The sequence below is a fragment of the Winogradskyella litorisediminis genome, assembly GCF_042675765.1.
GTDB classification, from domain to species: Bacteria; Bacteroidota; Bacteroidia; order Flavobacteriales; family Flavobacteriaceae; genus Winogradskyella; species Winogradskyella litorisediminis.
In genome coordinates this window covers 1-56,149 of record NZ_JBHTJL010000020.1, presented here as the reverse complement: position 1 = coordinate 56,149, position 56,149 = coordinate 1, and the positions used below count along the sequence as shown (strand labels likewise).

The following is a 56,149-nucleotide window of genomic DNA, read 5'->3' as shown; positions in this document are numbered from 1 at the left end:
GTTTTTCAAGATTCAATGATTTTTTTATGTCAATTTTCAGGATGTTCATTTTTTAAATGCACTACAACTTGTTTATAGGCGTTATTGAATACCTTATAATAAACTTATTTGGTCGGATAACGATGGTTTTTCGTTTTTATTTCCATTCCTATAAATTCTAAAATTCAATATCGCTCCGATAAATATAATCACTTTTTATAGATTGTCGAAAGGGTTTTTTATTTCACTTAAACTAGTTGATGAAACATGTGTGTAAATCATCGTTGTTTTTGGGCTATTATGTCCTAATAATTCTTGTATATATCTAATATCCGTACCACTTTCTAATAAATGTGTCGCAAAACTATGTCGTAACGTATGTAGCGTGGCGTACTTTCTTATTTCAGCCTTTCGGAGCGCTTTTTTTAAAACTTGTCTGGCGCTTACTTGCGTATACGCTTCGCCCAAGCGACCTTCAAATAAAAAATATTTAGGTTTGTAACTGCTCTTGTATGTCTCTAACAAAGGCACTAAAGTAGGAGCGAGCAAGGTGTATCTGTCTTTTCTTCCTTTGGCACTTTTTACATGTATCATTCCTCTTTCAATATCAATATCATTTGGCTTTAAGCTCAAAGCTTCTCCAATTCTCAAACCAGCCGAATATATTAAACTTAACAACAATCGGTGTTTAAGGTTAGTTACAGCATCTAAGAGCGCTTTCACCTCAGATTTGCTTAGTACGTTTGGTAATTTTTTATCTTTTTGTGGTCTTTTAATTTCAAAATCCTCAATGACAACACCTTTAAATTCGAGATATTTTTTAATACCACTAATGCATTGATTTTGGTAGGATACAGATTTATTTGTAATAAAAATAAAATCGTAATTAAACTGTTCTATACTTTTTGAAGTTATTGAGTCTATGTTTTTATTTTGAAGGTATCTAAGAAACAGTCTAGTAACTTCGGCATAAGTATTTACTGTATTTTGGCTAAACCGCTTCTGTTGAAGCCACTTATAAAATCCTGAAATTTCGGTCTTTTTATCTTCGTTTAACGCAGGCAATTCAAAATTTGGAATGTATGTAACCTCTTTTTTTGGCTCGTAGTCACTTTTTTTAAAAGCCTCATAATCTACAAAATAACCTTCAAATCTAAGGTGCGTAAAAAGTTGATGTATAACACCTTCATAAAAAGGAATATACAGCGTTTTGTTAGCATAACTTTCCTTAATGCCCGTAAATGTTTTAATGTAATTTCTTACTTCTAAATTTTCTTTAAAAGAAATTACTACATAAGTTATACCTCTGTGTGTAACAGGTTCTAATGTAATTTGAATTGTCTGTTTCATAATATATAATTCAAAAATAGAAGTAAAAGATTTTGTAGTGGTAATATATTCGAATATCTTACGTATAATATACATTTAAGTTTGAACTATGCGATTATATAAAGAATGCCTCAGTTGCGGAAAGGAGTTAATTGGAAGGATTGATAAAAAATATTGCGATCCTCAATGCAAAAGTGCACACCAGTACGAAAGAGAAAAAAAACAACCCGAAAGATTTTACAATAAAGTAGACAATCAGTTGAGACTAAACCGAAGAATATTAAAACAATATAATAAAGCCGGAAAAGCAACAGTTAGGTCTAAAATTCTCAAAAAAGAAGGTTTTAATCCAAATTTCTTTACCCATTATTGGAAAAACAAAAAAGGAGACGTTTATCTTTTTGTGTATGAGTTTGGGTTTTTAAAGACTACAGAACGTAATATTGAAAAGTACGTTCTTATTAATTGGCAAGATTATATGACCACTAACAACTAATTCCTAAAGCTTAATTTAAAAACAAATTAAATGAGCTTTTAAAAGAAGAATTGTTTTTTTGAGATTTTATTCTGAAATGAATAGTCCTTCGTGTTCCAAATCGTGTTCATTTTGAAAACCTAAGGTAATTAAATCATAAATAGTATCCATAAAAAAAGGTTTAGCGCGAACTAAACCTTTGGTTTTGAATTATTTAAGATTTGTAGCGAGAACGAGAATTGAACTCGTGACCTCCGGGTTATGAATCCGACGCTCTAACCAACTGAGCTACCTCGCCATTTGAGCGTGCAAATATAAAAACATTTATCTCTATGACAAACATAACACCGCAAAAAATATTTTTGTCTTTATATTTTAAACTACCATAATTATATATATATTGAGCAAATAATAGAAATCATTTATGGACGATAAAATTAAATACGAACTCGAGTTTCCAATCCACGCATCTCCTTCGTTATTATACCAATATATTTCAACACCATCAGGCATGTCAGAGTGGTATGCAGACAACGTAAATAGTAGAGGAGAACTCTTTACTTTTATTTGGGATGGCAGCGAAGAACAAGCAAAACTATTAAACAAAAAAAGTGGTGAGCGCGTAAAATTTCGTTGGTTAGAAGATGAAGAAGACGGTAGCTCTTGTTATTTTGAAATCCGAATCCAGGTAGATGAAATCACAAAAGACGTATCTTTAATGATTACAGATTTTGCCGAAGAAGATGAAGTAGAAGAATCTAAAATGCTTTGGGAAAATATGATAGGTAGCTTAAAGCAAGTTTTAGGTTCTGCTTAATAAAAATCACTTACAAATAGTATCTTTGTCCCGATTTAATCGGGATTTTTTTTATGATAAATTTTAATGGAAATATCGTTGAAGCCGACGTTGCAAGAGTATCTTTAAACAATAGAGGTTATAAATATGGAGATGCTTTGTTTGAAACCATGCGTGTTGTTAATGGCAAAATTCTATTTCTTGAAGACCATTATTTTAGATTAATGGCATCTATGCGTATTCTCCGTATGGAAATTCCTATGAATTATACTATGGAATTTTTTGAAGATGAAATTCTAAAAACGATAAAAGTCAATACAAATCTTAATAATTCGGCACGTGTAAGATTAAATGTCGATAGAGGTGAAGGCGGAAAGTATTTGCCTAAGGAAACATCGGTTCCTCAATTTAATATAGTAGCAGAACCACTAGAACATTTAATATACCAAGTTCATCCGTTTGAAAATTATAAAGTCGATTTATATAAAGACTTCTATTTAGCACCTGGATTATTGTCTGGACTAAAATCTACAAACAAAGCATTGCAAGTCATTGGTAGCATATATGCTAAAGAAAATGACTTTAACAACTGTTTAGTGCTTAATACAAATAAAAGTATAGTTGAGGCTTTAAATGGCAATTTGTTTTTAGTTAAGGGTGAATCTATTAAAACACCACCGTTAGAAGATGGTTGTTTAAAGGGTGTAATGCGAAAACAAATTTTAAGTCTATTACAAAACAATCCAAATTACACAATTGAAGAAGCCTCAATTTCGCCATTTGAACTGCAAAAAGCGGACGAATTATTTATAACAAACACCATTGTGGGTATTCAATCTATTGGTAGTTACCGTAAAAAGAAATACATAAACGATACCGCAAAAGCAATACTAAATAGTTTGAATGTAAAAATTAGGCTTGGTTAGTTATAACTAGGATTTTCTGGCGCATTTGACCAAATAGAGTATTCGCCACCCATTTCTAGCATTTTTTCTTTCCAAAATTCGGTAGAGCATTTTGATATAATTTTATTGCTATAGGTGTTTTTGCTAACAACCCAAGCTTGTGAGTCTAACTCATCAAACAATTGTTGTTCCGCCCAACCAGAGTAGCCGAGAAAAAACTTAATATCATCACAGCCAATTTTATTTGTATTTATGAGCTCTAAAACGGTTTCAAAATCTCCGCCCCAATAAATACCTTCAGATATTTCAATACTGTTAGGTATTAATTCTGGAGACTTGTGTATAAAATATAAATTGTCTTGTTCCACTGGTCCGCCGTTGTAAATAGGATACTCAGAATCGGTACCTTCTATAACGTCTTTAAGGCTGTAATCTAATTTTTTATTGAGTATAAAACCGACAGAACCCAAATCGTTATGGTCCGCCAAAAGCACCACAGCTCTATTAAAAGAGATATCTCCAATAATAGATGGTTCTGCTATAAGTAAACTTCCTTTTTCTGGCTTTTTCACAATAAATATTGAGTTTCTCTACTTAAATATAATGTTTTTTTGATAATCAATACAAAAGAGCTTTAATTAATCAACAAAAAAAGCCTGCTTTTGCAAGCAGGCTTTTAATATTGTAATTAAACTAAGCTTAGTTTACAGCGTCGCTTAAGTCAGAACCTGCCTTAAACTTTACTACATTTTTAGCTTTAATTTTAATAGTTTTTCCTGTTTGAGGATTTCTTCCGTCTCTTGCAGCTCTACGAGTAACTGACCAAGAACCAAAACCTACTAATGATACACGGTTACCTTTTTGTAAAGCTCCTTCGATATCAATTAATAATCCGTCTAATGCTTTTTTTGCGGCAGCTTTTGTGATACCTGCATTTTCAGCCATGCTGTTTACTAAATCTGTTTTGTTCATAAATTGAAAAATTTTTAAGTTATTAAATGAATGGACTTCAACATAAATGTTAAAACCAGTAACAAATTTATATGTATTAGCGTGCTATGCAAGTAAAACCCTAGTAAATACGCGGTTTTGTTAATAACTTAGCGCATTTGTTAATAAAGGAGTGCATTTTATCGATGTTTTCACAAACCTAGTGGCAATAAGGCTTTAGAGCAGTTTTGCATTATTTTCAAAATTATAACCATTCAAAAGTGATTTTGCATCCATTTTTCGCTTATTAGGAAGTTGTAATTCTTCTATAATAATAAATCCATTTTTACAGGCTACTTTTATTTCTTTATCTATAATTTTTAATGCACCATTTTCAAGATTATGCAATTCTTTAGATTTTGATACGTCGTATAATTTTACAGACAGATTTTCGTCATCACCATTGTTAAGATAACACCACGCTGTCGGAAATGGGTTTAATCCACGTATTTTATTATATATGGTGTCTAAATTCTCGTTCCAGTCAATTTTACAATTGTCTCTGTTAAGTTTGTATGCTGTTTTTAAATCTTCAGAAGTTGGTTGAATTTTGGTTTCAACGCTATCTTCTTTAATCTGTTGTATAGTTTTTACAACTAAATCACTTCCCAAATGCATTAATTTATCATGAAGCTCGCCAACCGTTTCATTTTTACCAATTTTTGTTTCTTCTTTCAAAATTATGGCTCCGGTATCAATTTTTTCGTCAATAAAGAAAGTAGTTACGCCAGTTTTTTCTTCACCATTAATAATCGCCCAATGTATTGGAGCTGCTCCGCGATAATTTGGTAGCAGCGATGCATGAAGGTTAAAAGTGCCATACTCGGGCATTTGCCAAACTACTTTTGGTAACATTCTAAAAGCGACAACGATTTGAAGATTTGCATTAAGTGATTTTAATTCTTCTACAAAAATTTCCGATTTTAAATTTGTAGGTTGTAGTACTTTTAAATTATGTTCTAATGCGAATTCTTTTACTGCTGAAGATTTCAACTTTCGACCGCGACCAGCAGGTTTGTCAGGCGCTGTTATAACGCCAACAACTTTATACTTTTGTTCTAAGATGGTTTTTAAAATATGTACTGCAAAATCGGGCGTGCCCATAAAAACAATGCGTATGTCTCTTTTTTCTGTCATTTGAGTTGATATGTATTTTTATCTGTAATTGTAATTTTTCCTTGTTCTAATAGTAAGGAAATATTTTGTAATAACTCGGATTGCGAAAGCTGTAAGGCGTCCAATAAGTCTCTTGACGATTTTTCGCCATGAGATAAAATTTCTAATATTTTGGTTTTAATGGTATTTGAGTTTAATTCTAAAACCTTTGTATTATTTAAACAAACCGAACATTTGCCACAAGGTTGAGTTTCTGTTTCATCAAAATACTCTAATAATTGAATATGTTTACAAACCGAATCATTTTTTGTGTATTTTATTACTGAAGCTATCTGACTTTGTTTTAGTGCGTTTTGCTGTTCAATTACTGGTATAATTGGGTTAATGGTCAATTCGTCTTCTCGCGGTTTTATAAATGTAATTTCAGAATCTGTATTGGCAATTTTAAGTTCTATGATATGGTGCGCTTCTAAATCTTTTAAAACCGCAAATAATTGTTGGGTTTGTACGCTAGCTTTTGATGCTACTAAATCTACATTAATCTTGGTCGGAAAGTCTAAAATTCCGCCATAAGTACGTAATAACGCTTTTATAATGGTGTTTTGACTTTTGTTGTTTTCGAGATACTTAAATATCTGAGTATTACTTACCAAAAATTGCACCGTAGTTTTATAATTAAATTGCTGATTAAGCGCAATTATACTGTTGCTGTCTAAAATTCTAAGCGCATTAAAGGTTAGACTAGTTTTTAATTGATATGTGTGGCAAAACGTCTTAAAATTTAATTGATGCACAGTATTTTGACCTTCACCGTAAGAAATCTGAAAATAACTACACAATTTTTTATACACAAATTTTACAGCATCAACCGATGGTAAGGCACTTAAAAATTGACCTTTTAATTTAGATTCATCTACATTTTTTTTCAGAATAACAGCAACGGCATCTTTTCCATTTCGGCCAGCACGACCGGCTTCTTGGTAATAACTTTCTAAACTTTCGGGTAAATTGTAATGAATAATACTTTTTACATCTGCTTTATCAATACCCATACCAAAAGCCGTCGTGGCAACCATAATTGGTTTTTGATTATTTGTCCAAAGGTTTAGGCGTTTGTTTTTTTCAGCCGTGTTTAATCCGCCATGATAAAATGTGGCTTCAAACCCTTGAGAAATTAAGAAATCACTAATGTTAATGGTTGATTTTCTGCTTCTAACATAAATGATGGAAGCACCTTCATTTTGTTTCAAAATATTTAGCAAATGGTAATTTTTGTCTTCGGTATTTATAACCTGATAACTAATATTTTCGCGTTTAAATGAGGCTTTAAAAATCTTAGAATCTATAAAATCTAAAGATTTTAAAATATCACTAACCACTTTAGATTTAGCAGTTGCGGTCAATGCAATGCAGTTAACACTAGGTTGTAATTCTCTAAGCGTTGCTATATTGTTGTATGCTGGCCTAAAATCGTTTCCCCATTGACTGATACAATGCGCTTCATCAACGGCAATAAGATTAACATTCATTTGCTGAATGCGCTCTTGGACTAATGATTGTTGAAGTCGTTCTGGTGATAGATACAAAAACTTATAGTTGCCGTATATACAATTGTCTAATTGTGTATCGATATCTTTATAAGACGTGCCAGACGAAATAACCATGGCTTTTATACCTTTTTGTTTTAAGGTATTTACTTGGTCTTGCATTAGCGCCACTAAGGGCGATATAACGATGCAAATGCCAGGTTGTATCAATGCTGGAATTTGGAAGCATATAGATTTTCCGCCACCAGTTGGTAGTAGAGCAAAGGTGTCGTTATTGTTGAGCACGGCATCAATAATTTCGGCTTGCAAAGGTCTAAATGATGTGTGCTGCCAATACCGTTCTAATACTTCAATTGGGTGCATATTACAAATCTAAAGTCTGTAATATAAAGTTAACTCTTTCTTGTACAGTCCCAAGAGGAACCTCTAATAATTTATATCCAAATCTTTTGTAGGTTTCGCTCAAGTGATTATGGATAATTTCAGACTGACTAAAATTCTCGTAACGTTCACTGTCAGAGGTGAAAATATCTTCCCAAGGTGGCAAAATAAAGACGCTATCGTAATTATGGTTTTTGCAAGCTTCTATAAATTCTTCAGGATATGAATCGCCGATATAATCCATATATGCTAACACATCAGGTATGCCACGGTCAAGAAATACAATCGCTTTATCTTCATTAGTAGCATCAATAAATTGTTGTATTCTGCCTTCGAGTAGTTTTTGGCTAAAGAGTAGAGGTTTGGTTAAAAATAACTGTTCTATGCCTTGTTGTCTAGCCTCGAGTGTCACTTGTCTAGAAATTTCATCATAACAGGTGTAGCCTTTCTCTAAAAGTAAGCTAATAATTGAGGTTTTTCCTGTTCCTGGACCACCAGTAATGGCTATTTTTTTTGGCTTCAAATTAAAAATGAGTTTGGCACAAATTTCGTAATTAAATAGGAAAGAGAAAGTATAAACTTAAATGTATCTTTGCATTTCAAATTTTCATTATGAATTCATCAGAAAAATCAGAAGCATTTTATAAAAAATTAAAAACGCAATTACAGGACACGACCTTGTGGCCTGCGGAATATTTGTATAAATTTATTGTGCCTACAACACCTTCTCAAGTAATAGAAATAGGTGATATTTTTAATAATTTGGGTGCTGTTATAAATACCAAAGAATCTAAAAACGGAAAATACACAAGCGTCTCTGTAAACGTAAAGATGAAAAACCCTGACGCAGTGATAGCTAAGTATAAAGAAGTGGCACAAAAAATAGAAAACGTAATTTCTTTATAATTTTGGTAAACGCCATATAATTTTTGTACTTTGCAGCAGAACCAGAAACTTCAGGTTCAGATATTATTTACTACACATTTTTACAATTTTGATAGACGATTTAGAATACAACACGGAGCGTGAACATTTAATAATTCCAGAATATGGACGTCATCTTCAGAAGATGATAAACTACGCTAAGTCCAGAGAAACAAAGGAAGAACGTAATAAATTTGCAAAATCCATTATTAACGTAATGGGTAATTTGCAACCACATTTACGCGATGTTCCAGATTTTCAGCATAAGCTTTGGGACCAACTTTTTATAATGGCAGATTTTGACATTGACGTTGATTCTCCATACGAAAAACCAGAGCGCGAAGTCATTCAGGCTAGACCAGAACCTTTAAAATACCCACAGAATTTCCCAAAATATCGTTTTTACGGAAACAATATTAAAACAATGATTGATGTGGCTATTACTTGGGAAGACGGTGAAATGAAAGAAGCATTGACCTACACCATTGCCAATCACATGAAAAAGTGTTTTCTTAATTGGAACAAAGATACGGTTGAAGACGATGTTATTTATAGTCATTTATACGAGCTGTCTGATGGTAAAATAAACCTAAAAAATAGCGACGAAGAGCTTAGTGATGCTAATAGTTTATTGCGTACCAAATCTAAGTATGGTAATAAGAGCAATAACAACAATAACAAAAAGAATAATAACAAGAAAAAATATTCCAACAACAGAAAACGTTACTAAGACGTATGGGTACATTTAAAATAGAAGGCGGACACCAACTAAAAGGAAATATAACTCCGCAAGGCGCTAAAAACGAAGCATTACAAATTTTGTGTGCTGTATTATTAACTCCCGAAAAAATTACGATTAGTAACATACCGGATATTGTAGATGTTAATAAGCTAATAACTTTATTAGGTAATTTGGGTGTTGAAATCGAAAAATTAGATGCTAACACATACACATTTAAAGCCGAAAATGTTAACCTTGAGTATTTAGAGTCTGAAGCTTTTAAAGTTGAAGGTCGTGGTTTGCGTGGTTCTATAATGATTGTTGGCCCAATGTTAGCTCGTTTTGGTAAAGGATATATTCCTAAGCCTGGTGGCGATAAAATTGGTCGTCGTCGATTAGATACTCATTTTGAAGGATTTATAAAACTAGGTGCTAAGTTTAGATACAATCGTGAAGATTATTTCTATGGAGTTGAAGCAGAAGAGTTAAAAGGCACTTACATGCTTTTAGATGAAGCTTCTGTAACAGGAACAGCTAATATAGTAATGGCAGCTGTTTTAGCCAAAGGCACAACTACTATTTACAATGCCGCTTGCGAACCCTATTTACAACAACTTTGTAAAATGCTAAATCGCATGGGTGCAAAAATATCTGGTGTTGGCTCTAACTTATTGACCATTGAAGGTGTTGAAAGTCTTGGTGGAACAGAGCACAGAATGCTTCCTGATATGATTGAAATAGGAAGTTGGATAGGACTTGCAGCAATGACTAAAAGCGAACTGACAATTAAAAATGTTAGTTGGGACGATTTGGGAGTTATACCTAATGTATTCCGAAAAATAGGAATTACAATTGAGCGTAAAGGTGATGATATATACATACCTGCACATACCGATGGCTACGAAATACAAAGTTATATAGATGGTTCTATTTTAACCATAGCTGATGCGCCATGGCCTGGATTTACACCAGATTTATTAAGTATTATTCTTACAGTGCTTACTCAAGCAAGAGGAAGTGCAGTTGTGCACCAAAAAATGTTTGAAAGTCGTTTATTCTTTGTAGATAAGTTAATAGACATGGGCGCAAAAATTATTTTATGCGATCCGCACAGAGCAACGATTATTGGTCACGATTTTAAATCTCAATTAAAAGCTTCAACCATGACGTCTCCAGATATTAGAGCTGGTGTTTCCTTGTTAATCGCCGCATTATCTGCAAAAGGCACATCGACCATCCATAATATTGAACAAATTGATCGTGGTTACGAAAATATAGATACACGATTGAGAGCTATTGGTGCTCAAATTGAGCGTATTGAAGGAAACTAAGAATTTCTTTCTTGAAAAAAGCTTCAAATGAAAATTTGAAGCTTTTTTTATTTTAAACCATTATCTAATTGTTACCCAGGACAGAAGTTTTGTTCACTCGCTATTTTAAAATCTTTAACTTCGATTAAGCAACTGATTAGTTATGAGATATATAGGTTGTTAGCTACAGTGTTTATTCACAATGTTTAATCCCGAATGACTTTTCTGTCTCTTAAGTTATATGTATCTCCACTTTTCAAAAAATAGAATAATTGGTTTTTATTTGGAAGTTTTTTTTGAGTTTCCTTATCGAATGGATTACGTTCAATGGACCAGAATGATTTGTCATAAATAATAACATAACTTTCTCCAATAACTTCTAGAATATCTCCTTTGACCACAATAGCTGTACTCTCGTCAATTCCGATACCCAAAAGTTCAGGTTTTTTCTCTAGGATTGTAAACATATCAAACTGTCTATTTCGGGTTAACACGTGTTGGTCAATAGCAATATTTGAGATAAATCCGAATCCAATTTCATGGTCTCCCATCATTATTTGATTGTTTTTTGTATCTCCTCTTGCCAAATAAGAACCTTGTATTGTTGCGCCTGCTGAAGAACCTGCAATTACGCCACCTCTGTCCAATAATTTTAATAGTTCCTTGTGTACTTTGGTATTTAAATAACTATCTGCAATTCTCCAATGTCTACCACCTGTAAAATAAATTCCTGTAGCTTCTTTAATCGGTTTCACAAATTTATCTGTATTTGCCTCGATGGAATCATTGGTATGCAAAATAGTAATATGAGGAATCCCATATTCCCTGAAATTTCTTTTTAATAGCAACGTATCAATCTCATTGTTCTTAACAAACGCTGTTGGTATAACCACTATTTTCGCAGAATCTCCACCAGCCAGTTTCTTAAATTCTTTCATAATAGTAGTGTGTCCAATATCTCCACCACCAATTGCTATAAGCGTCCCATTTTTGTTTCCCGTAGTTACTTTATTTTGTTGTGCTATACTTACAATAGAAAAGAGTAGTGTGATAAAAAGTACGAATGCTATTTTCAATGGTTGTGGTTTTTAATTGTTCTACGTGAGTCTTTAGGTCATTGTAGCTAACGGTTTTGTGTATGGCTCGTAGCGTGTAAATTAGCGATTATTTTCGTATTAAGCACAAGCCAGATTTTTAAATTTTACTATTTATCTTTTTATTGGAAATCGTCAAATTTAAAAATTTGGCGGACTTGCAAATTATGCCCTAACTTTGAATTAATCAACTAATTAGCTATGAGCTATATACGTTGTTACCTGCAGGCTTTTCTTCAGTTTATTATACGCTTTAATTCTAATGGTAAGAAAATCTCTTTGTCATTTTCTTCCAATTTTTCTCCAATTTCGCATTCAATATCAATCATATATGCTGTATCTGGAAATCTAAATGCTATACGTCCTTCTTTTTTACGTTTTAATAAAGATTCGAATGCCTCATCAGGAATTTTGCCTTTAAATTGACGAAAAACATCTAAATGAAAATCAAACGTAGCTACATAAGTTTCATTTTCTAACGTAGCTCCTCCAACATTTATGGTAAACATATCGTTGTCAAGTTGAGTTATGTTAGTAACTGGTATTTGTGGAAAAATCAAAATTGTATTTCGGTCAAATCCAAGTCTTTTCAAATGTAGCCCTAAATCTTTTTTGTATTCAAGGCTGTTTGTTGAAAAGACATTATCAGGTGATAAAATAGCTTTTAAATTTTCCCAATATAATGGTAATGCTTGCATTTGAAAATGTAAAATCGGTTCGAAATTATCTACGCTATACAGAACAAATTCTTTTCCGTTACAAAGCGAGAAAAACCTTGCTCTAACTTCTGGATGAATAGCATAAGAATATGCTTGTTCAACATTTTTCGATTTTATGATTGATTCCGATGGTGACTTTGCATCTAAAATCCAACTTGGTTTTTCATTAACCTCAAAAAGATAATCTGGAATAATATAAATTTTCTTTTTCTGTGAGCCAATAGCAACAAATGGATGTATTAAATTTCTACTCCGAATAATTTGATTCGGTTTGTTTGGAGTATATCCTAAACCTTTAATAATTGGCAGAACTATTTCTTCTCGAACAGAGTCTTCTTTAAATTCAGGATTTTCCAACAGTCGATAATCGAAATGTTCTAAAATATTTTTAATTTTCTGACTGTTCATTATTTAGTTCCGATGTTTTTTCAGCTTGCAGGTAACTAATTATATATTCACTTTTATTAACTATATTCAATCTAATTATCAAGATATGTAGAGTTTTAGGTAATCTATAACAGCGTAAATATAAAAATTAACTTTAGCATTCTATAAAAATAAAAAGCCCTGAAAATCAGAGCTTTTTAAATTGTTTTTAGAAATGGTTATTCTGTCTAAGACACATGTGTCTTTAATTTGTAACGTATGTATTTTAATTTTATTGTAAATATTTTAAAATTTTTATTAAAAATTTAGATAAACATTGTTTTTTTAACAGAATTATTAGCTCACTGCAGCTTTGTAAACTTCTAAGCAACGTTCGCGCGCTTCCTTGTGGTCAACCATTTTTTCTGGGTATTTATCGGTGTCATATTCTTCAACCCATTGTTTAATATATTTTTTGTTTTTATCAAACTTATCTATTTGCGTAGTCGGATTAAAAATTCTAAAATATGGTGCTGCATCTACGCCTGAGCCAGCAACCCATTGCCAATTGCCAACGTTGCTAGACATTTCGTAATCGTGAAGTTTTTCAGCAAAATAAGATTCGCCCCAACGCCAGTCTATAAGTAAGTGTTTGCATAAAAAGCTACCAACCAACATGCGGACACGATTGTGCATAAAGCCTGTTTTGTTGAGCTGGCGCATGCCTGCATCTACCAATGGGTAACCTGTTTTACCTTCGCACCATTTTTTAAATTCATCTTCGTTGTTTCGCCACTCAATTCGGTCGTATTTAGATTTAAAGGCATTGTCCTTAGTTTCTGGGTAGTGCCATAAAATTTGCATAAAAAACTCGCGCCAAATTAATTCTTTTAAAAAGGTGTTATTGCTTTCTGCAATGGCTTTTTTAACCATTTTGCGTACGCTTACGGTTCCAAAGCGTAAATGTGGTCCGAGTCGTGATGTATTGTCTTTTGCTGGAAAATTTCGGGTTTCTTCGTATTCTTGTATTAAGGTTGGTGTCAACTCATAATCTTTAATTTCCTGCGACGAGGTTTTAAAACCCATATCTGATAAACTTAAATTTGGTAATCGCGAATTTTCTACCAAATTATCTAAATACGAGTTTGTGTAATGTATTTTAAGTTTATCTTCATCGAACTGGTCTAACCATACCTTTGAGTATGGCGTATACACCACATATGGGTCGCCATCTTTTTTTACGACTTCGTCTTTTTCAAAAATAACTTGGTCTTTAAAAGTTTTAAATTCGATATTATTTTCTTCTAAAAGTGTTTTTACGGCTTCGTCTCTTTCTTTAGCATAAGGCTCATAATCTCTATTGGTAAAAACTTTATCAATTTTATAATCATTAATTAAGTCTTTGTAAATGCTCTCAGGGTTGCCATAATACATAGCAATACTGCTATTATGCTCATCTTGCAACGTTTTACGCATTTTTTGGAGCGTATTGTATATAAAGGTTACACGCGCATCATCTTCTGGTAGTTTGTCTAGAATTTCTTTATCAAATATAAATATGGGAAGTACAGGATTGTCGTCTTTCAGAGCTTCACAAAAGCCAATATTATCGTCTAAACGCAAATCACGTCTAAACCAAAATATATTAATAGGTTGTTTCATGTTAGTTTATTTTAATTGGTTTCGTCGTAAGTGCCAAAAATCTTAGTCATCTGTTCTTTTCTAAAATTAAAAATAGATTCTAATTTTGGTTTTACTAAAAAAGGGTGCACAAGCTGACCTATAAATCCCAATGGCACTTTATAATCTATAATATCTTCCATTTCTACACCACCAAGAATTTCGCGCACAAAATGTTTGTGATGCCAAAACGCGTAAGGTCCATAAAGCTGTACATCTACAAAATAATTTTTATCTACGTATTGCGTTATTTCACTTACCCATTTGGTTTTAAAACCAGGCAACGGCGTAACGCTATATTGCAATACTTGTCCGGCATACATTGGTCTATCTGCACCAGAAATAATTGTCATTTTCATATCTGGTGGAGTCAATTTTTCAAGATTTGCCGGATTGCATAAAAACTCCCAAGCTTCTTCTAATGAAATAGGTAATTTTTGAATGCTCTGTTTTCTATAAATTTTCATACTAATTATATAAGACAATGTAAGCGTTTAGTGAAGTTGCAATGCACAACCAAATTATATAAGGAAGTAAAAGGTATTTAGCTACCTTTAAACGCTCGTTTCTAAATGTGAGAAAAAAGTATAATAGAAGAAGTGTTAACAGCGAAATGACCACTAATGCAATTAGTGTATAGTGTAAATTGAAGAAAAACCAATTCCAACTTACATTTAAAACAAATTGAATAATAAAAAGTGAAATAATAAAAGGCGACTTTCTTAAATGAAATAACTCAGCCAAATACCAAGAAAAGCATAGCATTATCAGCGTCCATGCTGCCCCAAACACCCAACCTTGTGGTTCCCATGGAGCTCTATTTAAGTTTAAATACCAATCTGAACCTGGACCATCGCCCATAAAAAGCATGCCTAACCCAAGTCCACCAAAGTTTATTATTAAAAATATTATGAAGTAATAAATCTTTTTCAAGACTTTGATTTTATGGCTTCAATTCGTTTAGAAATTTCTTCTGCTTCAGCATATTTCTTGTCACTTTCGGCACGATTTGTTGTAGAAAGTCGATGCCAATCAGCCATTAACTTTTCGTATTTTTTCTGAAGTTTTTCTAATTCTGAAGTTTTTTTGAAAAGTCCGAACATAATTAATCTAAATATGAAGTTATTCTTTTATTATTTGGTTTTGTAATAGAGTAGAAGTAATCCAAAAATTCTCCTTCTTTATCAACTAAATATTTCTGGAAATTCCATTTAACTTTAGTTGTTTTCTTACCGTTAACAGCTTTTGTAGTAAGCCATCTATAAAGTGGATGTTGGTTAACACCAGAAACATCAATTTTTTCAGTCATTAGAAATGATACGCCATAATTAACTTGACAAAATTCTGAAATTTCATCTGCATTTCCTGGTTCTTGATTACCGAACTGATTACAAGGAACGCCAATGACCACTAAGTTATCTTTATAATCTTGACTCAATTTTTCGAGTTGTCGGTATTGAGGTGTAAATCCACATTTTGAAGCGACATTAACAAACAAAATGTATTTGCCTTTAAACGCTGATAAATCAATAGGCTTACCTTGAAGATTATTAATTTTAATTTCGTAAATCGATTCTTTTGCTTTCTGCACAACATCATCGTCAGAAACCGTTATTGTGCCAATAAATGTTTTTAAAGGATTCATGATATTTAATTTATTGGCAATTGTTGCCGTTATATTTTTAAACTTGTTATTCCGCAATCCATTTTAAAAACCTGACCTGATAATGATGCAGCTTTTTCTGATAACAAAAATGTCGCCATATCCGCTACCTCTTGTGGTTGAAGGTATTTTTTAAGTGGATGACGTTCTTTCATATTGTCAATCATTCGGTCATTCCTTAACAGTTTAGAGGCCAAATCTGTATCTGTAACAGTAGGCGCAATTGCATTCACTCTTACTGTAGGTGCCAATTCTGCCGCAATAGATTTCATAAATCCTTCAACGGCAGATTTAGAAGCTGCGACCGAGGCATGAAAAGGCATCCCTAAATCTGATGCTACAGTGCTAAAAAGTACTATTGCTGGATTTTTTCCTTCTTTCAAAATTGGTAAATATTGTTGTACCGCTTTAACTGCACCAATCACATTAATTTCAAAATCTTCTCTAAAATCCTCGACTTTAAGTCTATTTACGGGTTTAAGATTAATGCTTCCTGGACAATATACTAAGCCATCTGCTCCAGAAATTTGGGGGAACTCATCAGAAAGCACATCACAATTGTGATGCGTGAGATTCTCATGAGAAATCTCTGGAGCGGAGCGGCTTAGATTAATAACTTCGTGGTTTTCTAAAAGGTTATCTACAATAGCACTACCAATGCCTTTGCTACCTCCAATTACTATATATTTACCCATTATGCTGCGGTTAACGGACGTCCTTTGAGACGTTTTTCAATTTTCTGCTTAATCACAGTAATTCGTTTCATTAAGTCCATTAATTTTTGGTCTTTTTTCTTTTTATATACTTCATTTACTGCTAGAATTATCTCCTTCGCTTCTCTTGCTGCTACAATTCTGTCACTTGTGGTTTTGAATGAAAACTTTCTGTTTTCGAATTCAATGGCTCTTTTAATTGCATCCATAGTTTTAATTGTTTATATAATTTTGAAGTTCATTTATTTTCTCTGCAGTGTTAAATTTTCCACCATAGTAAGTTGTCACAGTTGCAGACGTATTATCCTTAACGCCTCTTGATGAAACACATAAATGTTTTGCATCTATTATAACGGCTACATCTTCCGTCTCTAAAACTGTTTTTAATTCGTTTGCTATCTGTTGCGTTAAACGTTCTTGTACTTGTGGACGCTTTGCATAGTATTGCACAATTCTATTTAATTTAGAAAGTCCAATAACTTTACCAGATGAGATGTAAGCTACATGAGCTTTGCCTGTAATTGGAACAAAATGATGCTCGCAGTTAGAATAAAATGTAATATCCTTTTCAACCAACATTTGGTTATACTGATATTTATTATCAAACAAAGCCACTTTAGGTTTGTTTTTTGGGTCTAATCCCGAAAATATCTCTTCAATATACATTTTAGCGACTCTGTCTGGTGTGCCTTGAAGCGAATCGTCTGTTAAATCAAGTCCAAGTACGTCCATTATTTCAGTGAATAATATCGCAATGCGTTTTTTCTTTTCCTCATTTGACATTTCGAACGCGTTCTCTTTCATCGGCGTGTCGAGTGAAGTAAATAAATGGTCGTCTCCTATGTCATCGATATTAATACCGTTTAAACTGTGACCATTTTTTGAATTAGGAATTGTTTTGGTTTCCATTGTAATCTTTTTTATGTGCTGTCTTTAAGTACTCCAAGCTTAAATCAAAGCACGATTTATCTTTTTGATATAGAGTTATTTGAGATTGCTCTCTGACGACTGCATTTAAATCTGCCTTCATCGAAATTTCTTTTTTTCTGATGTTTTGTAGAACGTCCTTGTACACGTTCTCTCCACATCCTGAAGCTACTTGGCTTCATTTCTCGACGCATAATGTCGATGACCTCTTGTTCTTTTAACCCAAACTGAAATTGAATAGCGTCGAAGGTTGTTCGGTCTTCCCATGCCATTTCAATAATACGGTCAATTTCTCTGTCTGTGAATTCTTTCATGAATTTGGCATTGCGTATTGTTGGTCGTATTTTATTTTTTCATTCATTAATTTTTGAAAAAAACCTTTATTTTCTTTAAAGGATTTACTATCAATAAAATGAATAAATTTTCCTTGTGCATGAATACTAGAACCATTGGTTTTGTAAATTACCAATTGGTAAAAAGGTATAATCCAAGTAAAGTTTTTTAAACCTTGGGTAATACGCACTAAAATACCTTTAGGTCGTAATTCAATACTTGCATAGTTGATGTCCGAGACTCGGTTCATTAAGTTTTTCATGTTGGGACTAACATCGCCAACAATCATGCGTTTAGAGCCTACACCATTCATCTTCAATTTTTGTACCAAAGAATACTGGTCACCTACAATGTCAGCAATTATCTGCTTGTGTTTTGGATTATGATGTGTTGTATTTATTATCATCGTAATCAAATATACAAAATGTTTAACTTATTTTAATTATAGTTAAACAAAAATTAACAGAGAATTATGAAGGCTTAATTTATCGAGATAAAATAAATTATTCAGAACGCAATAAGCGATTTCTATTCTTTAAAGTATGTCGTTTTAATATTCTAAAACTTTCACGAACAACCTCTGGATCTTTTTTCATATTCCAAAGAATATCGCTTGCCCGTTTTCTATTTTCTTCAACGTTAACGATTGGTTTAGGGTAATCTCTTCCCAATTCAAAATCGTATAAAGCAGATTCTAAAGATGTCATTAAATAAGGTTCATGAACAAAAGGTGTATCTAAATTTGCTAATTCTGGCACCCATTTTCTTATAAATTGAGCATCTGGGTCATGCTTTAAACTATTTTTTGTAGGGTTATAAATGCGAAGTGTATTTATACCTGTTTCACCAGCAGCCATTTGCAATTGCGGAAAATGAATACCTGGCTCAAAATCTAAAAAATGTTGCGATAAATGTGCAGATGCATCTTGCCATGGTTGCCACAAAATGTGGGTAAAAAAAGATGCCAACATGGCACGCATTCTAAAATTGATGTAACCAGTTTCTACCAAACAACGCATGCTTGCGTCTACTAATGGAAAACCTGTTTGTCCTTCTCGCCATGCTTTTTGGTAATCGTCAGATACTTTTTTCTTTAATTTTCTGAAGCCTTTATTTACGCTAGCATTTTCCATGGTGTGTTCCATTTCAAACTTTTGCACAAAATGGGTTTGCCACATTAATCGAGATAAAAAGCCTCCGATGTGACGTTTATCTTCCGATTGTAACTTTATGCGTTGCGCCTCTTTAAATATTTGCCTAATAGAAACGTTTCCCCAAGCTATATAAGGCGAGAGTCGACTGCAACTTTTACGAGATGCTTCAGGCTGTGAAATATGAAACATATAGTTTTCATGACGTTTTTTAAAAAACGAGTTTGCATATTTCCATGCTGTTGTACTTCCACCTTTTTGAAAAGGCGCATCTTCTGGAGTGTTTAAGTTGGTTACTATGACATTTTTTTCTAGTGTTTCAATGTCTTCAAGTTTTAAGAATTGGTCTTCCTTAGGTTTAAAATCTTTTAAATCAGCTTGCATATATGCTTCGCAATTTTCCATCCAATCGTCCCGATTTAGTAAACCACGAGCAATGCCGTTATTTTTGCTTTCTTCCCATTTAATTAAATTATTTCTGCTGTAACGCTTAAACTCTTTGTCTCTATTGTAAGTAATTAGAATACCGGTTTCAACATGCGAAAAAACGGTGTCTATTTTATAAAATTCTTGAATATGATTAAAAGCGCTCACCACATCTGAGGTGACGCTCATCACTTTTGTATTATATGGTTTTAAACGCTCATTTAAATCTCTGATGGATTCTTTAATAAAGTTGAAATGCCTTTCGCTGTAATGAACATCATTAAGCAAAATATGCTCAAAAACGTATAAAATTAAAAACCGTTTATCGGAATTGATTGCATTATATAATGCCTCATTATCCTCTAAGCGCAAGTCGCGTTTTAGCCAAACGACATTAATATGTTCTTTTGGGTTAGGCATTATCTAATGATTTAAAGAACGATTCTGCAGCATCAAAATGGCTTTCTAGTTTCTTTTTATCCATACGGTCTAAATTACCTAAGAGCATTCCTAGTCTTGGATTGCCAGAAAAGAAATCACGGTGTTTGTCCATAAACGTCCAAAACAATCCATCCCATGTATCTTGCCAGTCGCCTTTTCCGTAATTACTCATTTTTAAAATGTAATTGCTACTACTTATATACGGTTTTGTGCTCATTAATCCGCCGTCTGCATACAAACTCATACCATAAATATTTGGTACCATTACCCAATCGTATGCGTCTATAAATAATTCCATAAACCACTGATAGACTTCATCTGGGTCAAATTCGCACAGTACCATAAAGTTTCCTAAAATCATCAACCGCTCAATATGATGTGCATAAGCGGTTTTATTTACTTTTTTTATGACATCATCAATTGGTGGAATTCCTGTTGAACCGTCATAAAACGACTTTGGAATTTTTCTAGAAAACCCCCAAAAATTTTTGGTACGTTCTTCAGTGCCCTTGGCTTCGTAAACACCTCTAATAAATTCGCGCCAGCCTATGATTTGGCGCACAAAACCTTCAGTAGAATTGATAGGCACATCATTTTTATTAGCATAATCAATGGCTTTTTCAATAACATTCATTGGTTCTAAAAGTCCAATGTTAATAAGTGGTGAAAGTAAACTGTGATTTAAGAAATGTTCTTCTTTAACAATGGCATCTTCATAAGGCCCAAATTCATGAAAACGATATTCAAAAAATTGGTTAAGCCAAGCTTCTGCAGTTTCAAAATCTATTGGATAGACTATAAAGTAATTAAGCTCTCCATAGTTGTTTTTAAAATTCTCCTTTACATAACTTTCGGCTTCATTATGATATTTAGATGTATCAGGAAAATGAAGACTTGGTGGTGTTTTGTCCTTTGGATATTTTTTTCGATTTTCAGAATCGTATGTCCAGTCACCACCTTCAGGTTCATCGTCACCAACGATAAGTAAATTTAGTCGTTTGCGCTCATTTTTATAAAAAGAAGTTTGAAAAAACTTCTTTTTTGATGGTTTAAAAAATGATTTTAAATCTTCGGGAGTATTTATAAATAAAGGATTATTGTAAAATTTAATTTCTAAATTATCTGAGGATTGATTTATATGTTTTTCTAGCCAATTATCTGTAGGGTTTAGGATATGAACAGTCTCAACGCCTTCTTTTTTTAAGTGTGGAAGTAACTCTCTAATGTCACTTAATTTATCAGTAGCATCTACATAATTAACCGTTTTGTCTTTTGACTCAAGATACTTTGCGTACGCTTTCATACTTGCCCGGTGAAAAGCAATTTTTTGTTTATGAAATTTATATTGGTTAAAGAATAAATATTCTTCAACCAAATACACGGTATCGACTTTGTCTAAAACCTCTGTAGTTTTAAAAAGTTGATTAGGAAATATAATTTGTAGTTCTTTAGGCATAATTAAAATAGCGTTTTTTGCAACCAGAGATTTCTAAACTTTCCGTTTTCGTCGTAACGCTCTGCTTGTAATTCTACATTAAATTTTCTATCTCTTGGGTCGTTACCAACGCCAGCGACATACATCCAATTGCCGTAGTTGCTGTGAACATCATAGTCGAGTAGTAGCGACTCAAAATATGCGGCACCAATGCGCCAATCTAATTCTAATTCTTTAGCAAAGTATGATGCAACGTTTTGTCTTCCACGGTTGCTCATCCATCCGGTTTCTTTAATTTCAATCATATTAGCATTAACAAAGTCAGACTTGGTCTCGCCATTTATCCAAGCTTCTATTTTGTTTTTGTTGGTAGACCATTGGTAATTTTTGCCCAAAATACCCTCAAGCTGAAAAATTTTATTGTCATGTTTTAGTGAGACGTATTTAAAATAATCTCTCCAAATTAATTCAAAAATGAGCCAATAGGTTGACTGGTTGCTGAAGTGTTTAGATTCAAAATCTTTAACTTTCCAATAAATAGTTCGTGCAGAAATACTTCCGTTTGCTAACCAAGCCGAAAATTTTGAACTATAATCAACACCTACCAATCCATTTCTTGTTTTTTTGTAAACGCCAAGTTTTTTGGTTTCAAAGAAATAATGTTTTAGTCTTTTAAGAGCTTCAGTTTCTCCACCTTTAAACGGAAATGCTGTATTTCGATGCGTTTCAAACTCAGAAAAACCTAATTCTTGTAATGTTGGTATTTTGGTATGGTTTTCAATTTGATTTGATTCTGAAAGTGGTTTAATTGAAACTTCCTTTCTAATATCAACGTATTTTTCAAGTTTTTTCCTAAACACGGTGAAGACTTGTGGCGTATTTTTTATTTCAAAATTTATGTCTTCAGGATGATATAAAAACTGATTAAAAAAAGTATTGAATGTTATGTCATTATCAAGCTTTGATTTTACTGCATTTTCAATATCAACCTCTTCTTTTGTCCATTCTTTTTGAAGAAAGATTTTATCAATATTATGAGTCTTAACAACATTTGGTACAGTTTGCTCTGGCAAATCAAAATACACCAATAACTCTATTTTTAAAGGTTTAAGATTGTTCTTTAAATTTTCTATGGTTTCAATTAAAAATTTGGCTCTATATTTTTCAGTTTTTATAAACCCAAATTCACTTTGCGTAAATTGTCTAGGGTCAAAACAGTATAGACCTATAACTTTTTCTGAGTTTTGCACGGCCTTTTGAAGCACAACATTATCTGAAACTCTTAAATCATTTCTAAACCAAACTAAGCTTGTTTTTTGCATCTTTCGCTACAGTATTTTACGTTTTCCCAATCGCGTTCCCATTTTTTTCGCCATGTGAAAGGTTTGTCGCAAACAGGACAAACTTTTGTGGGTAAATTTTCTTTTTTTACTCCTTTAGGCATATTATTCTTTTTCAATTAAGGCATTTATCATCCCTTTAAAAACAAAGGCATGAAATGGAAATACAGACCACCAATATAATCTGCCCCAAATGCCTTTTGGTCTAAAAACTGCTGTCTGGTATAATATGTCCTTTTCAATTTTAAATTCTAACCATGCTTCTCCTGGAAGTCGCATTTCAGCAAATAGAAGTAGTCGTTTTTCGTCTTTGTCAGCAAATAGAACACGCCAAAAATCTAATGGATCTCCGGGTTCTAAATAGTTGTCATGGGTACGGCCGCGACGTAAACCAACGCCACCAAAAAGCTTGTCTAAATATCCACGAAGTTTCCATAAGCGATTAAAACTATACCAGCCGTTACGACCGCCAATAGACCATATTTTATCTATTGTAAATTGCTCATCTATAACTTTTCTAGAACGTTTGTCTTTAAAACAGCCATATTGTGGCAGCTCAATATGTTTGGAAAGTTGACTGCGAAAAAGCCCACTACTTACAGCATCTTTCCAACTTGAAACTACAGCATTTTGTTCTATTTTTTGAAATGCTAATTCGACCGCTTTTTTATACGTAACTGGTGTAATATTTATGTAATTATCAATATCACTCTTTTTCCCGATGACTTCTACCGTCATGCTATCCACAAGAGCTTGTGCCAAATGAAAAGACGTCGAGGTCACAAAATACAACCAGTACGATGAAAGCTTTGGCGATAAAACGGGTAGTGTTACAATTTTTCGTTTTAAACCTCGTACTTCTGCAAATTGAAGTAGCATTTGTTTGTAAGTTAAAACCTCTGGTCCATAAATGTCATAGGATTTGTTGTATAAATTTTCATTACCTAAAGCTTGTGATAAATACCCTAAAACATCTCTTATGGCAATTGGTTGTGTCTTTGTCTTAAGCCATCTCGGTGTAATCATAAATGGTAGCTTTTCTACAATATCTCTTATAATTTCAAAAGATGCGCTACCGCTTCCAACAATAATTCCTGCTCTAAATGTGGTTAAAGCGTAGCGTTTAGATTTTAAAGTTTTTTCTACTTTGTATCTCGATTTTAAATGTTTAGATAGCGATTTGTCATTAACAATACCACTTAAGTACAATACTTGCTTACAATTGGTTTTTTCTACTAATGCTTTAAAGTTTTTAGCGCAACGCTTTTCTAAAGTATCAAAATCGCTACCTGCTTTAGACATCGAATGAATGAGATAGTAAGCGGCATCAATATCAGATGGAATTTCTGCCAACTCAGGCTCTAAAAAGTCAACTTTTATAAATGTACAACTCGGATGTTCTTCAATTTCGTCAGGTATTCTGTTTAAATCTCTTACGCAACAAACAAGTTCATGATTTTCTTCTAACAGCACAAGCGCCAAACGTTTGGCGATATATCCTGTGGTTCCTGTTAAAAGTATTTTCATTTTGTATAGATTTTATTTTTCGTCTCTAGTTTTATAGCCTGCTTTAGGTCTTTGGTACTCTAGTCTTGTGTTTTTTTGTGGTACAGCATATGCGTCTAATCCGTTTATTGTGGCAGAATTAATTGTAGACAAATCGATAAAACCATCTTTTACTAAAGCGGTGTTATCTACATAGAGTCCTTCAATCTGTCCAACTACTAAGATAGTATCGTTAGCTTTAATATGATATTCTTCTAAAAAGCTTAAAGCCAACTGCACCTTACAACCGTCAACAAATGGCGCGAAAAAATCGTTTTTATAGATTTCACTTAATTTTGTGGTATCAAATTCTGAAACTGTTTTAGCATATTTTGCCGAAGTATGATGCGCGTCCTCTATAATAGAACTGTTTATATGATTGATAGTAAAATATCCAGTTTCTTTTATGTTTTCGTAAGTATGCCTTATAACAGTTGTTGGCCTTGTAAAAAACCCGATTAATCCAGGATTTGAACCCATATGTGTCACAGAACTAAAAACGGCAACATTGCTATTACCGTTTTTGTCTTTTGTACCTATTAAATTTGCAGATTTGTATCCTGTACAACTATTTATAAGATTGATACGGTACAAATGATGCATTTGTTTTATATCATCGGCGTTGAAGTATTTCATCTAAAGGTTGATAAAATTATTAATTTTTACATTTTCAGCCTTTAGGTCAAACATTAAATTATACAATCCAAAAAATGTTCTGTTGATGTAAATAAAATGTGTTGAACCTCTATTGCCATTCATTTTTCTTAATTCTGTGCTTTTAGAATAACGTTGACCCATCTCGGCAACTTGATTAAAGAAATCTGGATTTGAAAAATCAAAAACTTCAGAATGAAATGGCTGTGTAAACAAACTTAACAACTCATAAAACATATCGCTGAAAAACAAAACTTCCTCAGGTGAATCGTCTGTTCTTAGAATTTCTAATTCGTATAATTTTTGTTTAAATAATTTTGGATTGTCAATACATTCCTTTTTCGCCAATTCAAAATATGGTACATAGAACTCATCAGGAATTGCTTTCATGCATCCAAAATCTAAAGCAATTAATTCCCCTTTGTCAGAAACCAAAAAATTTCCTGGATGTGGATCTGCGTGAACTTTACGCAAATTATGAATTTGGAACATATAAAAATCCCACAAGGCTTGTCCGAGTTTATTAGATAATTCTTGGTCGGTATTGTGAGCCACAAATTCTGAAAGGTGTTCACCTTTCATGTAATCCATAGTAATAATTCGTTCAGAAGAATATTCTTTGTAATAATTTGGAAATGTTAAATTAGGAATGTGTTTACATGCATCTACTACAGCCTGACTTTGTTGCAATTCTAAAGTATAATTGGTTTCTTCAGTCAACTTATTTTCAACTTCTTGAAAATATTTGTCAGAATCTTTTCCTTTGATATTAAACATTTTTACTGCTATTGGCTTAACTAATGCTAAGTCTGAAGCAATACTTTCTGCAACCCCAGGATATTGGATTTTCACAGCAAATTTTTTCCCATCCTTTTCTGCCAGATGCACTTGGCCAATACTGGCAGCATTTACTGAGGTTGCATTGAAAGTATCAAACATATCTTCGGGATGACGTCCAAAATACTTTTTAAACGTCTTTATCACCAATGGAGGCGATAATGGGGGAACCGAAAATTGTGAGAGTGAAAATTTTTCGACGTAGGCTTGTGGTAAAATGCTTTTTTCCATGCTAAGCATTTGTGCAACTTTTAGTGCACTACCTTTTAGCTTTTTTAAACTGTCGTATATATCTTCGGCATTACTTTGGTTTAAGCGTTCTTTGGCGTCAACTTCAGAGTTTACCAATTTATCACCGTAATATTTTAGATAATTGACACCTACTTTAGCTCCAGTAGACACCAATTTTGATGCTCTAGAAATTTTTGAAATAGGTATGCTGTCTATAGTTTTCATATGTGGGCTGAACTGAGTTCAGAATATTTTAATTGGAATGCATTTTTTCTTTAAATAGAAATTTACCGAAGTCTATGATGCTTTTCAAAGGCGTCGTATCAATTAAGTCGAAACTTGCTTTAACTGATTTTTCTATAAAAATATCTGTCTTTTCAAATGATGGAGAAGTATCGTCTAGCCAAAATTTCATTGTGACTAACAACTGAAACCATGCAGATTCTTTTAAACCTCTGTTTTGAAGTTTTTCAAGCTGTTCTTGTTTCAAATCTAAAGTTTGAATATCTAAATGCTCAATATAATTTGTGAAGCTTTTCTTCAAATGTCCAAGTACTTTTAATGATTTCATAGAGTTTTTATGACTCTGAAGCGCATGCACAACATAACTTCTATTCGCTGTAAGGTTTTCAAAAAAAGTATAGTAAAAACTTAATAATTTGTTACGTGCATCAAAAGATTGATAATCTTCACTCTTTTCTAAAGCAGCAATTGTATTATCAAAGAAAACTTTAAATATAGATTGCTCTAAAGCTTCAAAAGAACCATAAAATTCATAAAATTTTTGTTCGTCGAAGTTGTTGTCTTTTGCGAAAGCGTAGACAGTGTTAGGTTTATGATTATGCGTTAAAACATAATCCATATAAAAGCTTATAAGGTCGTTTTGTGATATGTTTTTTTTCTTTGCCATTGTGATTTAATTACAATGTAAAGATAATAAATGTTTAAATAATTAGAATTATAGTTAAACAATATTTAACAGCGTTAGATATACGCTGTGTTAAAGCTAGTCACCAATTTTTACAAAACGATAAGTAAAAACCGCTAAAATTGCTCCTAGAAAAGGCGCTGTTAGGTATAACCAAAGATGTTGTAAATTTCCTGAAACAATAGCAGGAGCTAAAGACCGCGCAGGATTCATAGACGCTTTAGTCATTGGGCCAGCAAACATTGCTTCTAAAAGAATTACAGCACCAACTGCAATAGCAGCCATAGTTCCAATTTCTTTACTTCCTGAAGAAACGTTGATAATAACAATCATTAGAAAAAAGGTAAGAATGAGTTCTAAAACAAAGGCTTTTATTGGCGGAAAATTTTCAGCAGGATACGTATGTCCAAAGCTTTTACTCTCAGGAAATAAAAACCATAAAAGTAAGATAGCTAAAAAGGCACCAATGGTTTGAAAAATGATATATTTTGGAACATCTCTCCAACTAAATTTTTTTGCCACAGCAAAAGCAAGGGTAACGGCAGGATTAAAGTGTGCTCCAGAAATTTCGCCATAGGCATAAATCATAGCCATGACAATTAATCCCCAAGTAATTGCTACACCAACATGAGAAATAGCACCGCCAGTAATTTCGTCTATGGTCATTGCGCCACAACCACAAAAAACCATTGCAAAAGTGCCCAATAATTCTCCTATATCTCTTTTACTCACATTCGTTTCCATATTATTCAAATGAGTTAGTCAATTAGGGATTTCAATTTATTTAATGTTTGAAAACACATATTTCATTTCAGTGGCGATTTGTATGCTACGCTCTTTGTATTTTTCTAGTTGTAGCGGAGAATCATCAAACGTTTTTGGGTCGTCATATCTTATAGGAATTCGTTGTTCTGCTCCAATAATAATCGGACAATTTTCATCAGCATGAGAGCATGTCATGATGGCTGCAAAATGCGAAGAAGGATTAAAATCGGCATCAAATTTTTTTGAAAAGCAGATAATAGGATGATTGTTATTACTATATTTTATAGCGTAAACAGGATTTTTTTCATTGGATAGCTTATCTAAATAAAAGCCTTGTTTTTTAAGAGTATCACCAACAATGGGGAACATAGCTGTGGCTTCTGTACCGCCAGAATAGCAATACACGTTATTTACATCGAAATGTGCTGCCATAGTTTGCGCCCAAATCTGAGATAAATGACTGCGTCTAGAATTGTGTGTGCAAATAAAATTTAGGTTAATATCTTGATTAGTGTTTATTTTATTTTTTATGTAATGTGAAAGAAGATTAAGAGTTTCTTTTCGTTTTTCTGAAATTGAAGAACTATTAATATCTAAAATAAATTGGTTGAGTTTACTGAAATTCATATCTGAATTTATTAAAGTTTAGCAGCACCCAGAATCTGGAGTACAACCTTTAGTTGCTTGATTTTGTAATTCTGAAATTTTTAATTTTGGCTTTAAATTTGGGATTCCACAACTGTCTAAAGCCAGACAATTTGTTTGTTTTGATACAAGTAAAAAACTTCCATCTTTAAAGCCTAAATCATATTTTCCAATTGTATCTGATTGGTATTGGACTTCAATTTCCACATCGCGTAATCCTAGTTTTTCTTCAGATAGCTTTATAATGTTCAAAAGTTTATCTGGATGTAATCTGTGGTCGTAATCGTCCGCTTCCCAAAGTTGAAAATTGATAACGCTTTCTTGACGTAATTTTCCACCACAATCGATAAATGTTTTTGAAATTTTACCAACTTCGGTAACGTGAAAATGACTTGGAACCAAACTACCATTTGGTAGTTTAAATTCAATTTGGTTTAGGTTTTCGAGATGTTTTTTTATTTCTAATAGCGTCATAACTCAATTTTTTTAGCAGCAGGTTAAAGGGTTTAGGTCTTGATTTAAAAATTCGCCAATGCTTTGTTTCATTTTAGACCAATTCTCATTATCGATGCAATAGCAAACGCTGGTACCTTCAATATTTCCCTTAATTAATCCGCTATTTTTTAGTTCTTTTAAGTGTTGCGAAATTGTGGATTGAGCCAATCCAATTTCTTCAACCAAATCACCACAAATACAAGTTTTACTATTGAAAATGTGTTGTAAAATAGCCACGCGTGCAGGATGTGCAAAAGCTTTTGCTAATGCTGAAATATGATTTTGCTGTTCTGAAAAAATTTCAGATTTAACTAATCCCATAACTTCTTTATTTGTTTATTGCAATATTACGATTAAATAAATTTTTAGCAAAGTTTAGCCAAGGGTTTTTATCAAATTCAGATGATTTGTTTTAAAGGTTTATTAACATAATTGGTCTAGTCTTAGTTGTAATTTTGCATCCATTATTTAAACACTAACACCATATAACATGAAAAAATTTTTATTATTTGCACTTGCTTTAACACTTATGTTTAGCGTCAATGCACAAATTGAAACACCACAACCAAGCCCATTTACTAAAATTGAGCAAAAGGTTGGTTTAACTGATGTAACTTTAGAATATTCTAGACCAGGAATGCGAGGACGTACCGTTTTTGGAAATTTAGTGCCTTTTGGCAAAATGTGGAGAACAGGAGCTAATAAAAACACCATGATTACTTTTAGTGATGATGTTGTTGTTGACGGACAGACTTTAAAAGCAGGTTCATATGCTATATTTGTAACTCCGAGTGCTAATTCTTGGGATGTGGTATTTTATTCAGATACAGAAAACTGGGGAACACCTCAAACTTGGGACGACTCTAAAGTTGCTGCAAAAACGACCATAAAAACTGAAAAAATCCCATTTATGGTTGAAACTTTTACAATTACATTTGATAATTTAACAAATGATTCTGCTGAATTAGGATTTATTTGGGCTGATACTATGGCAAATTTAAAGTTTGAAGTGCCAACAGACAAAATGGTGACTTCTGCTATTGAAAGAACAATGTCTGGACCTTCAGCAAATGATTATTATGCTGCTGCAGTATATTACATGAATGCAGATAAGGATATGACATTGGCTGAAGAATGGATGGATAAGGCAATGTCAATGATTGAAAATCCAAGATATTGGCAATTAAGACAGCAGTCTTTATTATATGCTAAAATGGGCGATAAGAAAAGAGCTATTGAAGTTGCTAAAAAATCTTTAGCTGGTGCAAAAGAAGCAGGAAATGCCGATTATGTAAAAATGAATATGGATTCGCTTAAAGAATGGGGCGCAATGTAATATCATCTTAAACAAAAAAAATGCGACTAACTTATTATTAGCTAGTCGCATTTTTTATTAAAAAATTAAAATTTAATTCTTTAACACCTTGAAGGTATGTTTTCCTTTTTCTGAATAAATTTCTACAAAATACAATCCTGGAGTAGCATTATTAATATTAAATTGAGTTTCAGTATTCATAGTTTTAAGATTAATCGTCTTTATTAGTCGACCATTTATATCAAAAATTGAAGCTTTTTCTAAATCAACTTGACTAGACTTTTTTAAATTAAAAATACCTTTTGAAGGATTTGGATAAATACTAATTGCACTAGCCAAATTATCAAAATCTTTTACTGATAAAGCAAAATTACAATTGTAAACGGCTATTTCATCCAAATACCATCCATCACGACCGTTACAGCCATCTGTACCGAGTTCAAATCGTAATTTTAATGTAGAATTTGCAGTAACTCCAATTTGACTTAAATCTACAATGCTCGTTCCCCAACTTCCTTTATTTTGGCCTTCGTCTGTTCCTGTAAAGGCATCTTCAGATTGCATCGGGTTGTCATTACCTTGTGCCGTAGTATTTAACGAGCCATTGTATGGATTTGTAGTGAATGCTGAAGTAGGAATCACTTCCCATGCACCACCATCTAATTGATACTTAACGTTTCCGCCGTCCCAAGTTGGTTCTGTTGCGACATAATGATTAAAAAATAATTCTGTAATACCTGAAGCGTAATTTGGGATTGTAATTAATGGACTTTCTAGTCTTATGATTCCGTTTTCCAAATCTGTTTGACAGTTACCATTTATTGGGTCAATTCCAAAAATTCCATTTCCATTTCTGTTTTCTGGTAAATTGGAAACTAATGTCCAATCTCTTGTTTCCCAAGTTGCAGGATTCGTTGGAACTTGTCTAAATGACCAACCATCAGTACCAGATTCCCAGTCTTCTCTAAAAATAGGATTAGTTGAGGATGCCTCGCAAGGCGGAGCTGAGGCTGACAAAATTGGCTGAAAATTACATGTACTAGGGTTTGTACGCATTTCTACAGCAAGTATAGCATCCATTACAGCCTGAACGTCAGCATTTGTAATAATTTCGCCAGACAATCCAGCGGCAGCGTTCGTTGTTGAAAGCCCTTCTAAATTAATACCTATTAAATCTTGTGCCGAAGTTTCTAAAGCGTCTGCTAAGTCGACAAAATTGCTAGTTTGCGTTAAATATTGACTTTGTGCTCTCCAAAAAATATGAGCTGCTTTTGTAAAACCAATACTATTAATAGTAAAGCCATTATAATTTCCACCATCAACGAGCAAAACATAAGCATGATTTGGTACACCAGAATTAATGTGAACACCACCTGAATCTGTACTTTCGCAATGATATTGTGCATCAGTCACTTTACCTGGGTCACCGTTACAAGTTGGATTCCACATATCTCTAATTGCGCCACTAAAGGCAGAAGCATCTTCGCCCATTCTCCATCGGTCACTTGAGCCACAACCATTTCTTAATGATTGGTCATCGTCTGCATCTTCATAATTATTTAATAAGTCAATAGTTTCTCCCCAAATATCAGAATAGGCTTCATTAATTGCGCCCGATTGCCATGCGTAGATTAGATTGCTTGTATATTCAGTATACGCATGACCCCATTCGTGTGCAATTACATCATCAGATGCTGTACCATCGCAATAATTTGCTGAGAAACCATTCCAATTGGCATTAGGACATTGAATGTTTGGATTATTATTTATAGTAATCATTTGTGCATCAGCTCCGTCATACGAAATATAACCAAACGCGTTATTAAAAAAGTTGTAAGTATGTTCTGAAGCTTCTACCTCATTTTGTTGCCAAATGGTTAAGCTTCCCGGAAACGCATCGCCTTCTTGCCATGCAATAGTTGATGTGTTTTCTTCATAAATAATTCTGTCTAAAGCATGCGCAATTCCAGTAAATTGTTCAATAACTTCTCCATTAGTAGCATCAATAAATAGATATTCTCTAACATCAACATTATTTCTAACTTCGATATGGTAAGCTAAGTGTTGTGAAGTTGTTTGCCCTTTTTCAATACCTTTGGTAAAAATCACTAATTCATTTTTTTGAACAAAAAGCGGAGCGCCAGAGCCATTTAAGTTTTGATTTTTAATTGCAGTTATCGCATTTAAATTCGCAGCCTCTTTATTTAAGGTAGGTATTGCATTAACTTTAATTTGTGGTAAGTACTTTCCGTTGATACTCGTAATATCTTGAGATGAATTAAAATGAAATTTTAATCGTCCATCAAATACTGGAATGCCATTATGTTTTTGAAGCAGCGTTATGTGCGTTTGTCCATATTTGTCCGTAGAAGATTTTTCAACACTAAAATCACTAGACTTTAAATTTCCAAATAGTTGAGAATCTTCAACAAAATTTAATGCTTTTGAAGTCGGTTTTTCTCCTGAAATTTTATAAGCCGAATTTGAAGGGAATTTTATAAAAGAAACAGTTTCAGTATTACTATTATAGGTAATCTTGGCATTAGTTCGATTAGAAAACTTCTGAATTTGCTCTGTAGCGGTTTGTGATTGGCAAAAAATAATAGCAAAACAAATAGCTATTACAGTTAAAAAGTAGGTTTTTTTCATAGTTTTGGGGTAATTAATAATTTGTAAGTATAACAAAAATATTTTACAAATTATCTTCTACCAATTAGTTACGAAAAAAAACAAGTCTAGGTTTTTAAAATTAATTCTGTTTTTTTGTGAAAACATGTATAAGATGAGTAATAATCATCACCAAAGCACAACCAAATAAATTTAGCCATAAATACGGCATCCAATCGTACCACCAGCCAATAATTATAATGACTTGGGTAATTAACGCACCAGTAAATACAGCGTTTCCTTTGATGTATTTAAAAAAGAAGGCCAACAAGAAAATACCTAAAACATTTCCATAAAAAATAGAGCCTATAATATTTACAAGCTGAATTAGATTTTCGGCCAGATTAGCAAAACAAGCAATGATAATGGCTATAATTCCCCAAGCTAACGTAAAAAGCTTAGTCACTTTAACCATATGATTTTCATCTTTTTCTTCCTTTTGGTTGCGTGCATACAAATCCATTGAAGTAATTGTTGCAAGTGCATTAATCTCTGAAGCGGTTGATGACATGGCAGCAGATAAAATTACTGCCAATAAGAGTCCAATTAATCCAACGGGCAAGTGATTGAGAATAAACCTAATAAACATATAATCTCTATCATTGGTTTGCGTGTCTTTGGCGGCAGAAGTATAAAGTGTATTTAATTCGGAAAGTTTTGTTTTGTAGGCTTCGCTTTCAGGATTTGTTTTTAGTTTTTCGACTTCTTTTTTTAGGTTGTTATATGATTTGGTATAATCTTTATCTATGGTTTTCTTAATAAGAAATTTAGACTCCAAACGATACGCTTTTTCAACACTATCTAGCATTGACAATTGACGGTAAACTGCTTCATCCTCAGATGAAGATAATGCCAAGCTTAGATTTTTTTTCTTCGTAAATAATTCATTTTGTTTCTGCTGAAGTGTTCTATACTCATCACCATATTCCGAAGCTAAAACTTTTTCAGTTGAAGCATCAATAAAATTTAAGGGTGCAGGATTAAACTGATAAAATACAAAAACCATAACACCAACGAGCAAAATGAAAAATTGCATTGGTACCTTTAATAGACCATTAAATATTAAGCCCATTTGCATCTGTTTCATGCTTTTACCAGAAAGATAACGTTGCACTTGGCTTTGGTCTGTGCCAAAATAGGAGAGTGCTAAAAAAGTTCCGCCAATAATCCCAGTCCAAACAGTATATCTATTTTCTAAATCAAAAGAAAAATCTAATACTTCCATTCGGCCACTAGCGCCGGCAATATCTAATGCATCTGTAAAAGATACTTCATCAGGTATCAGGTTTAGTGTAATGAATAATGCAGCTAGCATTCCTGCAAAAATGACAAACATCTGCTGCTTTTGAGTTACGGTTACCGCTTTTGTTCCGCCAGAAACTGTGTAAATAATAACTAAGACACCAATAATAATATTTAGATAAACTATGTTAATACCTAATACGATGGAAAGAATTATGGCAGGTGCAAAAATGGTAATACCTGCAGCCAAACCACGTTGAATTAAAAATAGAATAGCAGTTAAGCTTCTAGTTTTTAGGTCAAAACGATTTTCAAGAAATTCGTAAGCCGTGTAAACCTTTAGCCGATGATACAAGGGAATAAAAACCAAGCAGATTATTACCATAGCAATTGGCAAACCAAAGTAGAATTGCACAAATCCCATACCATCAGAAAATGCTTGACCCGTTGTTGATAAAAAGGTAATAGCACTAGCTTGAGTTGCCATTACGGACAATCCAATGGTCCACCAGCGACTCGTATTACCGCCTTTTATATAATCTTGTGCACTTTTATTGTTGCGCGTTACGTATGTTCCGTAACCCACTATAAGTAATAAGGTTGATGCAAGAACCGTCCAATCTATCCAGCTTAAAACCATACTAAAAGGCTTGAGTGATTAAGAAAAATATGACGATATACACCAAATTTGCTAAAAGCACAATGGTATACAATTTTAACCAAGGTTGCTTTTTAATCGTTTCTTTTTCTTGTTGCATGGTTTAGTTTTTTAAAGTGGTATTTGGAGTAATTTCTTTTCCTGCGGAAAGCATATTTGCGAATAAGCGATAAGCGCCAGAAACACCAGCAGGAAACTCTCTAAAGAAACTTAAACCTGTATATATGTAATTGCCCTTACCATATTTGGCAACAAGTAGGCTTCCTTTTTTAGGAGATTCTCCCTTATCATTTGCAGAAAATAGCGGCGTAAATTCTTCGCTCCATTCATCAGGAAAATACAAACCACGCTCTTGTACCCAACCTTCAAAATCTTTTTGTGTGATTTTATTTGGGAAATTTAAAACTGGATGATTTGGTTCTAAAATAGTCATTTTGGCATTTTCGTCAGTGACGCGATCTCTTGACAATTCTAGCTTATATGGTGCTAAATTATCGACTTTAAGTCTTCTGCTTGTGTTGTATTGCACAATAAGATTTCCTCCGTTTTTTACATAGTCTAAAAGGAATTTTTGTTTAAATTTTAATTCGTCTAAAATATTATAAGCCCTAATTCCTACAACTATGGCATCAAATTCTGAAAGATTTTCTGCTGTAATTTTTTCAGGTTGAATGATGGTAACATTATACCCAATTTGCCTTAAACTTTCTGGTACAACATCGCCAGCACCTTCAATGTAGCCAATATTTTCTCCACGTTTTTGAATATCTAAACGCACAATTTTACTCTCACTCGGCAGATAAACTGTTTGATATGGTATATGGGCATAATCAATTTCTGCTAGTTCTCGTGTGTAAAATTCGCCATCAATATTTACCATCGGCGAAATTAAACCTTCGCTTTGATTTTTTGGAGGAATTACTGTAAATACGAGCGTTTGTTTATCGCCTTTGTTTGCAATCAAAATTTTTTGCTTTGCAGGATAAACGCTCCAGTCATTTGGGTAAGCCAATTGTACATAACCTTCAATATTATCTTTTCCTGCTCTAACGTTGACTTCAATATCTCGTTGTTTATCATTTTCAAAAATGAAAACCTTATCTCTTAAACTTGCTGAAACTGGTGGTACGATTTCAAAAGGTCGGTACAATTCGCCTTTATCTGGTTTAGAATATCTGTAAACAACAGGTTTTTTAATAGGAATTGTAATGCCTTCAATATCTAAATTAAAAGTTACATAAATGGCTCTAGGAGTTTCTGGCTTACCAATTAGAGTTTTATCTTCAACCTTATACATACCTAAACTTCCTTTTTCATTTAGCCAATACGGATTTGTGTAATTGATACTTGACGGAATAGTTATGCCTTCTTCTAAATTAATGCGCTGATTAGAATTTAGATTAATATGTTTTTCAACTGGATTTTTTAATGACGTTAGTTCGTAAGATTGAAGTTTTATTGGTAGATTACTTCTGTTTAAGGCTTCTATACTTAATGTAATAGCTTCATTTCTCGTCGCTGTTGGACTATTAGCAGAAACCTCTAAGTATAATCCGGCACAAGCTTCAATTATACTTTTTAATTCTTCTGATTTAATGTTTCTCCAGTGCTCATCTTTTACATTTTGAAGCATTTGATATGCTTTTACCAATTCTGGAATGTGAGCTGAAGGATTTGCAAAATTGAAATTAGTTTCAATAGTGTTTAAAATATCTCCAATGGCTTTTCCGCCTTCAATACGGTTCCAACTTGTGTCAATTCCTGCAAATGGATTTTCGTCTTGGAGTGCGTCACCTTTTAAAAATTCGATATACTCTTCTTGTTTGCCACGAGATGTCATTCTGCCAAAACCTTGACATAAATGCTGGCTACTGGCTATTGAGGCTAACTCGTTGTTTGATAACCCTTTGAGCGGATAATAGACGCCAATATCGAAATTAAGCATGTTGCTTTTGTCTATTTTATCAAAAGCCTCTTGGCTTCCATAACGCCACCAAGACGTGTTGTAAAAAATACGTTTAGGTTGCCAAGTATCAACATATTTTAGCTGTGACGGATATTTTGATGCATCGTTTGCTAAATCAAAAGCTTCTAAGCTTAATATGGCCGAAGTGGTGTGATGACCATGTGTTTGTCCTGCGCGTCTATGGTCAAAACGGTTAATAATTATGTCTGGTTTAAATTGACGGATATTCCAAACTACATCGGCAAGTACTTCGTTTTTATTCCAAATATCTAAGGTTTCATCTGGATGTTTAGAATATCCAAAATCATTAGCACGTGTAAAACGTTGCTCACCGCCGTCAACACTTCGTGCAGCTAATAATTCTTGCGTACGCATAATGCCTAGAAGTTCTCTTATTTCTGGTCCAATAAGGTTTTGTCCACCATCGCCACGCGTTAATGATAAATAGGCTGTTCGTGCTTTTACATTGTTAGACATATAAGAAATTAGCCGTGTGTTTTCATCATCAGGATGTGCAGCAACGTATAGTACTGAAGCTAAAACATTAAGCTTTTGAACGGCTTCATAAATTTCTGAGGAATTAAGTTTTTTAGGTTGTTGAGCATTAGTAGATAGTAATGCTGAAAAAAGGAATATAATTCCGAATGTTATGCGACGCATATTTAGAGCTAGTTTGTTAACACTCAAAGTTAAAAAAGTTGGTTCGCTAGCCACGAAATTTTTGATTTATTTAACTGTAAAATTAAGATTTTACGTCAGCGAGAATACAATCTTCAACAGCAGAAGTATCCTCGCTAGCTTTGTGTAATACTGAAATATCGCCTGTTGCCTCAAGTACAACAGCTTTTACTTGGTTTAATTGAGTAACATTTGCTTCTCTAAGCTTAGCCATAAGCTGCGATTTTTCGATACGCGATTTAGATAAATTTTTTTCTAAAATAGTTGCTCCATCCATTAGCAACAGTGGTTTATTAGAAATAAGATTGCTAAACCGTGGAATTTTTTTTTGAAGTGTTGAAAAAATATAGGTGAGTAACAATAATGAACCAATGGCTACAGAACCATAAACTACTGATGTTTTAGAAGTTAAGGTAGAAGAAATGATACTACCAATGGCAACTGTAAACGCAAAATCATAGGCTGTGAATTTTGCGAAGGAACGAAGTCCTACAATTCTAGTAAAAATTATTACCGCAATAAAAATTAAGATGCTGCCCAATAGCGTTTCTAATAATGGGTCGCCAGTTTTATAAATCCAATCTAAGTCCATTTTTTATCTTTTTAATAAAGATAATTTGGATATACATTACCGAATAAAATTATAGCATCAAATATTAATGCAATTAGATTTTAAAGCCACTTTTTATTTTTAAAATAAAAGAGAAGAGCAACAAACATAACTAGCATTACTCCGAGAAGTACAAAATAACCGTAGCGGTATTGTAACTCTGGAATATATTCAAAATTCATTCCGTAGATACCAGCTAAAAAGGTCAACGGAATAAAAATTGAAGACATAATGGTAAGAACTTTCATGACCTCATTCATTTTATTACTGATTGTTGTCATGTACATATCCATTAAACTCCAAATCATTTCGCGATAAATATCTATATTTTCTGAAACTTGAATTAAGTGATCGTAAACGTCTCTGTAATACGTAAGTGTGCGTTGATAGATAAGACTATGTTCTCCTTTTTCTATGCGATTAATTATTTCGCGAAGTGGAAAAATAGCACGGCGTACTTTTAAAATTTCTCGTTTTAGTTGTTGAACTTCGATATTAGTATTTTCTCTGGCTTGTCCTGCAAAAAGTTCGGTTTCTAAATCTTCAATTTTGTTTCCTAGTGTTTCAATAATACTAAAGTAATTATCGACTACCGCATCAATAAGTGCATACATTAAATAGTCTGACTTTAAACCCCGAATGCGACCATTTCCTAAACGCAAACGTTCTCTAATGGTATCAAAAACATCACCTTCGGATTCTTGGAAAGTAATAACGTAATTTTCACCTAAAACCAAACTGACTTGCTCAATGACGATGTTTTCATCCTTGTCATAATATAACATTTTGAGCACAACAAAAATGTAATCTTCATATTCGTCAATTTTTGGTCGTTGTGTCGTATTTACAATATCTTCTAAAACTAGAGGGTGTAAACCGTATTGTTCGCCAATATTTTGAATTTTATCAATATGCGTTAAACCGTCAACATTTATCCAAGTGACAGACTCTGTATCTTTATAGTTTTTAGCATCTTCAATATTAACTAATGCTGTTTCTTGAATGTTATTTTTGGTATAATCAAAACACTCAACAATAAAATTTTTGTTTGCTTTTTGGCCTGTGTATATTAATGTTCCAGGGATTTGCCCAACATATTTTTGCGCTTCTTTAGTCCTCGTTTTTTTTCGTTTTATGCGTTTAATCATAATTCTTGGTTCTCGCTTTCGTCTAAAGCATCCTTTTGGATTAGAGTTACAGGTTTTTGTAAAATTAAATTGTTAGGGTAAGTGACCAAATCACCATTGTCCTGTCTCAAGAATAGTTGAAAAGCTCTAATATCTTCGATAATCGCCTCAATTGGAAAGTCTTTATCATGAATTTTAATTTTATCTCCAACCTTATAAGGAAAAGAGAAAAACATAATTACTCCAGATGTAACATTGCTTAAAATTGACCAAATTGCAAACAAACCAATGCCAATAACTGCAAAAACGGAAGAAAACAATAAGGTAATATCACCAAACTCAACTCCTAAAATAAACGCTTCTATAAGTAAACCGATAAGCAGTATTGTAACCGTTACGTAACGACCTATGAGGTTTGCTCTGACTTCTGTGGTGCCGCTTTTTCTACCAATTTTTTTTACTGTGACGACAATAATACCTCTTATAATTAATAAAATAACAAGCAGAATTGCTGTTGAAATCAATTCTGCTTTATAGGTTTCAATAAATGCTGTCAGACTCATAATGTTTTCTACAATCTTAAATTGTTTAACAAATATAAGCTAGTTTTTTGAAGTTTACTTTAATTCTAAATCTGCTCGTAAATTCTCGTCGTCGTTGCTATTTTTGCTCCAATACGCTGATTTAATAGTTTCAAGTTTTGTAGCTCTTGTTGTTAATGGTTTAGCATTTGAGCCATAACCGTCTTTGTAGGTTTCTTCCCAACCTAAAATATCATACGGAAAAGAAGCATTAAATTCAATTTTTAGGCTACGGTCTAATTCAGGATAATAGATAGAATATTCAGTATCATTGATTTTAGCTGAGGCTTTATAAGCTTTAAAAGGCATATGTTTTAATCTCAAAAATTCAAACGACGGAATTATTTGCAATTCGCCAACTGGTAATGATTTTGGATTAACACGTAACTGGGTCCATAACTGATTTTCTGTAATTGCTTTTTCTAAATTGAGATTTTGGTCAGCTTCGGACTGAAAATAGGAGTGAGACATAATTTCAAAATCATTTCTATTATTTAGTTGTGCATAAACATGACCGCACCATTCTTGTATAGACGCTGAAATTTTAATAGCATGTTGATTATTAGCTACGGGATAAAATGTGCTCTGCATTATAGAATACGGATAAATACCCGTATTAAAATTTTTGGTTGCATTCAGCTTTAAAACAGGAACATTTTCTTTACTGTAATTATCTGCTTTGACTTGCACTTCAGGTAAAAAATATTCAGTTACAAATACTAAAACGGCTTGTCCGTCTCGGATTTCGCCATAACGCGCTTGTTCTAATTTATAAGAAGAAATTTCAGCTTCGCCAGCATACCAGTATTTGTTAAATGCTTTAGAAAGCGCTTGTGCAGGTTTTATTGTTTCATTTTTAATATTTGCTTCGGCTATGGTCTCTGATTGTTTTTTTTCAGTATTTTGACATGAAAAAAAAGAAAACAGAATAGCTATAAAAAGGTATTTTAAGGTTTTCATAATCTTGCTTTTTAAACAAAATTACAGCTCTAATTGCCGTTAGCAATGGCATTTAACGTTTCGTAAAGTAAATGTGTTGGCAGTCCAACGACGTTATTGTATGAACCTTCAATTTTTGAAATGGCTATTGCGCCAATCCATTCTTGTATGCCATATGCACCAGCTTTATCAAAAGGTTTATAGTTGTTGATGTAGAACCAGATTTCGTCATCATTTAAAGTTTTAAACGTGACTTTGGTTGTCGTATTGGTAATATATTGTTTTTGTATTGTGGTAAAACAAATTGAAGATATAACTTCGTGTGTTGCGTTGCTCATAGATTTCAGCATCTGAAAAGCGTCATTTGCATCTTTTGGTTTGCCTAAAGCTTTATTATTGTGCCAAACAATCGTGTCACTTGTTACTAAAATATCGTTTTCTTTCAAGTCTGAGAGAAATGGTTCTACCTTTAACTTAGCCAAGTAATCTGTGATTTCTTCGCGTTCAAAATGATTTGGATAAATTTCGTCAATTGATTTAATATTAATTTCAAAATCTAAATCTAAATCTTTAAAAAAGGCATGACGTCTTGGTGAACCTGAAGCTAAGATGAGATTAAAATCTTTTAATTTTTCTTTCAGCATTACTTAATAAGTATAAATTGAAATAAGAGTAAAGACAAAATTCCCGTAAGCATTACCAATTTTAAAACATCACTAATAAGTTTGTAATCTTTTTTCTTTTCTGCACCAAAGGTTTTAATTGAAGCATAAATCATTGGTGCTATTATGAGTAAAAGCACATAAATCAAAGCAACGGGTTGCGAATACAAGTTGTTTGATAAATAAAAAATTATGAGCATTAGAGGAATTAGAGATGCAAAAAATACTGTTTTTGTTGCTCTGTTTCGCCCAATTAATATAGGCAAGGTTTGTATGCCCATTTTATAGTCACCATCAATATCTTCAATGTCTTTTACAAGTTCGCGCAACAGATTAATCATAAAAGCAAATATGGCGTAATCTCTAATAAGGTCTAAAAAGAAATATTGCGAAGCAGCATTTTCTAAAGTCAAAACCGGTAATAAATCAAAAATTCCAACCAGCAAAATATGGAGTGCCACTAAAGCTGCTATAACAATATTGCCAACCAACACGTATCGTTTTAAAAAAGTTGAGTACATATAAAGTAGGGCAGAAGCCACTATAAAAATTGGAAAAAGGTTTTGTTTATCAACTGCTCGAGTTAAAAAGAAACCTGCAACAACACCTAAAAAGTTTAGTGCAATAAAAAGGGTAGTAGCGTTTTTTTCTGTAATTCTTTTTCCAATAATTATGCGATTTGGTTTGTTTATTTTATCTGCAATAACATCTTCAATATCATTAATAATATATCCAGCAGCAGCTATGCAAACTGTTGCAAATACAAGTAGAAAAAAACTAAAACCAGACATTGCTGTCGCGAGTCCGTATTGGGTTTTTAAAGGTTCTAATAAAGCGTATTTTAAAAGTAATTGTGCGATTATAATTAGCACGAGGTTTTTCCAACGAATGAGATTGAGAAAGTTAGTCATTCTTTAAAATTTTGGCTAATGTTTTAACGTATTCTTTTTTCCAAATCTTATTATCGTGTCCACCTTCAAATCTCTCAACGTCAATAAATTGATTAAATTCATTAAATTTTTCTTTAAGAAATTCAGCTTCATCTTCAAGAAAAAATGGCTCTTTGCTTCCGTATTTTAAGTACAAATCAGGATAATTTGCAGTTTTATTCCATTTTTTGGATTGCGCATTTCCACCAAAAGTCGAAAAGCATAAATAGGTACCAATCACTTCAGGATAGCTGTTTAGTAAACTCAAACCAAAACCTGCGCCATTTGAGTAACCATAAAAATAACGGTCAGCTTTTTTTAATTTTTGATTGTATTTATCTTCAATCTTATTTATCAATTCGTCCTTAAAATAATGCATATGATTTTGATAACGATTGGCCAAAAGCGGGTTTTTTGTAAGGTCTGAGTAATCGTTTACATATTCAAAGTTTCTAAACATTAAATTTACTGGAGAACCATCTCCAGCTTTCATTATCGTGCTATCGGCTATTTTGGTATTTGAGTGGCTTTCTACAATAATTACGGGCTTAATAATTTCATTAGCGATTAATGAATCTAAAGCAATTTTATAGCTATTACTGTCTGAAATTATTCCGCCATCAGTTTCATAAATTATAGGATACTTTAGATTTTTATCGAAATTTTGCGGTAGATATACGTTGTGCTTTCTGTATTCTGAAAGATTTTCACTATAAATCGAATCAGTAAAAAATTGTGATTCTGTAATGCTTTTTGCTTTTTTTGATTGGCACGAATTGAAGCTAACGCAACCTAATACGATAATAATTATTTTGAATAATTTTTTCATTTATTAATCATATTTCGCATTAAAATTTCCACTCCATTTGCCTTGTACTTTTAAGACTTGCTCAATGACATCACGAGCTGCACCTTTTCCACCATTTTTATGAGAAATATATTTTGAAATGGCTTTAATTTCTGGTACAGCATCTTGTGGGCAACAAGGTAAAGCTACTAATTTCATAACAGGATAATCTGGGATGTCATCTCCCATATAAAGGGTTTGATGGTCTTCTATTTCCTTTTTACTAAAATAATCGTTAAGCTGCTCAATTTTATTATGCGCGCCTAAGTAGACATCTTTTATACCTAAGTGATGTAAACGTTTGCGTACTCCTTCATTAGAACCGCCAGAAATAATACAAACATTGTACCCTAAATCTACCGCCGTTTTTAACGCGTATCCGTCTTTAATATTAAAGGTTCTTAGCATTTCACCTTCTGTAGTTACCGTAACTGTACCGTCGGTTAATACACCATCAACATCAAAAATGAAAGTTGTGATATCGTTTAAATATTCTTTGTAGCTTTTATCGTCCATTTTAGTGTTTTTTTCGTTTAATATCAAAGCGGTATTTGATGCCGTGTGTCTTTTGGATGGATTTGGTGATTAGTTTGTAAATTTCTTTATGCTCTTCATTTTCAATACGCTTTAAGTGTTTTTTCAATGTCTTTTTATCATTTCGTTTTGCAGGTCCTGTTTGTGCCATGTAAGGCGACATATCTTGGACTTTATTAGCCGTTTCGAGAATAAGCGGCTTCAATAAATCAAATTCAATATTTTCAGCATCGCTAATTTCGTGAGCAATACGGTACATTTGGTTAGTAAAGTTATTGATAAATACAGCTGCGACATGAAGCGTTTTGCGTTGCTCCGTGGTAATTTTATAATATTTGCTACCGAGCGCATTTGCCAAATCTTTTAGCATTTGCATTTTAGATTTTTCTTCGGTTTCAATACAAAACGGTACATTTTCAAAATTTACATTAGCATCTTTAGAAAAACTTTGTAGCGGATAAAATACGCCACGTTTATTCTTTTTATCTAAGGCATACATACTCACTGTTCCTGAGGTATGAACTATAAATCGATTATTGAATGGCAGTGTTTTTGAAAATTCTTCTAAAGCATCATCACTAACCGCAAGAATATAAACATCAACCTCTTTGAGCTTTGCCAAATCATCTATGACTTCAGTTTCATTTTTAAATGATTTTATTGCATCGTAACTACGATTATACCATTGTTTTACATCAACAGTATCCGATTTTGAAAACGCTTTGTATAAGTGCGAAGCCACATTGCCAGCACCAAGAATTGCAATACTAATCATGCGGTAAAAATACATAGAAATATAGTGCAAGAAAAATGCGATTCAGTTCAATTTGAAATGTAAAAGCATATATTTTTACACCACTAATAAATTAATACATATGAAATTATTTAAAGAATTTAAAGAGTTTGCAGTTAAAGGAAATATGATGGACATGGCCATTGGTATTATCATTGGTGCTGCGTTTAATAAAGTGGTAGATGTTTTAGCAAAACAGGTGTTGTTACCACCAATTTCATTATTATCTGACGGCGTTAGCCTAGAGAATAAAAAACTAGTTTTGCGAGAAGCTGTTACAAGCGTAGACGGTAATATTTCTGTTGCTGAGGTTGCAATTGCCTATGGCCGATTGTTTGAGGTGTTTTTAGATTTTTTAATAATTGGTTTTACGGTGTTTTTGGTAGTAAAGTTTATGAACCGCTTAAAAGATAGAGCACAAGACACTAAAGATAAGACTGTAAAAACTCCAAAAGATATAGAATTACTTAGCAATTTAAATGAATTAATGGCAGAACAAAATGCATTGTTAAAAGCCCAGAAAAGTTCATAATTTTTGAAAGAAATTTAACAACATTTAGCAGTCTTAGAAGGTTAGAAAAATCGGCTAAAAGGCTTATCTTTGCACGAGCTTAAAATAAGCCATTCGCTATGCAAAAGAAAATCGCTAATATTCTATTTTCCACACGACTTACAGGTATTTTATTTATTGTTTTCGCTGTTGCTATGGCAGCCGGAACTTTATTAGACCGAAACATGGAGACATCTCCAACGCCTTTTACCCGACATTATATTTATAACGCTTGGTGGTTTGAGGCAATTATGGTGTTTTTTCTTATTAATTTTTTTGGAAACATCGGCAGATATCGATTATGGCGAAAGGAAAAGTGGGCGACTTTAATTTTACATCTTTCATGGATATTAATTATAGTAGGAGCTGGTGTGACGAGATATATCGGTTACGAAGGCGCTATGCGAATAGATGAAGGTGCAACTGAAAGCTCAATGCTTTCTCTAAAAACGTATTTAAAGGGTAGAATTGTCGGTGATTTTAAAGTCAATAATCAGTTGGTACAGCGTAATTTTGAAGCTGAGGTTGATTTTTCGGAACGATTAGATAATGATTTTTCAGAAACCTACACTTATGGAGATACACCAGTAACTATTGAGGTTAAAGAATTTATTGCGGGTGCAGAGAAAGCTATAATACCTAATGAAAATGGGGATTCTTATTTAAAAATAGTTGAAGCCGGAAACGGTAAACCTCACAACCACTTTTTAAAAGATGGTGAGATTCAAAATATTCATAATGTGTTATTCACATTAAACAAATTTCAAGAAGGTGCCATAAATATAAGCAACACGGAAGATGGTCTCTTTATTCAATCACCATACGAAGGCGAGTATCTTACCATGGCAACAATGACACAGGGAAAATTAGTTAAAGATAGTCTTCAGCCTTTAGCTTTACGTTCTCGATATATTATTGAGAATATGCAAATTGTTTTTCCTGACCCAGTTGTTAAAGGCGAGTTTTCTATTGCAAAAAAATCTAAAATTTTAAAAAATGATGAAGATGGTGTAATTTTAAATGTTTCAGCAAATGGTGAAACTAAAGAAGTAGGACTTTTGGGTGGTCAAGGTAGCTACAATGGATATGAAGATGTAACAGTTGGAGGTTTGGATATTTCTATTCAATATGGCTCAAAAGTAATAGACCTTCCGTTTTCCATTAAACTGAATGATTTTATTTCTGAAAAATATCCAGGAGCTCCAAATGTGCCAAAATCGTTTGAAAGTAAAGTCACGGTCATTGATGACGAGGTTGAAGATTTTGATTATAGAATTTATATGAATCATGTGTTAGACCATAAAGGTTATCGTTTTTTTCAGTCAGGTTATGAGCCAGATGAGAAAACGACCATCCTTTCTGTAAACCATGATATGTGGGGCACATACCTTACTTATGCAGGATATATATTATTATACATAGGTTTAATGGCAATAATGTTTTCTAAAAACACCAGATTTGATGATTTGCGCAAACAACTAGACCGACTCAAGAAAAAGAAATCTAAATTGTTGACCATATTTATTCTTTGTTTTGGATTAGTAGGTTTTAGTCAAGAGCATTCTGCCAATGATGGTCACGACCACAACCAGGCTCAAAATTTACAACCCACAAAACAGCAATTAGATTCTATATTAAAAGCGAATATCGTCCCAAAGGAGCATGCAGATAAATTTGCAAAAATGGTGATACAAGATGCAAGTGGACGCATGATGCCTATGCATACGTTTGCTTCAGAAGTTTTACGTAAGTTGAGCAAAAAAGATACTTACGAAGGTTTAAGCGCACCACAAATATTATTATCCATGCAAGAAAGTAATAGGCTTTGGTACAACATGCCTATTATTTATTTAACACCACGAAAGGCTGATACAGTTAGGAGTATTATTGGAGTTAATACATCAGAAAAATATGTGAGCTTATTAGATTTTATCAATCCAAATGGTACAAATAAACTTGATCCTTATTTAGAAGAAGCTTTTAGCGCATCAATACCAAATGGCTCTCAGAAAGAGATAAAGATGGCTTATGAGCGTTTAAATTTACTTTCTGGTATCATTGAAGGTCGATATATGAAAATATTTCCAATTCCTGATAATGAAATAAATAAATGGATTTCATCTTTCGAATATAAAAAAGGCGATTATAAAGATGTAATTAATGAAAAAGATTCACTTTATGGAAACTTTGTAAAAAACGGATTTAGTTTTTACTTAATGACTCTTAATAATGCTAAGAAAACTGGAGATTTTTCAAACGCAGAAAAAGTTTTAAACAACTTTAAAGAGACGCAGCAAAAATTTGGTAGCGAAGTAATGCTTTCAGACGAAAAAATTCAAACTGAAATCGCTTACAATAAATACGACATTTTCAAGAAACTTTTTAGTTGGTATATGTATGCAAGTACGTTGCTATTTATCTTTATTATTTGGCAAATTCTAAAATTTAGAAGTAAAGTTTTAGAAGTACTAACAAAAATTTTTATTGGTATTATAATATTTTTATTCGCATTACATACTGGCGGATTAATTACACGTTGGTATTTGTCTGGTCACGCACCATGGAGTGATGCTTATGAGTCCATGATATATGTTGCTTGGGCAACTATGCTGTTTGGTTTATTATTTGGACGAAAAAGTAAATTAACAATAGCCTCTTCTGCATTTGTTGTTTCTATTATCCTTATGATAGCGCATTGGAATTGGATGGATCCAGCTATTGGAAATCTTCAGCCTGTTTTACAAGGTTATTGGTTAATGATTCATGTTTCAGTTATTGTTGCTAGTTATGGACCATTTGCTATAGGTATGATTTTAGGTTTAGTAGCCTTATTATTAATGATTCTAACTAATAAAAATAATAAAGAGCGCATGAAAATAAATGTAAAAGAAATTACCATTATCAACGAGCTTGCCCTAACAGTTGGTTTAGTAATGTTAACAATAGGGAATTTTTTAGGCGGAATGTGGGCAAATGAAAGTTGGGGACGTTATTGGGGTTGGGATCCAAAAGAAACTTGGGCACTGATAAGTATTATGTTTTACGCTTTTGTAATACATATGCGATTAATACCTGGACTTCGTGGTAAATGGTTGTATAATTTACTCTCTGTTTTGACCTTTGGAAGTATATTAATGACTTATTTTGGTGTTAACTTTTACCTTTCGGGGCTTCATGCTTATGCTAGTGGAGATCAAATTATAAGTTTTCAATTTATAGCAATTGCTTTAGCCATTATTGGTGTAATTGCATTTTTTGCTTTCAGAAAATACAAAACGCATTATAAATAAAATTGATTTTTCTGTTTTTTTAGTGTTGAAAAAATCAATTTTTATGTAACTTGTTTATATTAAACCGACCAATAAGAATGAATATTTTTAAAAAGTTAGGAGCAACAAATTTCTTTATGTTAGCTCTATGTGCTGTAATCATTATTGTCGCAGAATACTTGTTTTTAACTGGAGATAGACTCCACGGTATATTTGTAGGTCTTTGGGCTCCAACTTTGCTGGGTGTAGTTATTTTCCTAAAAATAATAAACAATGGAGGCAGATGATATAGTATTTTGGTTTTCTATTGTTGTTTCGGCACTTGTTGTGTTATGGGCTTTTTTTATTATTAGAGCTTACAATAATATTGGTAAGAAAGATTAGTGAAATTTAACGCTAAGTACTTTGTTCCATTTTTTGCTAAAACTTTCCAATGAAACTGACTTTAAGACTAGCAGCAATTTACAACATCATTTGGGGTACTTGGGTGGTATTGTTTCCAAATCAATTTTTTAATCTCGTTGGTATGCAACCATTAAACCATCCGATGGTTTGGCAAGGTATGGGAATGGTTATTGGAGTTTACGGATTAGGATATTGGTGGGCTTCTTATAACCCAATGAAGCATTGGCCTATAGTTGCAGTAGGTTTTTTCGGTAAGATTTTTGGGCCATTAGGTTTTGTTTTCAACTACATTAATGGTGATGTGCCTTTTCAATTTATTTATACGCTTATTACAAACGATTTTATTTGGTGGATTCCTTTCTTTATAATTCTGAAAAAAGTGCACAAAGATTATAAATGGAAATTATCATGATAAAGTTTTTGCGAATTTTACTGATAGTTTTTTATGCTTTTGCAGGAATGTACCATTTCATTAATCCTAAATTTTATTACCCTTTAATACCGGATTACTTACTGTTTCCAAAGCTTATAAATCTTGTTAGTGGATTATTAGAAATAGTTCTTGCCATATGTATTGCCGTCCCAAAAACTCGATTGTTAGCCGCAAAAGGCATAATTATTCTTCTTATTTTATTTATTCCTTCGCATATCTTCTTCATTACAGAAGGAGGTTGTATGTTTAGTTCGTTATGTGTTCCAACTTATATAGCTTGGATTCGTTTATTGGTCATTCATCCAATGCTAATACTTTGGGCATGGTCAATTAGAAAATCAAATGGATTATGAGTATATCAGAATTAAGATTACTTATTGATGCTGGCTTTTTTGTTCTTATCTGGACGGTACAATTGGTAATTTACCCTAGTTTTTCATTTTATACATCTTCTAATTTATTAACTTGGCATAAAAGTTATAGAAAACGCGTTACGGTCATCGTTTTGCCTTTAATGTTTGGTCAGCTAATTGTAGGAGCAATTCATCTTTGGCAGTTGCAAAATTGGTACACAATTTTTTGTTTTTGTACAATAATTATACTTTGGTTACTAACATTCATAATTTTTGTACCCTTGCATCAAAGCATTGATAAAAATAGGCCAATAAATAATGTTTGTAAAAAACTAGTATATTATAATTGGGCGCGTACATTTCTTTGGACGTTACTTTTTGTAAGCTCAATTTTGTATAATTTTATGTGATTTAAAAATATGGATACAAATAAAAAGTTAGGTGTTAATACAATTTGTACGCACGTCGGAGAAGTTAAAGATAAACAATTCAAAGGTGCAGTATCACCAATGTACTTAAGCTCGTCTTATGAATTTTTAGATGTCGATGTAAAGCGTTATCCGCGTTACTTTAATACACCAAATCAAGAATTTTTATCAAAAAAAATTGCTGCCTTAGAAGGTATGGAAGCTGCTATGATATTTGGTTCTGGTATGGCAGCAATCAGCCATATGTTTTTGGCTTTTTTACAAAAGGGTGACCATTTGGTTGTTCAAAATACTTTATACGGCGGCACTGTAAATTTTATAAAGGAGGAATTTCCTAAATATGGAATAGAATATACATTTACTAGCGGTTACAAAGCAAAAGATTTTGAAGCCGCTATACAAGAAAATACAAAGCTTATTCATATTGAAACACCATCAAATCCTTTGCTTACAATCACAGACATAAGAGATGTCACAGAATTAGCAAAATCTAAAGATATACTAACTTCTATTGATAACACATTTGCATCGCCAATAAATCAAAATCCTAAGGAATTTGGTATCGATTTAGTTATGCATTCAGCTACCAAATATTTTGGTGGTCATAGTGATATTTGTGCTGGAGCGGTAGCAGGTTCTGAAATTAATATTCAGCGTATTTGGGAAGTTTCTAAAAATCTTGGCGGAAGCTTAAGTGACATGACCGTTTGGATGTTAGAACGAAGCATGAAAACCTTAGGACTTAGAGTTAAAGCTCAAACAAAAAATGCTTTTAAACTTGCAAAATGGTTAAACAAGCATAATAATGTCTCTAAAGTTTATTATCCAGGTTTAAAATCTCATCCAGAACATAAATTGGCTACAACGCAAATGAAAGGATTTGGAGCAATGCTATCGTTTGAACTAAAGCCAGAATTAGATTCACATAAATTTCAGAAAGCATTAAAATTAATAAAATCTTCTATGAGTTTAGCTGGCGTTGAGAGCACAATGATATCTCCTCATTTAACATCACATGCTTTATTAACTCCACAAGAACGAGAAGCTGTAGGTATTAGTGATCAGCTTATCCGTTTTTCAGTGGGTATTGAAGATGTAGCAGACCTTAAGGAAGATATAGAACAGGCAATGAATGATATAATTTAAAAGAAATGAAATTAGATATTTTAGCTTTTGGAGCACATCCAGATGATGTAGAATTAGGCTGTGGTGCAACAATTGCCAAGGAAGTTTCAAATGGTAAAAAAGTAGGCATTATAGATTTAACGCGTGGTGAATTGGGCACAAGAGGTACTGCCAAAATTCGAGATAAAGAAGCATCTGATGCTGCTAAAATTTTAGGCATAAGCGTTAGAGAGAATTTATCTTTTGCAGACGGTTTTTTTGTAAACGATAGAGCGCACCAACTTCAAATTATAAAAATACTTCGTAAATACCAACCAGAAATTGTATTGTGTAATGCTATAGATGATAGGCATATTGATCACGGAAGAGGAAGTAAATTAGTAAGTGACGCTTGCTTTTTAAGTGGACTTATAAAGATTGAAACTACCTTAGATAATAAAAAACAAGAGAAGTGGCGCCCAAGTGTGGTATATCATTACATACAGTGGAAAGATATTGTACCAGATTTTGTTGTTGATGTTTCTGGTTTTATGGATAAAAAAATGAATTCTGTAAAAGCCTATAAAACGCAGTTTTACGACCCAAAAACCAACGAACCAGAAACTCCAATAACGAGTAAAAACTTTATAGATAGTATTACATATAGGGCTTCAAATCTCGGGAGATTAATAGGTACAGATTATGCCGAAGGTTTTACAACAGAACGTTATGCTGCGGTCAATAGTCTTTATGATTTAAAATAAGTAGATACAAAAAAAGCCTTTCATTTCTGAAAGGCTTTTTATTTTTGGGTGGAAGATGGGGCTCGAACCCACGACTTCTGGTACCACAAACCAGCGCTCTAACCAACTGAGCTACAACCACCATTTTAATTAGGACTGCAAATGTAATTATAAACTATATTTTAGCAAACCTTTTTTTGTAAATATTTTAAAAAAAATAAGTCCTTCAAAAAATTGAAGGACTTTATAATAAAAGAATTATAAAATATCTTATTATTTTTCAATTGGTTTATCCACTACAGGTCTATTTTCGCGATTTGCTAGTTCCCACGCCGTATGAAATACTAAACGTGTTCTGTTTTCTAATAAATCATATTCAATCTTATCTGGCGTGTCAGACGGTCTGTGATAGTCATCATGAGTTCCATTAAAATAAAATATCACAGGGACATTATTTTTAGCAAAGTTATAGTGATCTGACCTATAGTAATAACGGTTTTTGTCATTTTCGTCATTAAATGTATAATCTAATTCTACATTGGTATATTTTTTATTTACGTCTTCCGATAAGTTATGCAATTCGGTACTTAATTTATCACTACCAATGAGATAAACATAGTTTCTGTCACCTTCTTTACGTTTTGGGTCAATGCGACCAATCATATCTATATTTAAATCTGCAACCGTATTTTTGAGCGGAAAAATAGGATCTATATCTGTATAATATCTTGAACCCAGAAGTCCCTTTTCTTCACCTGTAACATGTAAAAATAGAATAGATCGCTTTGGTTGATATCCGTCTTTTATTGCTTTTTGGAAAGCTTCGGCTATCTCTAAAATTGCAACTGTTCCAGAGCCATCATCATCAGCACCATTATACACTTCTCCATCTTTGATACCTTCATGGTCTAAATGAGCCGAAATGACTAAAATCTCGTCAGGTTTTTCTGTACCTTTTATAAAAGCAACAACATTTTCGGACATTACTTCTTCTGCTTTTCTTTCAGCACTAATAGTAATTTTTGGATTTGATGAATTTTCTATTGCTTTAGATACACTTTCGTTTACCATAATAAAAGCAAATTCATCATTAGCGCTTTTAAGAGACAAACGCCCTGAAGAACCAGATTCTGCTTGTCTTTGGTAGAATGGAGCATATCTTGTAAATAGTCCGCCATCAAAATAAATTAAGGTCTTTGCACCATTGTCTATTGCAGCGTTTCTTTTAGATGACAAAGACTGTCTTCCATTTGTCCATTTTGTGTCTTCTGTTGTTCCGGAGGTTACGTAATTTCCATTAACATCTTTTGGTTCTCCAGCTTTTGCAAAAACAATCTTTCCTTTTACGTTTTTATCTTTATAATCTGAGTAATTTTCAGAATCAATACCATAACCTACGTTAACTATCTCTGATGCTTTTACATCTAAACTTTTACTTAGGGATAAGACGATGTGGTCTTTAAAAGCTTCAAATGCTTGACCATCTACAGAAATTTGAGCTGATGATACAGAAGGTTTTTCTAATGGTACTTCTTGAAAGTAATCATCACCATTATAAGGTGATCCGATTCCTAAAGCTAGATATTGATTTTTTAAGTATTCAACAGCCATTTTCTGGCCTTTTTCACCTGTATTTCTACCTTCAAATTCATCTGAAGCATATTTGTATAAATGCTTTTTTAAATCTTCTTGTGTTATTGTAGCAGCGTAGTCCTCTGGATTTGCTTTAGGTTTTTTAGCTACAGAAGTTTCAGTTTTAGTACCACCACAAGCGGTTAATATTACAGCTAAGCTTAGCGTTAGGATATTTTTTTTCATTATTATTTAAGATTTAAAGAATTGAAGTAAAGATTACTTCGATAAAAAGTTTCATAAATTTAATTAATTAATAGCAGTGTCAAATTGATAGGTTAACGTTTAACATTATTTAACATCAAAGTACTTCTTTAGAGGGTGCATTTTCTGCATTTGCAATATACCACGCCGTAGCAAAAATGAGTTGAGTGCGTTTTTTTAAAATTTCAAAATTTATTTTTTCTACAGTATCACTTGCTTTATGGTAATCTTCATGTTCTCCGTTAAAGAAAAAGACAACAGGAATATTTTTAAGTGCAAAGTTATAATGGTCAGAGCGGTTGTAGTATCTATTTGGGTCGTCTTTATCATTGTATTTGTAGTCAAGATTTAAATGTGTAAATGTCTCGTTGGCTTCTCTAACAATAAAATCTAATTCTGTACTAATTCTGTCAGATCCAATTACGTATACGTAGTTAGGATTGTTTTCATGTCGCTTGTCTACACGACCAATCATGTCGGTATTTAAATTTGCAACTGTATTTTCTAGTGGGAATACTGGATTTGCGGTATAAAAGTTTGACCCAATTAGGCCTAATTCTTCAGCAGTTGCATGTAAAAAAACGATACTTCTTTTTGGGTTTATTCCTTGTTTTTTAGCCAATAAAAAAGCTTCGGCAATCTCTAAAATTGCGGATGTGCCAGAACCATTATCATCTGCACCATTGTGTATTTCTCCATTTTCTATTCCTAGGTGGTCTGAGTGCGCTGAAACAATTAAATACTCATTTGGTAAGTCTGAACCTTTTATATAGGCAATAACATTTTGAGTAGAATTTATACTTTCGGGTAATTCTGAAGAAGGAATGTTTTGAAAATAATTTGGATGAGCACTAGGCGCATTAATATTATAAGTTTTATAGAAATCTTTTAAATAGTTACAAAGCTGATTATGTCCATTTTCTCCAGCTTTTCGACCTTCGTATTTGTCTGATGCAATTTCAAACAAATGTTTTTTTAAATCTTTTTCAGAGATAGTGTTTAGATATGTTTCAATTTCTATTTTATTGTCGTAGTTAACCGATTCTTTTAAATCTTTAACTCTTTCACTATGTCTTTTATTGGAGCAGGTACCTACTAATAGTAGGAGCGAAGCAACTAAAATTCTCATTTATCTATATTTTCAGCTCAAAAATAAGACAAAATTTGCATTAACTATCTATATCAATGCCTTCTAGTTCTTTGATGGCTTCTTCCTTAGAAGAATCTTCTAACTTATCTAATTGTTCTACATCTCCAATTTCGGCTTCAATAAAAATGGATTTATATATCGTAAATGACAACGCGATTATTGATAGTAAAAAAATGTATTGAATAGCTTTAGTTTTAACTTCCTTTTTTCTGTACAGATAGATTAAAAGAAAACCTAAAACAAGCCCAGTAATTACAGGAAAAACTGAAAGTTTAAACAATGGCGTAACTGCTAATACAACAGCAGTTATCGCTGAAATAAAGCCTAATATGATAAGAATTTTTTTCATGATTTTAGTTTTTTAGACCTGTTGCAGATTGAATTTTTAACTCTCCGTTACCAACAGGAATTTTAAACTTAGCTAAAACAGGAACTTTATTAGCATCTGCAGTTAGCCATATAATATTTGAATTTGACCCTTTTAATACGTCAGCACTTCCACCTCTAGCTCCAATTGCAATTTTATAACATTCTTTTCTTCCAATTTTACTTGAAATAGTTTCTTTTCCTAAATACTTAAAAGTTACCGTAGCGACTTCATTATCAAATAAAATCTTGAAACTTGAGGCATCTCCAACATTGGCTTTATCGATATCTAAATTTCGTAGCATATACAGCGTAGATACAATATCTTTAACAGAAGAGTCCATATTTAATGTTTTATTTACTTCCCAAATACTGCCATCTCCACGCCTCTTTTTCATAAGACTTTCGACTTTACCAGCTTTCCGTTGAAATTTATATTGCATAAACTTGTAAAAGCCACCTTCATTGATATCTCGTTTGTATAGATATGGATTAAGACTATTAGGGCTAACGTAGCTTTCATACAAATCTCTTATTTTAAAAAAACTATCAAAATTACTATATGTTGCAGCAGTACATTTAAGTCTCATCAAAGTACTTGTTGAAGTTTGTACTTTACTTGTTTCCATAGTTACTTGAGCAATGTCTGTCAATAGGCCAGACATATTATATGAGGCTGTAAAAACAAGTTTTTCTCCAAAATCAATGGTTTTATTTTGGCTAAATACTATAGAGAAAAAAAGAGATAGTGTTATAAAGAGTTTAAATTTCATCTGTAAATTTTTATTTGTTAAAAATTAAAAAACATTAATTATGCCGAAATTACAATAGACAGACAAAAGTCTGATATTTTTATTATATTTTCTACTCAAAATAAATAATAAAAAAAGCTTGGGTAAAGTAAAAAAGGATTTTATATTTGCATCCGCATTTAGGGAATACCTGATGAGACACTTTGGAGAAATGGCAGAGTGGTCGAATGCACCAGTCTTGAAAACTGGCGAGGGTCACACCTCCGGGGGTTCGAATCCCTCTTTCTCCGCAAAAGCCCTTATAATCATCTGATTGTAAGGGCTTTATTTTTAAATGGTGCAACATAAGGG

General features: G+C 32.8%; 59 protein-coding genes and 3 tRNA genes. 14 read left to right on the top strand and 48 right to left on the bottom strand.

What is annotated here, in order from left to right; genetic code table 11:
* Positions 1-195: 195 nt before the first annotated feature.
* The gene (locus tag ACFQ1Q_RS14110; RefSeq protein WP_386132876.1) at positions 196-1,329 is read right to left on the bottom strand and encodes a tyrosine-type recombinase/integrase; all 1,134 of its coding nucleotides are present in this window, start codon (positions 1,327-1,329) and stop codon (positions 196-198) included.
* Between the two features lie 88 nt (positions 1,330-1,417).
* Between ACFQ1Q_RS14110 and ACFQ1Q_RS14105 the strand changes: the two genes are divergently transcribed.
* Positions 1,418-1,804: a hypothetical protein gene (locus tag ACFQ1Q_RS14105; RefSeq protein ID WP_386132874.1), complete on the top strand. Its 387-nt coding sequence runs from the start codon at positions 1,418-1,420 to the stop codon at positions 1,802-1,804.
* 203 nt (positions 1,805-2,007) lie between these two features.
* Here the strand turns inward: ACFQ1Q_RS14105 and ACFQ1Q_RS14100 are convergent.
* A tRNA-Met gene (locus tag ACFQ1Q_RS14100) sits at positions 2,008-2,081 on the bottom strand.
* Between the two features lie 126 nt (positions 2,082-2,207).
* Here ACFQ1Q_RS14100 and ACFQ1Q_RS14095 point away from each other — a divergent pair.
* Positions 2,208-2,600: an START-like domain-containing protein gene (locus tag ACFQ1Q_RS14095; RefSeq protein ID WP_386132871.1), complete on the top strand. Its 393-nt coding sequence runs from the start codon at positions 2,208-2,210 to the stop codon at positions 2,598-2,600.
* 53 nt (positions 2,601-2,653) lie between these two features.
* Entirely contained in the window at positions 2,654-3,505 is an 852-nt protein-coding gene (locus tag ACFQ1Q_RS14090) for an aminotransferase class IV (RefSeq protein WP_386132868.1), read from the top strand.
* Here the strand turns inward: ACFQ1Q_RS14090 and ACFQ1Q_RS14085 are convergent.
* From ACFQ1Q_RS14085 to ACFQ1Q_RS14065, 5 genes are all read right to left on the bottom strand, one after another.
* Positions 3,502-4,056: a YqgE/AlgH family protein gene (locus tag ACFQ1Q_RS14085; protein ID WP_386132865.1), complete on the bottom strand. Its 555-nt coding sequence runs from the start codon at positions 4,054-4,056 to the stop codon at positions 3,502-3,504. The genes ACFQ1Q_RS14090 and ACFQ1Q_RS14085 overlap by 4 nt on opposite strands.
* Positions 4,057-4,183: 127 nt before the next feature.
* A complete protein-coding gene (locus ACFQ1Q_RS14080) occupies positions 4,184-4,456 on the bottom strand; it encodes an HU family DNA-binding protein (protein WP_296345964.1) in 273 nt (90 codons plus the stop codon).
* Positions 4,457-4,651: 195 nt separating this feature from the next.
* The gene (gene fmt / locus ACFQ1Q_RS14075) at positions 4,652-5,611 is read right to left on the bottom strand and encodes a methionyl-tRNA formyltransferase (RefSeq protein WP_386132862.1); all 960 of its coding nucleotides are present in this window, start codon (positions 5,609-5,611) and stop codon (positions 4,652-4,654) included.
* Positions 5,608-7,500 (bottom strand): RecQ family ATP-dependent DNA helicase, encoded by a 1,893-nt coding sequence (locus ACFQ1Q_RS14070; protein WP_386132860.1) that lies wholly within the window; start codon positions 7,498-7,500, stop codon positions 5,608-5,610. The genes fmt and ACFQ1Q_RS14070 overlap by 4 nt, the downstream gene beginning before the upstream one ends.
* A 1-nt stretch (position 7,501) precedes the next feature.
* Positions 7,502-8,041: an AAA family ATPase gene (locus ACFQ1Q_RS14065; RefSeq protein ID WP_386132857.1), complete on the bottom strand. Its 540-nt coding sequence runs from the start codon at positions 8,039-8,041 to the stop codon at positions 7,502-7,504.
* An 89-nt stretch (positions 8,042-8,130) separates the two neighbouring features.
* Here ACFQ1Q_RS14065 and ACFQ1Q_RS14060 point away from each other — a divergent pair, with 89 nt between their 5' ends.
* From ACFQ1Q_RS14060 to murA, 3 genes are all read left to right on the top strand, one after another.
* Positions 8,131-8,424, top strand: coding sequence for a DUF493 family protein (locus ACFQ1Q_RS14060; protein WP_386132855.1), 294 nt, complete (start codon positions 8,131-8,133; stop codon positions 8,422-8,424).
* An 88-nt stretch (positions 8,425-8,512) separates the two neighbouring features.
* Entirely contained in the window at positions 8,513-9,172 is a 660-nt protein-coding gene (locus ACFQ1Q_RS14055; RefSeq protein WP_386132852.1) for a DUF4290 domain-containing protein, read from the top strand.
* Positions 9,173-9,177: 5 nt separating this feature from the next.
* Positions 9,178-10,494, top strand: coding sequence for a UDP-N-acetylglucosamine 1-carboxyvinyltransferase (murA, locus tag ACFQ1Q_RS14050; RefSeq protein ID WP_386132849.1), 1,317 nt, complete (start codon positions 9,178-9,180; stop codon positions 10,492-10,494).
* 185 nt (positions 10,495-10,679) lie between these two features.
* On the opposite strand, the gene ACFQ1Q_RS14045 is transcribed toward murA, so the two are convergent.
* The 24 genes from ACFQ1Q_RS14045 to ACFQ1Q_RS13930 all read right to left on the bottom strand — a co-directional run bounded on the left by ACFQ1Q_RS14045 (position 10,680) and on the right by ACFQ1Q_RS13930 (position 29,182).
* Complete coding sequence (locus ACFQ1Q_RS14045; protein ID WP_386132845.1) at positions 10,680-11,549, bottom strand: cyanophycinase; 870 nt, start codon at positions 11,547-11,549, stop codon at positions 10,680-10,682.
* Positions 11,550-11,803: 254 nt separating this feature from the next.
* Complete coding sequence (locus tag ACFQ1Q_RS14040; protein ID WP_386132843.1) at positions 11,804-12,694, bottom strand: restriction endonuclease; 891 nt, start codon at positions 12,692-12,694, stop codon at positions 11,804-11,806.
* A 315-nt stretch (positions 12,695-13,009) separates the two neighbouring features.
* Positions 13,010-14,314, bottom strand: coding sequence for a cryptochrome/photolyase family protein (locus ACFQ1Q_RS14035; RefSeq protein WP_386132840.1), 1,305 nt, complete (start codon positions 14,312-14,314; stop codon positions 13,010-13,012).
* A gap of 11 nt (positions 14,315-14,325) precedes the next feature.
* Positions 14,326-14,799, bottom strand: a complete 474-nt coding sequence (locus ACFQ1Q_RS14030; protein WP_386132837.1) for an SRPBCC family protein — start codon at positions 14,797-14,799, stop codon at positions 14,326-14,328.
* Position 14,800: 1 nt separating this feature from the next.
* The gene (locus tag ACFQ1Q_RS14025; RefSeq protein WP_386132834.1) at positions 14,801-15,265 is read right to left on the bottom strand and encodes a TspO/MBR family protein; all 465 of its coding nucleotides are present in this window, start codon (positions 15,263-15,265) and stop codon (positions 14,801-14,803) included.
* On the bottom strand, positions 15,262-15,435 hold the full coding sequence (locus tag ACFQ1Q_RS14020; protein ID WP_386132831.1) for a Lacal_2735 family protein: 174 nt from the start codon (positions 15,433-15,435) through the stop codon (positions 15,262-15,264). Before ACFQ1Q_RS14020 ends, ACFQ1Q_RS14025 begins: the two co-directional genes overlap by 4 nt.
* A 2-nt stretch (positions 15,436-15,437) precedes the next feature.
* Entirely contained in the window at positions 15,438-15,977 is a 540-nt protein-coding gene (locus ACFQ1Q_RS14015) for a glutathione peroxidase (protein WP_386132829.1), read from the bottom strand.
* A gap of 29 nt (positions 15,978-16,006) precedes the next feature.
* Positions 16,007-16,690 carry an SDR family NAD(P)-dependent oxidoreductase gene (locus tag ACFQ1Q_RS14010; RefSeq protein WP_386132827.1) on the bottom strand — a complete coding sequence of 228 codons (684 nt, stop codon included), beginning with the start codon at positions 16,688-16,690 and terminating at the stop codon, positions 16,007-16,009.
* Complete coding sequence (locus tag ACFQ1Q_RS14005) at positions 16,690-16,917, bottom strand: hypothetical protein (protein WP_386132824.1); 228 nt, start codon at positions 16,915-16,917, stop codon at positions 16,690-16,692. Before ACFQ1Q_RS14005 ends, ACFQ1Q_RS14010 begins: the two co-directional genes overlap by 1 nt.
* 4 nt (positions 16,918-16,921) lie before the next feature.
* Entirely contained in the window at positions 16,922-17,617 is a 696-nt protein-coding gene (gene folE, locus ACFQ1Q_RS14000; RefSeq protein ID WP_386132821.1) for a GTP cyclohydrolase I FolE, read from the bottom strand.
* A 56-nt stretch (positions 17,618-17,673) separates the two neighbouring features.
* Positions 17,674-17,949, bottom strand: coding sequence for a TIGR03643 family protein (locus ACFQ1Q_RS13995; RefSeq protein WP_386132818.1), 276 nt, complete (start codon positions 17,947-17,949; stop codon positions 17,674-17,676).
* Positions 17,946-18,374 (bottom strand): hypothetical protein, encoded by a 429-nt coding sequence (locus ACFQ1Q_RS13990; RefSeq protein WP_386132816.1) that lies wholly within the window; start codon positions 18,372-18,374, stop codon positions 17,946-17,948. Before ACFQ1Q_RS13990 ends, ACFQ1Q_RS13995 begins: the two co-directional genes overlap by 4 nt.
* Positions 18,375-18,471: 97 nt before the next feature.
* Positions 18,472-19,965, bottom strand: coding sequence for a cryptochrome/deoxyribodipyrimidine photo-lyase family protein (locus ACFQ1Q_RS13985; RefSeq protein ID WP_386132813.1), 1,494 nt, complete (start codon positions 19,963-19,965; stop codon positions 18,472-18,474).
* A complete protein-coding gene (locus ACFQ1Q_RS13980; RefSeq protein WP_386132810.1) occupies positions 19,958-21,442 on the bottom strand; it encodes a cryptochrome/photolyase family protein in 1,485 nt (494 codons plus the stop codon). The genes ACFQ1Q_RS13985 and ACFQ1Q_RS13980 overlap by 8 nt, the downstream gene beginning before the upstream one ends.
* Positions 21,443-21,444: 2 nt before the next feature.
* Positions 21,445-22,743, bottom strand: a complete 1,299-nt coding sequence (locus tag ACFQ1Q_RS13975) for a DASH family cryptochrome (RefSeq protein ID WP_386132807.1) — start codon at positions 22,741-22,743, stop codon at positions 21,445-21,447.
* Positions 22,725-22,865, bottom strand: coding sequence for a DUF2256 domain-containing protein (locus ACFQ1Q_RS13970; protein WP_386132805.1), 141 nt, complete (start codon positions 22,863-22,865; stop codon positions 22,725-22,727). The genes ACFQ1Q_RS13975 and ACFQ1Q_RS13970 overlap by 19 nt, the downstream gene beginning before the upstream one ends.
* Before the next feature lies 1 nt (position 22,866).
* Positions 22,867-24,288 carry an SDR family oxidoreductase gene (locus tag ACFQ1Q_RS13965; RefSeq protein ID WP_386132802.1) on the bottom strand — a complete coding sequence of 474 codons (1,422 nt, stop codon included), beginning with the start codon at positions 24,286-24,288 and terminating at the stop codon, positions 22,867-22,869.
* Positions 24,289-24,300: 12 nt separating this feature from the next.
* The gene (locus ACFQ1Q_RS13960; RefSeq protein WP_386132800.1) at positions 24,301-24,942 is read right to left on the bottom strand and encodes a flavin reductase family protein; all 642 of its coding nucleotides are present in this window, start codon (positions 24,940-24,942) and stop codon (positions 24,301-24,303) included.
* On the bottom strand, positions 24,943-26,253 hold the full coding sequence (locus tag ACFQ1Q_RS13955) for an ABC1 kinase family protein (protein WP_386132797.1): 1,311 nt from the start codon (positions 26,251-26,253) through the stop codon (positions 24,943-24,945).
* A 28-nt stretch (positions 26,254-26,281) separates the two neighbouring features.
* Positions 26,282-26,938: a TetR family transcriptional regulator C-terminal domain-containing protein gene (locus ACFQ1Q_RS13950; RefSeq protein WP_386132795.1), complete on the bottom strand. Its 657-nt coding sequence runs from the start codon at positions 26,936-26,938 to the stop codon at positions 26,282-26,284.
* Positions 26,939-27,034: 96 nt separating this feature from the next.
* Entirely contained in the window at positions 27,035-27,700 is a 666-nt protein-coding gene (locus ACFQ1Q_RS13945) for an MIP/aquaporin family protein (RefSeq protein WP_386132793.1), read from the bottom strand.
* Positions 27,701-27,736: 36 nt separating this feature from the next.
* Positions 27,737-28,348, bottom strand: a complete 612-nt coding sequence (locus ACFQ1Q_RS13940; protein WP_386132790.1) for an arsenate-mycothiol transferase ArsC — start codon at positions 28,346-28,348, stop codon at positions 27,737-27,739.
* 18 nt (positions 28,349-28,366) lie between these two features.
* A complete protein-coding gene (locus tag ACFQ1Q_RS13935) occupies positions 28,367-28,840 on the bottom strand; it encodes a DUF6428 family protein (protein WP_386132788.1) in 474 nt (157 codons plus the stop codon).
* Positions 28,841-28,852: 12 nt separating this feature from the next.
* Positions 28,853-29,182: an ArsR/SmtB family transcription factor gene (locus tag ACFQ1Q_RS13930; RefSeq protein ID WP_386132785.1), complete on the bottom strand. Its 330-nt coding sequence runs from the start codon at positions 29,180-29,182 to the stop codon at positions 28,853-28,855.
* A gap of 169 nt (positions 29,183-29,351) precedes the next feature.
* Between ACFQ1Q_RS13930 and ACFQ1Q_RS13925 the strand changes: the two genes are divergently transcribed.
* Positions 29,352-30,197 (top strand): DUF2911 domain-containing protein, encoded by an 846-nt coding sequence (locus ACFQ1Q_RS13925; protein ID WP_386132783.1) that lies wholly within the window; start codon positions 29,352-29,354, stop codon positions 30,195-30,197.
* A gap of 72 nt (positions 30,198-30,269) precedes the next feature.
* Here ACFQ1Q_RS13925 and ACFQ1Q_RS13920 read toward each other — a convergent pair whose 3' ends face one another.
* The 12 genes from ACFQ1Q_RS13920 to ACFQ1Q_RS13865 form a co-directional block, all read right to left on the bottom strand.
* Positions 30,270-32,825: a M4 family metallopeptidase gene (locus ACFQ1Q_RS13920; protein WP_386132780.1), complete on the bottom strand. Its 2,556-nt coding sequence runs from the start codon at positions 32,823-32,825 to the stop codon at positions 30,270-30,272.
* A gap of 100 nt (positions 32,826-32,925) precedes the next feature.
* Complete coding sequence (locus ACFQ1Q_RS13915; RefSeq protein ID WP_386132777.1) at positions 32,926-34,725, bottom strand: sodium:solute symporter family transporter; 1,800 nt, start codon at positions 34,723-34,725, stop codon at positions 32,926-32,928.
* A gap of 121 nt (positions 34,726-34,846) precedes the next feature.
* The gene (locus ACFQ1Q_RS13910; protein ID WP_386132774.1) at positions 34,847-37,369 is read right to left on the bottom strand and encodes a PIG-L family deacetylase; all 2,523 of its coding nucleotides are present in this window, start codon (positions 37,367-37,369) and stop codon (positions 34,847-34,849) included.
* 82 nt (positions 37,370-37,451) lie between these two features.
* The gene (locus tag ACFQ1Q_RS13905; RefSeq protein WP_386132771.1) at positions 37,452-37,979 is read right to left on the bottom strand and encodes a DUF421 domain-containing protein; all 528 of its coding nucleotides are present in this window, start codon (positions 37,977-37,979) and stop codon (positions 37,452-37,454) included.
* Between the two features lie 80 nt (positions 37,980-38,059).
* Entirely contained in the window at positions 38,060-39,145 is a 1,086-nt protein-coding gene (gene corA, locus ACFQ1Q_RS13900; protein ID WP_386132769.1) for a magnesium/cobalt transporter CorA, read from the bottom strand.
* Positions 39,142-39,687, bottom strand: a complete 546-nt coding sequence (locus ACFQ1Q_RS13895) for a mechanosensitive ion channel domain-containing protein (RefSeq protein ID WP_386132766.1) — start codon at positions 39,685-39,687, stop codon at positions 39,142-39,144. Before ACFQ1Q_RS13895 ends, corA begins: the two co-directional genes overlap by 4 nt.
* A gap of 54 nt (positions 39,688-39,741) precedes the next feature.
* Positions 39,742-40,665, bottom strand: coding sequence for a septum formation inhibitor Maf (locus ACFQ1Q_RS13890; protein ID WP_386132764.1), 924 nt, complete (start codon positions 40,663-40,665; stop codon positions 39,742-39,744).
* Positions 40,666-40,694: 29 nt separating this feature from the next.
* The gene (locus ACFQ1Q_RS13885; protein ID WP_386132761.1) at positions 40,695-41,288 is read right to left on the bottom strand and encodes a Maf-like protein; all 594 of its coding nucleotides are present in this window, start codon (positions 41,286-41,288) and stop codon (positions 40,695-40,697) included.
* A complete protein-coding gene (locus ACFQ1Q_RS13880; protein WP_386132759.1) occupies positions 41,288-42,217 on the bottom strand; it encodes a geranylgeranylglycerol-phosphate geranylgeranyltransferase in 930 nt (309 codons plus the stop codon). The genes ACFQ1Q_RS13885 and ACFQ1Q_RS13880 overlap by 1 nt, the downstream gene beginning before the upstream one ends.
* Entirely contained in the window at positions 42,210-43,064 is an 855-nt protein-coding gene (locus tag ACFQ1Q_RS13875; RefSeq protein WP_386132756.1) for an alpha/beta hydrolase, read from the bottom strand. Before ACFQ1Q_RS13875 ends, ACFQ1Q_RS13880 begins: the two co-directional genes overlap by 8 nt.
* 3 nt (positions 43,065-43,067) lie before the next feature.
* The gene (locus ACFQ1Q_RS13870; protein WP_386132754.1) at positions 43,068-43,598 is read right to left on the bottom strand and encodes a KdsC family phosphatase; all 531 of its coding nucleotides are present in this window, start codon (positions 43,596-43,598) and stop codon (positions 43,068-43,070) included.
* 1 nt (position 43,599) lies between these two features.
* Positions 43,600-44,391, bottom strand: coding sequence for a Rossmann-like and DUF2520 domain-containing protein (locus tag ACFQ1Q_RS13865; protein ID WP_386132753.1), 792 nt, complete (start codon positions 44,389-44,391; stop codon positions 43,600-43,602).
* A gap of 100 nt (positions 44,392-44,491) precedes the next feature.
* Here ACFQ1Q_RS13865 and mscL point away from each other — a divergent pair, with 100 nt between their 5' ends.
* The 6 genes from mscL (at position 44,492) to bshB1 (ending at position 51,715) form a co-directional block, all read left to right on the top strand.
* Entirely contained in the window at positions 44,492-44,941 is a 450-nt protein-coding gene (mscL, locus tag ACFQ1Q_RS13860) for a large conductance mechanosensitive channel protein MscL (RefSeq protein ID WP_386132750.1), read from the top strand.
* A 98-nt stretch (positions 44,942-45,039) separates the two neighbouring features.
* Entirely contained in the window at positions 45,040-48,249 is a 3,210-nt protein-coding gene (gene ccsA, locus ACFQ1Q_RS13855; RefSeq protein WP_386132748.1) for a cytochrome c biogenesis protein CcsA, read from the top strand.
* 412 nt (positions 48,250-48,661) lie between these two features.
* Positions 48,662-49,045 carry an alkyl hydroperoxide reductase gene (locus ACFQ1Q_RS13850; protein ID WP_386132745.1) on the top strand — a complete coding sequence of 128 codons (384 nt, stop codon included), beginning with the start codon at positions 48,662-48,664 and terminating at the stop codon, positions 49,043-49,045.
* Positions 49,030-49,419 (top strand): DoxX family protein, encoded by a 390-nt coding sequence (locus ACFQ1Q_RS13845; RefSeq protein ID WP_386132742.1) that lies wholly within the window; start codon positions 49,030-49,032, stop codon positions 49,417-49,419. The genes ACFQ1Q_RS13850 and ACFQ1Q_RS13845 overlap by 16 nt, the downstream gene beginning before the upstream one ends.
* Positions 49,420-49,838: 419 nt before the next feature.
* On the top strand, positions 49,839-50,993 hold the full coding sequence (locus tag ACFQ1Q_RS13840; RefSeq protein WP_386132740.1) for a trans-sulfuration enzyme family protein: 1,155 nt from the start codon (positions 49,839-49,841) through the stop codon (positions 50,991-50,993).
* 5 nt (positions 50,994-50,998) lie between these two features.
* Complete coding sequence (gene bshB1 / locus ACFQ1Q_RS13835) at positions 50,999-51,715, top strand: bacillithiol biosynthesis deacetylase BshB1 (RefSeq protein ID WP_386132737.1); 717 nt, start codon at positions 50,999-51,001, stop codon at positions 51,713-51,715.
* 46 nt (positions 51,716-51,761) lie between these two features.
* Here bshB1 and ACFQ1Q_RS13830 read toward each other — a convergent pair.
* From ACFQ1Q_RS13830 to ACFQ1Q_RS13810, 5 genes are all read right to left on the bottom strand, one after another.
* Positions 51,762-51,837, bottom strand: a tRNA-His gene (locus ACFQ1Q_RS13830).
* Between the two features lie 130 nt (positions 51,838-51,967).
* Positions 51,968-53,512 (bottom strand): M28 family peptidase, encoded by a 1,545-nt coding sequence (locus tag ACFQ1Q_RS13825; protein WP_386132734.1) that lies wholly within the window; start codon positions 53,510-53,512, stop codon positions 51,968-51,970.
* A gap of 115 nt (positions 53,513-53,627) precedes the next feature.
* Positions 53,628-54,659 (bottom strand): M28 family metallopeptidase, encoded by a 1,032-nt coding sequence (locus ACFQ1Q_RS13820; RefSeq protein WP_386132732.1) that lies wholly within the window; start codon positions 54,657-54,659, stop codon positions 53,628-53,630.
* 40 nt (positions 54,660-54,699) lie between these two features.
* Positions 54,700-55,029: an FUSC family protein gene (locus ACFQ1Q_RS13815; RefSeq protein WP_386132729.1), complete on the bottom strand. Its 330-nt coding sequence runs from the start codon at positions 55,027-55,029 to the stop codon at positions 54,700-54,702.
* A 4-nt stretch (positions 55,030-55,033) separates the two neighbouring features.
* Complete coding sequence (locus ACFQ1Q_RS13810; RefSeq protein ID WP_386132726.1) at positions 55,034-55,819, bottom strand: DUF3108 domain-containing protein; 786 nt, start codon at positions 55,817-55,819, stop codon at positions 55,034-55,036.
* 184 nt (positions 55,820-56,003) lie between these two features.
* Between ACFQ1Q_RS13810 and ACFQ1Q_RS13805 the strand changes: the two genes are divergently transcribed.
* A tRNA-Ser gene (locus ACFQ1Q_RS13805) sits at positions 56,004-56,088 on the top strand.
* Positions 56,089-56,149: the final 61 nt, after the last annotated feature.

Coding starts and splice junctions, on each gene's coding strand:
- ACFQ1Q_RS13815 (WP_386132729.1), bottom strand. CDS start 55,029: ATGAAAAAAATTCTTATCATATTAGGCTTTATTTCAGCGATAACTGCT.
- ACFQ1Q_RS13960 (WP_386132800.1), bottom strand. CDS start 24,942: ATGAAATACTTCAACGCCGATGATATAAAACAAATGCATCATTTGTAC.
- ACFQ1Q_RS14090 (WP_386132868.1), top strand. CDS start 2,654: ATGATAAATTTTAATGGAAATATCGTTGAAGCCGACGTTGCAAGAGTA.
- ACFQ1Q_RS13820 (WP_386132732.1), bottom strand. CDS start 54,659: ATGAGAATTTTAGTTGCTTCGCTCCTACTATTAGTAGGTACCTGCTCC.
- ACFQ1Q_RS14080 (WP_296345964.1), bottom strand. CDS start 4,456: ATGAACAAAACAGATTTAGTAAACAGCATGGCTGAAAATGCAGGTATC.
- ACFQ1Q_RS13870 (WP_386132754.1), bottom strand. CDS start 43,598: ATGGACGATAAAAGCTACAAAGAATATTTAAACGATATCACAACTTTC.
- ACFQ1Q_RS14040 (WP_386132843.1), bottom strand. CDS start 12,694: ATGAACAGTCAGAAAATTAAAAATATTTTAGAACATTTCGATTATCGA.
- ACFQ1Q_RS14060 (WP_386132855.1), top strand. CDS start 8,131: ATGAATTCATCAGAAAAATCAGAAGCATTTTATAAAAAATTAAAAACG.
- ACFQ1Q_RS13890 (WP_386132764.1), bottom strand. CDS start 40,665: ATGAAAACCTTAAAATACCTTTTTATAGCTATTCTGTTTTCTTTTTTT.
- ACFQ1Q_RS13950 (WP_386132795.1), bottom strand. CDS start 26,938: ATGGCAAAGAAAAAAAACATATCACAAAACGACCTTATAAGCTTTTAT.
- ACFQ1Q_RS14010 (WP_386132827.1), bottom strand. CDS start 16,690: ATGGGTAAATATATAGTAATTGGAGGTAGCAAAGGCATTGGTAGTGCT.
- ccsA (WP_386132748.1), top strand. CDS start 45,040: ATGCAAAAGAAAATCGCTAATATTCTATTTTCCACACGACTTACAGGT.
- ACFQ1Q_RS13920 (WP_386132780.1), bottom strand. CDS start 32,825: ATGAAAAAAACCTACTTTTTAACTGTAATAGCTATTTGTTTTGCTATT.
- ACFQ1Q_RS13970 (WP_386132805.1), bottom strand. CDS start 22,865: ATGCCTAAAGGAGTAAAAAAAGAAAATTTACCCACAAAAGTTTGTCCT.
- mscL (WP_386132750.1), top strand. CDS start 44,492: ATGAAATTATTTAAAGAATTTAAAGAGTTTGCAGTTAAAGGAAATATG.
- ACFQ1Q_RS13875 (WP_386132756.1), bottom strand. CDS start 43,064: ATGAAAAAATTATTCAAAATAATTATTATCGTATTAGGTTGCGTTAGC.
- ACFQ1Q_RS13935 (WP_386132788.1), bottom strand. CDS start 28,840: ATGACGCTATTAGAAATAAAAAAACATCTCGAAAACCTAAACCAAATT.
- ACFQ1Q_RS14110 (WP_386132876.1), bottom strand. CDS start 1,329: ATGAAACAGACAATTCAAATTACATTAGAACCTGTTACACACAGAGGT.
- ACFQ1Q_RS13955 (WP_386132797.1), bottom strand. CDS start 26,253: ATGAAAACTATAGACAGCATACCTATTTCAAAAATTTCTAGAGCATCA.
- ACFQ1Q_RS13825 (WP_386132734.1), bottom strand. CDS start 53,512: ATGAAAAAAAATATCCTAACGCTAAGCTTAGCTGTAATATTAACCGCT.
- ACFQ1Q_RS14070 (WP_386132860.1), bottom strand. CDS start 7,500: ATGCACCCAATTGAAGTATTAGAACGGTATTGGCAGCACACATCATTT.
- ACFQ1Q_RS14020 (WP_386132831.1), bottom strand. CDS start 15,435: ATGTTCGGACTTTTCAAAAAAACTTCAGAATTAGAAAAACTTCAGAAA.
- ACFQ1Q_RS13910 (WP_386132774.1), bottom strand. CDS start 37,369: ATGCGTCGCATAACATTCGGAATTATATTCCTTTTTTCAGCATTACTA.
- ACFQ1Q_RS13850 (WP_386132745.1), top strand. CDS start 48,662: ATGAAACTGACTTTAAGACTAGCAGCAATTTACAACATCATTTGGGGT.
- ACFQ1Q_RS13845 (WP_386132742.1), top strand. CDS start 49,030: ATGGAAATTATCATGATAAAGTTTTTGCGAATTTTACTGATAGTTTTT.
- ACFQ1Q_RS14030 (WP_386132837.1), bottom strand. CDS start 14,799: ATGAAAATTTATAGAAAACAGAGCATTCAAAAATTACCTATTTCATTA.
- ACFQ1Q_RS13915 (WP_386132777.1), bottom strand. CDS start 34,725: ATGGTTTTAAGCTGGATAGATTGGACGGTTCTTGCATCAACCTTATTA.
- ACFQ1Q_RS13840 (WP_386132740.1), top strand. CDS start 49,839: ATGGATACAAATAAAAAGTTAGGTGTTAATACAATTTGTACGCACGTC.
- ACFQ1Q_RS13930 (WP_386132785.1), bottom strand. CDS start 29,182: ATGGGATTAGTTAAATCTGAAATTTTTTCAGAACAGCAAAATCATATT.
- ACFQ1Q_RS13925 (WP_386132783.1), top strand. CDS start 29,352: ATGAAAAAATTTTTATTATTTGCACTTGCTTTAACACTTATGTTTAGC.
- ACFQ1Q_RS13985 (WP_386132813.1), bottom strand. CDS start 19,965: ATGCCTAACCCAAAAGAACATATTAATGTCGTTTGGCTAAAACGCGAC.
- ACFQ1Q_RS13995 (WP_386132818.1), bottom strand. CDS start 17,949: ATGAAAGAATTCACAGACAGAGAAATTGACCGTATTATTGAAATGGCA.
- ACFQ1Q_RS13940 (WP_386132790.1), bottom strand. CDS start 28,348: ATGAATTTCAGTAAACTCAACCAATTTATTTTAGATATTAATAGTTCT.
- fmt (WP_386132862.1), bottom strand. CDS start 5,611: ATGACAGAAAAAAGAGACATACGCATTGTTTTTATGGGCACGCCCGAT.
- corA (WP_386132769.1), bottom strand. CDS start 39,145: ATGATTAAACGCATAAAACGAAAAAAAACGAGGACTAAAGAAGCGCAA.
- ACFQ1Q_RS13945 (WP_386132793.1), bottom strand. CDS start 27,700: ATGGAAACGAATGTGAGTAAAAGAGATATAGGAGAATTATTGGGCACT.
- folE (WP_386132821.1), bottom strand. CDS start 17,617: ATGGAAACCAAAACAATTCCTAATTCAAAAAATGGTCACAGTTTAAAC.
- ACFQ1Q_RS13905 (WP_386132771.1), bottom strand. CDS start 37,979: ATGGACTTAGATTGGATTTATAAAACTGGCGACCCATTATTAGAAACG.
- ACFQ1Q_RS14035 (WP_386132840.1), bottom strand. CDS start 14,314: ATGAAACAACCTATTAATATATTTTGGTTTAGACGTGATTTGCGTTTA.
- ACFQ1Q_RS14015 (WP_386132829.1), bottom strand. CDS start 15,977: ATGAATCCTTTAAAAACATTTATTGGCACAATAACGGTTTCTGACGAT.
- bshB1 (WP_386132737.1), top strand. CDS start 50,999: ATGAAATTAGATATTTTAGCTTTTGGAGCACATCCAGATGATGTAGAA.
- ACFQ1Q_RS13975 (WP_386132807.1), bottom strand. CDS start 22,743: ATGCAAAAAACAAGCTTAGTTTGGTTTAGAAATGATTTAAGAGTTTCA.
- ACFQ1Q_RS13885 (WP_386132761.1), bottom strand. CDS start 41,288: ATGCTGAAAGAAAAATTAAAAGATTTTAATCTCATCTTAGCTTCAGGT.
- ACFQ1Q_RS14095 (WP_386132871.1), top strand. CDS start 2,208: ATGGACGATAAAATTAAATACGAACTCGAGTTTCCAATCCACGCATCT.
- ACFQ1Q_RS13810 (WP_386132726.1), bottom strand. CDS start 55,819: ATGAAATTTAAACTCTTTATAACACTATCTCTTTTTTTCTCTATAGTA.
- ACFQ1Q_RS13895 (WP_386132766.1), bottom strand. CDS start 39,687: ATGAGTCTGACAGCATTTATTGAAACCTATAAAGCAGAATTGATTTCA.
- ACFQ1Q_RS14105 (WP_386132874.1), top strand. CDS start 1,418: ATGCGATTATATAAAGAATGCCTCAGTTGCGGAAAGGAGTTAATTGGA.
- ACFQ1Q_RS13965 (WP_386132802.1), bottom strand. CDS start 24,288: ATGAAAATACTTTTAACAGGAACCACAGGATATATCGCCAAACGTTTG.
- ACFQ1Q_RS13980 (WP_386132810.1), bottom strand. CDS start 21,442: ATGCCTAAAGAACTACAAATTATATTTCCTAATCAACTTTTTAAAACT.
- ACFQ1Q_RS14005 (WP_386132824.1), bottom strand. CDS start 16,917: ATGGATGCAATTAAAAGAGCCATTGAATTCGAAAACAGAAAGTTTTCA.
- murA (WP_386132849.1), top strand. CDS start 9,178: ATGGGTACATTTAAAATAGAAGGCGGACACCAACTAAAAGGAAATATA.
- ACFQ1Q_RS13880 (WP_386132759.1), bottom strand. CDS start 42,217: ATGACTAACTTTCTCAATCTCATTCGTTGGAAAAACCTCGTGCTAATT.
- ACFQ1Q_RS13865 (WP_386132753.1), bottom strand. CDS start 44,391: ATGATTAGTATTGCAATTCTTGGTGCTGGCAATGTGGCTTCGCACTTA.
- ACFQ1Q_RS13990 (WP_386132816.1), bottom strand. CDS start 18,374: ATGATAATAAATACAACACATCATAATCCAAAACACAAGCAGATAATT.